Origin of the sequence: Klebsiella sp. HMSC09D12 (assembly GCF_001808475.1) — a bacterium.
GTDB classification, from domain to species: domain Bacteria; phylum Pseudomonadota; class Gammaproteobacteria; order Enterobacterales; family Enterobacteriaceae; genus Klebsiella; species Klebsiella oxytoca.
Window position 1 is genome coordinate 179904 of the sequence record NZ_KV793473.1, and the last position, 55555, is coordinate 235458.

Annotated in this window: 58 protein-coding genes, 2 pseudogenes and 1 riboswitch (1 of these 61 running past the window's edge); of the genes and pseudogenes, 36 read left to right on the top strand and 24 right to left on the bottom strand. The window is 52.6% G+C overall.

The window, feature by feature from the left end:
* Positions 1 to 146 precede the first annotated feature (146 nt).
* From HMPREF3178_RS12305 to HMPREF3178_RS12345, 9 genes are all read right to left on the bottom strand, one after another.
* A complete protein-coding gene (locus HMPREF3178_RS12305; RefSeq protein ID WP_162098325.1) occupies positions 147 to 1628 on the bottom strand; it encodes a pyridoxal phosphate-dependent decarboxylase family protein in 1482 nt (493 codons plus the stop codon).
* Between the two features lie 9 nt (positions 1629 to 1637).
* Positions 1638 to 3023: a diaminobutyrate--2-oxoglutarate transaminase gene (locus HMPREF3178_RS12310; protein WP_017145898.1), complete on the bottom strand. Its 1386-nt coding sequence runs from the start codon at positions 3021 to 3023 to the stop codon at positions 1638 to 1640.
* A gap of 307 nt (positions 3024 to 3330) precedes the next feature.
* Positions 3331 to 4266 carry an ABC transporter substrate-binding protein gene (locus tag HMPREF3178_RS12315; protein ID WP_017145897.1) on the bottom strand — a complete coding sequence of 312 codons (936 nt, stop codon included), beginning with the start codon at positions 4264 to 4266 and terminating at the stop codon, positions 3331 to 3333.
* Positions 4267 to 4290: 24 nt separating this feature from the next.
* Positions 4291 to 5031 (bottom strand): ABC transporter permease, encoded by a 741-nt coding sequence (locus HMPREF3178_RS12320; protein ID WP_004112956.1) that lies wholly within the window; start codon positions 5029 to 5031, stop codon positions 4291 to 4293.
* A complete protein-coding gene (locus HMPREF3178_RS12325; protein ID WP_029496824.1) occupies positions 5028 to 5756 on the bottom strand; it encodes an ABC transporter ATP-binding protein in 729 nt (242 codons plus the stop codon). Before HMPREF3178_RS12325 ends, HMPREF3178_RS12320 begins: the two co-directional genes overlap by 4 nt.
* A complete protein-coding gene (locus tag HMPREF3178_RS12330) occupies positions 5753 to 6448 on the bottom strand; it encodes a TenA family protein (protein WP_017145896.1) in 696 nt (231 codons plus the stop codon). The genes HMPREF3178_RS12325 and HMPREF3178_RS12330 overlap by 4 nt, the downstream gene beginning before the upstream one ends.
* Positions 6449 to 6517: 69 nt before the next feature.
* Positions 6518 to 6619: riboswitch (TPP riboswitch) on the bottom strand.
* Positions 6620 to 6824: 205 nt separating this feature from the next.
* The gene (locus tag HMPREF3178_RS12335) at positions 6825 to 7997 is read right to left on the bottom strand and encodes a Gfo/Idh/MocA family protein (RefSeq protein WP_017145895.1); all 1173 of its coding nucleotides are present in this window, start codon (positions 7995 to 7997) and stop codon (positions 6825 to 6827) included.
* A 14-nt stretch (positions 7998 to 8011) separates the two neighbouring features.
* On the bottom strand, positions 8012 to 8935 hold the full coding sequence (locus HMPREF3178_RS12340; RefSeq protein ID WP_017145894.1) for a TIM barrel protein: 924 nt from the start codon (positions 8933 to 8935) through the stop codon (positions 8012 to 8014).
* Positions 8936 to 9119: 184 nt separating this feature from the next.
* Positions 9120 to 10154: a LacI family DNA-binding transcriptional regulator gene (locus HMPREF3178_RS12345; protein WP_047719839.1), complete on the bottom strand. Its 1035-nt coding sequence runs from the start codon at positions 10152 to 10154 to the stop codon at positions 9120 to 9122.
* A 167-nt stretch (positions 10155 to 10321) separates the two neighbouring features.
* Here HMPREF3178_RS12345 and HMPREF3178_RS12350 point away from each other — a divergent pair, with 167 nt between their 5' ends.
* Entirely contained in the window at positions 10322 to 11464 is a 1143-nt protein-coding gene (locus HMPREF3178_RS12350; RefSeq protein ID WP_026055959.1) for an alpha/beta hydrolase, read from the top strand.
* Positions 11465 to 11524: 60 nt separating this feature from the next.
* Here the strand turns inward: HMPREF3178_RS12350 and ykgR are convergent, their stop codons facing one another.
* Positions 11525 to 11626, bottom strand: coding sequence for a small membrane protein YkgR (gene ykgR, locus HMPREF3178_RS32100; protein ID WP_004102022.1), 102 nt, complete (start codon positions 11624 to 11626; stop codon positions 11525 to 11527).
* A gap of 198 nt (positions 11627 to 11824) precedes the next feature.
* Here ykgR and HMPREF3178_RS12355 point away from each other — a divergent pair, with 198 nt between their 5' ends.
* Both HMPREF3178_RS12355 and HMPREF3178_RS12360 read left to right on the top strand, forming a co-directional pair.
* Positions 11825 to 12250 carry a hypothetical protein gene (locus HMPREF3178_RS12355; protein ID WP_017145893.1) on the top strand — a complete coding sequence of 142 codons (426 nt, stop codon included), beginning with the start codon at positions 11825 to 11827 and terminating at the stop codon, positions 12248 to 12250.
* A gap of 5 nt (positions 12251 to 12255) precedes the next feature.
* Positions 12256 to 12816 (top strand): RNA polymerase sigma factor, encoded by a 561-nt coding sequence (locus HMPREF3178_RS12360; RefSeq protein WP_029496823.1) that lies wholly within the window; start codon positions 12256 to 12258, stop codon positions 12814 to 12816.
* 99 nt (positions 12817 to 12915) lie between these two features.
* Here HMPREF3178_RS12360 and HMPREF3178_RS12365 read toward each other — a convergent pair whose 3' ends face one another.
* The 5 genes from HMPREF3178_RS12365 to HMPREF3178_RS12385 all read right to left on the bottom strand — a co-directional run bounded on the left by HMPREF3178_RS12365 (position 12916) and on the right by HMPREF3178_RS12385 (position 19048).
* The gene (locus HMPREF3178_RS12365; protein WP_023329693.1) at positions 12916 to 13533 is read right to left on the bottom strand and encodes a TetR/AcrR family transcriptional regulator; all 618 of its coding nucleotides are present in this window, start codon (positions 13531 to 13533) and stop codon (positions 12916 to 12918) included.
* Between the two features lie 11 nt (positions 13534 to 13544).
* Complete coding sequence (locus HMPREF3178_RS12370) at positions 13545 to 16652, bottom strand: multidrug efflux RND transporter permease subunit (protein ID WP_017145890.1); 3108 nt, start codon at positions 16650 to 16652, stop codon at positions 13545 to 13547.
* Positions 16653 to 16668: 16 nt separating this feature from the next.
* Entirely contained in the window at positions 16669 to 17013 is a 345-nt protein-coding gene (locus HMPREF3178_RS12375; protein WP_224226829.1) for a hypothetical protein, read from the bottom strand.
* 205 nt (positions 17014 to 17218) lie between these two features.
* Complete coding sequence (locus HMPREF3178_RS12380; RefSeq protein ID WP_004102035.1) at positions 17219 to 17671, bottom strand: nuclear transport factor 2 family protein; 453 nt, start codon at positions 17669 to 17671, stop codon at positions 17219 to 17221.
* A gap of 51 nt (positions 17672 to 17722) precedes the next feature.
* The gene (locus HMPREF3178_RS12385) at positions 17723 to 19048 is read right to left on the bottom strand and encodes a glycoside hydrolase family 10-like protein (protein ID WP_049595820.1); all 1326 of its coding nucleotides are present in this window, start codon (positions 19046 to 19048) and stop codon (positions 17723 to 17725) included.
* A gap of 268 nt (positions 19049 to 19316) precedes the next feature.
* Between HMPREF3178_RS12385 and HMPREF3178_RS12390 the strand changes: the two genes are divergently transcribed.
* On the top strand, positions 19317 to 20837 hold the full coding sequence (locus HMPREF3178_RS12390; protein ID WP_023320946.1) for an EAL domain-containing protein: 1521 nt from the start codon (positions 19317 to 19319) through the stop codon (positions 20835 to 20837).
* 136 nt (positions 20838 to 20973) lie between these two features.
* On the top strand, positions 20974 to 21573 hold the full coding sequence (gene nqrE, locus HMPREF3178_RS12395; protein WP_004102040.1) for an NADH:ubiquinone reductase (Na(+)-transporting) subunit E: 600 nt from the start codon (positions 20974 to 20976) through the stop codon (positions 21571 to 21573).
* 152 nt (positions 21574 to 21725) lie between these two features.
* Here nqrE and ivy read toward each other — a convergent pair whose 3' ends face one another.
* The gene (gene ivy, locus HMPREF3178_RS12400) at positions 21726 to 22166 is read right to left on the bottom strand and encodes an Ivy family C-type lysozyme inhibitor (protein WP_004102042.1); all 441 of its coding nucleotides are present in this window, start codon (positions 22164 to 22166) and stop codon (positions 21726 to 21728) included.
* Between the two features lie 443 nt (positions 22167 to 22609).
* On the opposite strand from ivy, the gene HMPREF3178_RS12405 reads away from it, so the two are divergent.
* The gene (locus HMPREF3178_RS12405) at positions 22610 to 23155 is read left to right on the top strand and encodes a YfaZ family outer membrane protein (RefSeq protein WP_016809021.1); all 546 of its coding nucleotides are present in this window, start codon (positions 22610 to 22612) and stop codon (positions 23153 to 23155) included.
* Between the two features lie 75 nt (positions 23156 to 23230).
* Here HMPREF3178_RS12405 and HMPREF3178_RS12410 read toward each other — a convergent pair whose 3' ends face one another.
* Positions 23231 to 23392, bottom strand: coding sequence for a YqaE/Pmp3 family membrane protein (locus HMPREF3178_RS12410; RefSeq protein ID WP_004102047.1), 162 nt, complete (start codon positions 23390 to 23392; stop codon positions 23231 to 23233).
* Positions 23393 to 23711: 319 nt separating this feature from the next.
* Here HMPREF3178_RS12410 and HMPREF3178_RS12415 point away from each other — a divergent pair, with 319 nt between their 5' ends.
* Complete coding sequence (locus tag HMPREF3178_RS12415) at positions 23712 to 23939, top strand: hypothetical protein (protein ID WP_004102052.1); 228 nt, start codon at positions 23712 to 23714, stop codon at positions 23937 to 23939.
* A gap of 82 nt (positions 23940 to 24021) precedes the next feature.
* On the opposite strand, the pseudogene HMPREF3178_RS12420 reads toward HMPREF3178_RS12415, so the two are convergent.
* Positions 24022 to 24895: pseudogene (locus HMPREF3178_RS12420) on the bottom strand (SDR family oxidoreductase).
* A gap of 114 nt (positions 24896 to 25009) precedes the next feature.
* Positions 25010 to 25537, bottom strand: a complete 528-nt coding sequence (locus HMPREF3178_RS12425) for a GNAT family N-acetyltransferase (protein ID WP_017145888.1) — start codon at positions 25535 to 25537, stop codon at positions 25010 to 25012.
* Positions 25538 to 25681: 144 nt separating this feature from the next.
* On the opposite strand from HMPREF3178_RS12425, the gene treZ reads away from it, so the two are divergent.
* The 23 genes and pseudogenes from treZ (at position 25682) to HMPREF3178_RS29900 (ending at position 44462) form a co-directional block, all read left to right on the top strand.
* Entirely contained in the window at positions 25682 to 27469 is a 1788-nt protein-coding gene (gene treZ, locus HMPREF3178_RS12430; RefSeq protein WP_017145887.1) for a malto-oligosyltrehalose trehalohydrolase, read from the top strand.
* On the top strand, positions 27466 to 30006 hold the full coding sequence (treY, locus tag HMPREF3178_RS12435; RefSeq protein WP_070585178.1) for a malto-oligosyltrehalose synthase: 2541 nt from the start codon (positions 27466 to 27468) through the stop codon (positions 30004 to 30006). The genes treZ and treY overlap by 4 nt, the downstream gene beginning before the upstream one ends.
* 2 nt (positions 30007 to 30008) lie before the next feature.
* Positions 30009 to 32084 (top strand): glycogen debranching protein GlgX, encoded by a 2076-nt coding sequence (glgX, locus tag HMPREF3178_RS12440; RefSeq protein WP_017145885.1) that lies wholly within the window; start codon positions 30009 to 30011, stop codon positions 32082 to 32084.
* A 59-nt stretch (positions 32085 to 32143) separates the two neighbouring features.
* Complete coding sequence (locus tag HMPREF3178_RS12445; RefSeq protein WP_004102070.1) at positions 32144 to 32578, top strand: nuclear transport factor 2 family protein; 435 nt, start codon at positions 32144 to 32146, stop codon at positions 32576 to 32578.
* 101 nt (positions 32579 to 32679) lie between these two features.
* A complete protein-coding gene (locus tag HMPREF3178_RS12450; RefSeq protein WP_070585179.1) occupies positions 32680 to 32970 on the top strand; it encodes a hypothetical protein in 291 nt (96 codons plus the stop codon).
* A gap of 8 nt (positions 32971 to 32978) precedes the next feature.
* The gene (locus HMPREF3178_RS12455) at positions 32979 to 33500 is read left to right on the top strand and encodes a hypothetical protein (RefSeq protein ID WP_064410687.1); all 522 of its coding nucleotides are present in this window, start codon (positions 32979 to 32981) and stop codon (positions 33498 to 33500) included.
* A 7-nt stretch (positions 33501 to 33507) separates the two neighbouring features.
* On the top strand, positions 33508 to 34230 hold the full coding sequence (locus HMPREF3178_RS12460; RefSeq protein ID WP_070585181.1) for a hypothetical protein: 723 nt from the start codon (positions 33508 to 33510) through the stop codon (positions 34228 to 34230).
* A 9-nt stretch (positions 34231 to 34239) separates the two neighbouring features.
* Positions 34240 to 34509 carry a helix-turn-helix domain-containing protein gene (locus tag HMPREF3178_RS12465; RefSeq protein WP_049090404.1) on the top strand — a complete coding sequence of 90 codons (270 nt, stop codon included), beginning with the start codon at positions 34240 to 34242 and terminating at the stop codon, positions 34507 to 34509.
* Positions 34506 to 34922 (top strand): annotated as a pseudogene (locus HMPREF3178_RS12470) (ead/Ea22-like family protein); the annotation flags it as partial. The gene HMPREF3178_RS12465 and the pseudogene HMPREF3178_RS12470, both read left to right, overlap by 4 nt.
* A 179-nt stretch (positions 34923 to 35101) precedes the next feature.
* Complete coding sequence (locus tag HMPREF3178_RS12475; protein WP_070585186.1) at positions 35102 to 35284, top strand: hypothetical protein; 183 nt, start codon at positions 35102 to 35104, stop codon at positions 35282 to 35284.
* A 398-nt stretch (positions 35285 to 35682) separates the two neighbouring features.
* Positions 35683 to 36042: a hypothetical protein gene (locus HMPREF3178_RS12485; protein ID WP_064353104.1), complete on the top strand. Its 360-nt coding sequence runs from the start codon at positions 35683 to 35685 to the stop codon at positions 36040 to 36042.
* A gap of 2 nt (positions 36043 to 36044) precedes the next feature.
* On the top strand, positions 36045 to 36923 hold the full coding sequence (locus tag HMPREF3178_RS12490; RefSeq protein ID WP_070585189.1) for a site-specific integrase: 879 nt from the start codon (positions 36045 to 36047) through the stop codon (positions 36921 to 36923).
* Between the two features lie 3 nt (positions 36924 to 36926).
* Positions 36927 to 37184 (top strand): hypothetical protein, encoded by a 258-nt coding sequence (locus tag HMPREF3178_RS12495; protein WP_070585191.1) that lies wholly within the window; start codon positions 36927 to 36929, stop codon positions 37182 to 37184.
* A 1077-nt stretch (positions 37185 to 38261) separates the two neighbouring features.
* Complete coding sequence (locus HMPREF3178_RS12500) at positions 38262 to 39215, top strand: hypothetical protein (protein WP_064355042.1); 954 nt, start codon at positions 38262 to 38264, stop codon at positions 39213 to 39215.
* Complete coding sequence (locus HMPREF3178_RS12505) at positions 39212 to 39922, top strand: hypothetical protein (RefSeq protein WP_064355043.1); 711 nt, start codon at positions 39212 to 39214, stop codon at positions 39920 to 39922. The genes HMPREF3178_RS12500 and HMPREF3178_RS12505 overlap by 4 nt, the downstream gene beginning before the upstream one ends.
* 10 nt (positions 39923 to 39932) lie before the next feature.
* The gene (locus tag HMPREF3178_RS12510; RefSeq protein WP_032749074.1) at positions 39933 to 40310 is read left to right on the top strand and encodes a hypothetical protein; all 378 of its coding nucleotides are present in this window, start codon (positions 39933 to 39935) and stop codon (positions 40308 to 40310) included.
* A gap of 214 nt (positions 40311 to 40524) precedes the next feature.
* Complete coding sequence (locus HMPREF3178_RS12520; protein WP_004113032.1) at positions 40525 to 40872, top strand: hypothetical protein; 348 nt, start codon at positions 40525 to 40527, stop codon at positions 40870 to 40872.
* Complete coding sequence (locus HMPREF3178_RS12525) at positions 40859 to 42268, top strand: baseplate J/gp47 family protein (protein ID WP_064355045.1); 1410 nt, start codon at positions 40859 to 40861, stop codon at positions 42266 to 42268. Before HMPREF3178_RS12520 ends, HMPREF3178_RS12525 begins: the two co-directional genes overlap by 14 nt.
* On the top strand, positions 42268 to 43023 hold the full coding sequence (locus HMPREF3178_RS12530; protein ID WP_064355046.1) for a hypothetical protein: 756 nt from the start codon (positions 42268 to 42270) through the stop codon (positions 43021 to 43023). The genes HMPREF3178_RS12525 and HMPREF3178_RS12530 overlap by 1 nt, the downstream gene beginning before the upstream one ends.
* Entirely contained in the window at positions 43016 to 43249 is a 234-nt protein-coding gene (locus HMPREF3178_RS12535) for a hypothetical protein (protein WP_064355047.1), read from the top strand. Before HMPREF3178_RS12530 ends, HMPREF3178_RS12535 begins: the two co-directional genes overlap by 8 nt.
* Positions 43246 to 43482: a hypothetical protein gene (locus HMPREF3178_RS12540; RefSeq protein ID WP_064355048.1), complete on the top strand. Its 237-nt coding sequence runs from the start codon at positions 43246 to 43248 to the stop codon at positions 43480 to 43482. Before HMPREF3178_RS12535 ends, HMPREF3178_RS12540 begins: the two co-directional genes overlap by 4 nt.
* A complete protein-coding gene (locus tag HMPREF3178_RS12545) occupies positions 43482 to 44114 on the top strand; it encodes a hypothetical protein (protein WP_064355049.1) in 633 nt (210 codons plus the stop codon). Before HMPREF3178_RS12540 ends, HMPREF3178_RS12545 begins: the two co-directional genes overlap by 1 nt.
* A gap of 84 nt (positions 44115 to 44198) precedes the next feature.
* Positions 44199 to 44462 carry a hypothetical protein gene (locus HMPREF3178_RS29900; protein ID WP_064400966.1) on the top strand — a complete coding sequence of 88 codons (264 nt, stop codon included), beginning with the start codon at positions 44199 to 44201 and terminating at the stop codon, positions 44460 to 44462.
* A 64-nt stretch (positions 44463 to 44526) separates the two neighbouring features.
* On the opposite strand, the gene HMPREF3178_RS12550 is transcribed toward HMPREF3178_RS29900, so the two are convergent.
* The 5 genes from HMPREF3178_RS12550 to HMPREF3178_RS12570 all read right to left on the bottom strand — a co-directional run bounded on the left by HMPREF3178_RS12550 (position 44527) and on the right by HMPREF3178_RS12570 (position 49494).
* The gene (locus tag HMPREF3178_RS12550) at positions 44527 to 44814 is read right to left on the bottom strand and encodes a hypothetical protein (RefSeq protein WP_064355050.1); all 288 of its coding nucleotides are present in this window, start codon (positions 44812 to 44814) and stop codon (positions 44527 to 44529) included.
* Between the two features lie 17 nt (positions 44815 to 44831).
* The gene (locus HMPREF3178_RS12555; protein ID WP_139146029.1) at positions 44832 to 46580 is read right to left on the bottom strand and encodes an SGNH/GDSL hydrolase family protein; all 1749 of its coding nucleotides are present in this window, start codon (positions 46578 to 46580) and stop codon (positions 44832 to 44834) included.
* A 112-nt stretch (positions 46581 to 46692) separates the two neighbouring features.
* Positions 46693 to 47208: a Ref family recombination enhancement nuclease gene (locus HMPREF3178_RS12560; RefSeq protein WP_064355052.1), complete on the bottom strand. Its 516-nt coding sequence runs from the start codon at positions 47206 to 47208 to the stop codon at positions 46693 to 46695.
* Positions 47209 to 47225: 17 nt separating this feature from the next.
* The gene (locus HMPREF3178_RS12565) at positions 47226 to 48824 is read right to left on the bottom strand and encodes an ERF family protein (RefSeq protein WP_070585194.1); all 1599 of its coding nucleotides are present in this window, start codon (positions 48822 to 48824) and stop codon (positions 47226 to 47228) included.
* A gap of 274 nt (positions 48825 to 49098) precedes the next feature.
* Complete coding sequence (locus tag HMPREF3178_RS12570) at positions 49099 to 49494, bottom strand: hypothetical protein (RefSeq protein WP_070585195.1); 396 nt, start codon at positions 49492 to 49494, stop codon at positions 49099 to 49101.
* 362 nt (positions 49495 to 49856) lie between these two features.
* On the opposite strand from HMPREF3178_RS12570, the gene HMPREF3178_RS30920 reads away from it, so the two are divergent.
* From HMPREF3178_RS30920 to HMPREF3178_RS12595, 6 genes are all read left to right on the top strand, one after another.
* On the top strand, positions 49857 to 49991 hold the full coding sequence (locus HMPREF3178_RS30920) for a Hok/Gef family protein (RefSeq protein WP_196552838.1): 135 nt from the start codon (positions 49857 to 49859) through the stop codon (positions 49989 to 49991).
* 321 nt (positions 49992 to 50312) lie between these two features.
* On the top strand, positions 50313 to 50858 hold the full coding sequence (locus tag HMPREF3178_RS12575) for a hypothetical protein (RefSeq protein ID WP_004113051.1): 546 nt from the start codon (positions 50313 to 50315) through the stop codon (positions 50856 to 50858).
* A complete protein-coding gene (locus HMPREF3178_RS12580) occupies positions 50845 to 52254 on the top strand; it encodes a PBSX family phage terminase large subunit (RefSeq protein WP_070585197.1) in 1410 nt (469 codons plus the stop codon). The genes HMPREF3178_RS12575 and HMPREF3178_RS12580 overlap by 14 nt, the downstream gene beginning before the upstream one ends.
* Complete coding sequence (locus HMPREF3178_RS12585; RefSeq protein ID WP_070585200.1) at positions 52251 to 53624, top strand: anti-CBASS protein Acb1 family protein; 1374 nt, start codon at positions 52251 to 52253, stop codon at positions 53622 to 53624. The genes HMPREF3178_RS12580 and HMPREF3178_RS12585 overlap by 4 nt, the downstream gene beginning before the upstream one ends.
* Positions 53611 to 54972 carry a phage minor head protein gene (locus HMPREF3178_RS12590; RefSeq protein WP_070585201.1) on the top strand — a complete coding sequence of 454 codons (1362 nt, stop codon included), beginning with the start codon at positions 53611 to 53613 and terminating at the stop codon, positions 54970 to 54972. The genes HMPREF3178_RS12585 and HMPREF3178_RS12590 overlap by 14 nt, the downstream gene beginning before the upstream one ends.
* On the top strand, positions 54944 to 55555 hold the 5' portion of the coding sequence (locus tag HMPREF3178_RS12595; RefSeq protein ID WP_070585203.1) for a DUF2213 domain-containing protein. It continues 402 nt past the right edge of the window; only the first 612 of its 1014 coding nucleotides appear in the window; it begins with the start codon at positions 54944 to 54946; the stop codon falls past the right edge of the window. The genes HMPREF3178_RS12590 and HMPREF3178_RS12595 overlap by 29 nt, the downstream gene beginning before the upstream one ends.

A 55555-nucleotide genomic window follows, 5' to 3' on the forward strand; every position in this document is an offset into this window, starting at 1 on the left:
TCCTCAGCAGTCTGCAGGACTGTAGCCCGGGCAGACGCCTTGCGCCGACCCCGGGAAATGACGTGACAACGTCACAAGCTCAGGGCGATACCCAATAAAAAAGCCGATAAGGTAAGTTATCGGCTTTCGTGATCAATGCGAAAAGCTTACTGCGCCAGCAGCTCCTGGGCGGTGCGATCGACCAGGCTCAGCAGCACCTTCACGTCATCTAACGTAACGATCGGGTTCAGCAAGGTCAGCTTCAGGCAGGTAACGCCGTTGTGCTCGGTCACCCCGACGTTAGCGCGGCCGGAGGCCAGCAGCGCATCGCCAACCCGCTGGTTGAGCAGGGCGATGGCGGCGTCGTCACTGCCCGCCATCTGCTGCGGACGGGAACGGAACAGCACGCTCGCCAGTTGCGGCTGCATCACCAGTTCCAGCGTCGGCTGCGTTTCGACATAATCCGCTACGTTCAGCGCCATCGTCACGCCGTGATCGATGATTTCCGCATACTGCTTCTGGCCCAGCGCCTCAAGACCCATCCACAGCTTCAGCGCGTCGAAGCGGCGGGTGGTCTGCAGCGATTTGGACACCAGGTTCGGTACGCCATGCTCTTCATCGAACTCAGAGTTCAGATAGGCCGCCTGATAGCGCATCAGCTCGTAGTGACGGGCTTCTTTTAACAGAAACGCGCCGCAGCTGATGGTCTGGAAGAACTGCTTATGGAAATCCAGAGTGATGGAATCCACTAAGTCAATGCCGTCCAGACGATCGCGATACTTCTCAGACATCAGCAGCGCGCCGCCCCAGGCTGCGTCAACGTGCAGCCAGATCTGATGCTCTGCCGCGACAGCCGCGATTTCTCGCAGCGGGTCAATGGCCCCCGCGTCGGTAGTGCCAGCGGTAGCGACAATCGCCATAATCTGCTCGCCGTTAGCCTGAGCCTCGGCGATTTTCGCTTTCAGGTCCGCCACGTCCATCCGCGCGAATGGGTCGGTTTTCACCAGCGTCACGGAACGGTAGCCGAGGCCCATCAGCGCCATGTTCTTCTGCACCGAGAAGTGGGCATTTTCAGAACACAGTACTTTGTAGCGACGAACATCGCCCGGCAGACCATCCTGCTGGATGGAGTGGCCCTGGCGGGCAAAGAAGGCATCGCGCGCCAGCATCAGCCCCATCATGTTGCTCTGGGTACCGCCGCTGGTGAACACGCCCGCATCGCCAGCGCCGTAGCCGACCTGCGCACGCAGCCATTCAATCAGCTTGATCTCAATGATGGTGGCTGACGGGCTTTGATCCCAGGAATCCATGCTCTGGTTGGTGGCGTTAATCAGCACTTCCGCCGCCTGGCTAATCACCAGGCTCGGGCAGTGTAGATGCGCCACGCACTGCGGGTGATGTACCGACAGGCTGTCTTTCAGGAAGTACTCGATCGCACGTTCAATCGCCGCCTGGTTGCCCAGACCCTGTTCGTTGAAATCAAGGGTGATGCGCTCACGCAGTTCGTCAACGCTTTTCCCCTGATACATTTCAGGCTGCTGCAACCACTGCGCGACAGCCTGGCTGGTCTGGGCGATCGCTTGCTGATAGGCATCAATACTCTGTGCGGAACCAGCAAGAATCGGATTCAACTTGGACATTGCGGTCACTTACTCCACTCAGACCGGTTTTACGCCGGCGGCCAGCAGGGCCTGTTCAAATTTGTCGAAGAAAATTTCCAGCTCAGCGTTGCTGATCAGCAGGGACGGCAGCAGACGCAGCACGCAGCCGTGGCGACCGCCGCGCTCGAGGATCACGCCCGCTTCGAAGCATTTCTTCTGCAGCAGGGCGGAGAGTTCGCCGTCCGCCGGGTAGCAGCCCATGTGATCCGGCGCTTCGTTCGGTTTAACGATCTCAATACCGATCATCAGGCCCAGACCGCGAACGTGGCCAATCACCGGATAGCGTTTCTGCATCTCGGCCAGCTTGCCCTTCAGCCATTCGCCCTGAGCGGCGGTTTTATCCGCAATGTTATTGTCTTTCAGGTGGCGCAGGGTGGTCAGGCCGGTCGCCATCGCCAGTTGGTTGCCGCGGAAGGTGCCGGTGTGGTGACCCGGTTCCCAGGCGTCGAACTGCTTTTTGATACCGAGAACGGCCAGCGGCAGACCGCCGCCGACGGCTTTCGACATCACGATAATGTCCGGCTCGATGCCCGCGTGTTCGAAGGCGAAGAATTTACCGGTACGCGCAAAGCCCGCCTGAACTTCATCGACGATCAGCAGAATGCCGTGTTCCTGAGTCACTTTACGGATGCGCTGCAGCCACTCGACCGGAGCCGGGTTCACGCCGCCTTCACCCTGAACGGCTTCAAGGATCACCGCCGCCGGTTTACGCACGCCGCTTTCGACGTCGTTAATCAGGTTTTCGAAGTAGTAGGTCAGCGCTTTTACGCCGGCTTCACCGCCGATACCCAGCGGGCAGCGGTACTGGTGCGGGTAAGGCATAAACTGCACTTCCGGCATCATGCCGTTAACCGCCGCTTTGGGCGACAGGTTACCGGTGACGGACAGCGCGCCGTGGGTCATCCCGTGGTAGCCGCCGGAGAAGCTGATCACGGAAGTACGGCCGGTGTATTTTTTCGCCAGCTTCAGCGCCGCTTCTACGGCGTCAGCGCCGGAGGGACCGGTGAACTGCAGGCAGTATTCTTTACCTTCGCCCGGCAGCAGGGAAAGCAGGTATTCAGAGAAGCGATCTTTTAACGGAGTGGTGAGATCGAGAGTATGTAACGGCAAGCCGCTGGTAATGACACTTTGGATGCTCTGCAGCACATCAGGGTGGTTGTGACCGAGAGCCAGAGTACCTGCGCCGGCAAGGCAGTCGAGATACTGTTTGTTATCCGCATCGGTCAGCCAGACGCCTTCCGCTTTAGTAATCGCAAGGGGCAGCTTGCGCGGGTAGCTCCTGACATTCGATTCGAATTCAGCCTGACGGGCCAAAAAGGTATCGTTGTTTGCATCTAATAAATCTGCGCCTAAAGTATCAATACGGACTTTATCCGTCATCATATCACTCCCACAACCAGCGTTACGGTTGAGCGCTGGTTGAATAAAATGGTGTAAGAAAATGAATCGCCATGCATTAAAGCGGGCACAATATATGGCTTTTTAGAACCGCGTTCAACGTTTTATTGATTAAGCTATATTTACGTTATTTTTACACTGCAAAATTAACGCATAACGCATTGATAAAAAAGAAGTGTTTTAAAGGATGAAAGACCTTTAAAATTGTAATTATTAGTGAGGGATTCTCGCAATTTTTATTACTGCCGCCTGGCTATTGCTGGCGAAAGATTTCCGCCAGCAATGGTATGACTTAGTGCAGTTCAACCGCATAATTCGTTAAAGGTGTGACTTTTTTCACCAACTTGTTGTTATATAAAAACTGTTCATAAGCTTCATAACGAGGTTTATCCAGCGCTGCCGGATCGCTGGCAAACAGAGGAAGAGTTTTCAGCCAGGCCTGCTTGTTCAGCTCCGTGTTAAGTTCAGGATGCGCGTCGGCAAACGCCTGCCAGGTTTCCTGCGGATGAGCGCGAAGGTAAGCAACGCCTTTTTGCAGCGCTTGCAGGAACGTCCTGATTTTCGGCGCGTTGACGTCGTCCCGGTTGGCGACAATCACCAGCTCATCGTAGGCCGGGACGCCGTAATCCTCGACGTTCATCACCTGCGGATCTTTCCCCTGAAGCTGCAGTTCCAGCGCTTCGATATTACGATAGCCGCCAATCACCGCATCGACCTGTCCGGCCAGCAGGGCGCTGGTCAGCTGAAAGTTAACATTGATGAGCTTGATGCTTTTGGGATCGATTTTCGCGTGCTGTGCCATAGTGGCCAGCGTCGCTTGTTCGATTCCGCTTACCGAATACCCCACTTTTTTGCCCTGCAGATCGGCGGGAGATTTGATGCTTTTATCCAGCGCGATCACCGTGTTCAGCGGCGAATTAATCAGCGTGCCGACGCGGACCAGCGGCAGACCTTCATCGGCAAAAAAATGCACCTGCGGCTGGTAGGTAATCGCCAGGTCCGCCTGGCGGGCGGCGACTAATCGCGGCGGCAGCGCCGGGTCGGACGGTGGCACAATTTTAACGTCCAGACCCGCCTCTTTAAAGGCGCCAATCTGTTCAGCCACCACGATCGGCGCGTGGTCGGGATTGATATACCAGTCCAGCACCAGGGTGAGTTTTTCATTGGCCAGCGCCTGACCGCTGAACAGCGCGGCAAGCGTGATACCGGCATAAATACGTTTACGCATGGTTAGTCCTTTTATTTAAGAGCGTCATTCCGGCGTCCAGTTAATCAGCCGGTGTAAAAAAGCATCCACCGCCAGCCACAGCAGGACGGTCAGTAGCACCAGAATAAACAGGGCTGCAAAGCAGATATCGGTTTGCAGACGGGCATTGGCGTTAAGCATGACGTAGCCCAGTCCTTCGGCTGAACCGACCCATTCGCCGATAATCGCCCCGATGGGCGCAACGGCGGCCGCCATCCGCAGACCGGAACCGAGGGCCGGAAGGGCAGCCATCATGCGGACGTGGCGCAGCTGCGCGCCAAAAGAGGCGCCCATGGTGCGCGCGAGGTCAAGATAGTCCTGGTTAACCCGGCGCAGGCCGTCAAAAAACGCCGAGGTGACGGGAAAGAAGATCACCAGCACCGCCATCATAACCTTGGCGCTCATCCCGAAGCCGAACCACAGCACCAGCAGCGGGGCAAGGGCAAAGACCGGGATCGCCTGGCTGGTCAGCACCAGCGGCATCAGCCAACGCTGAAGGCGCGGCGAAACAATCATGCACAGCGCCAGTATCACGCCGAGCATAACGCCGAGCGCGAGACCGCTGAGGATCTCGCTTAATGTGATCAGCGTGTGCCCACCGAGGTAGGCGCGGTTAACCCACAGGGCACTTGCCACCGCCGAAGGCGAAGGCAGCAGAAAGGCGGGAATGCCGCTGCGGGTCACCAGCCACCAAATCAGGAGCAGGCCGCAGAACACCACGGCGGCGCGAAACAGTTTTGCGCTCATTCGTTAGCCCTTATCAGCTGTTGCAGCAACTCCGCCTGACCGGCTAATAGCGCCGGATCGTCCGGCGCGCGCGGCGGTATGCCGGACAAGCGATGCGTGTCGTCAATCCCGCCGGGGGCCGGGGAAAGGACGAGCAGACGGTGGCTCAGACGGCAGGCTTCCATCGGATCGTGGGTGATCAGTACAACGGTCCGGTTCACCAACAGCCGGGCGGCCAGGGACTGAATACGCGTGCGGGTGATCGTGTCGAGCGCGGAAAAGGGCTCGTCCATCAGCACGATGGGCCGGTCTTCGTAGAGCGTACGCGCCAGCGCCGCACGCTGACGCATGCCGCCGGAGAGAGCGGCCGGGCGGTCATCGGCGCAGTGTTCAAGCCCAACCTGCTGTAGCAGCGTAGTGACGCGCAGGTGATTGATGCGCTCCCCGCGCAGGCGCGCCCCCAGCGAGACGTTGTCGCGCACGCTTAGCCACGGGTAAAGCAGATCTTTTTGCCCCATCCACGCCAGGCGTCCGGCAATCGCCAGGCCATCGCTGGCGCGAACTTCGCCCCCAGAGGCTTTCGCCAGCCCGGCGATGATGCGCAGGAGGCTGGTTTTACCGGCGCCGCTGGCCCCCAGCAGCGAGCTCCACTGGCCGCCGGGAATAGAGAACGTCAAATTGTCGAAGATCGGTCGCAAACCAAAGCGCAGGCTCAGTCCGCGTACTTCGATGCCGGGAGCCATCACGCCTGGCGCTCCGCGAGGGCGTTAAGACCCATTTGCCAGAAGTTAGCCTCCAGGCGCGTAGCGGTCGTAAAAATGGCGCTGAGTTCGGCAAAACGTGCTTCGCCGCCGCGCTGCTGCCAGAGGGTTTCCAGCAGGTTTAAGGCTGCATTGACGCCGTTAAGGTAGCCCTCATCACCGTAGTTGCGGATCCACGAGGCATACGGGTTGGCAGTCAGCCGGGTCGCCGGGTCGTGCAGCAGACCGAGGCCGATTTCCGCATAGCCGGCCACGCAGGGCATCAGCGCCGCCAGTAGATCCAGCGCGTCGCCGGCGTGGCCTATGTCCAGTACGTAGCGGGTATAATTTACCGTTTCAGCGGCTTCCTCTTCAGCCGCCATCGTCGTTTCATCCAGCCCCCATCCCGTACAGTAGCCGACGTGCAGCGGCAGTTCGTCGAGAATGGCGTTCATGGACGCGGCGGCAACGCGCATTTCCGCGAGGGTACGCAGCTTGCTCACCAGCAGCGCGTAGCTGCGGGCAAAGTGGATCAGGAACAGGTAGTCCTGCGTCAGATAGCGACGAAAAGCGGGTTCGGGAAGGGTGCCGTCGGCAAGCTGGCGCAGGAAGGGATGGGCGACGTAGCGCTGCCAGTCAGCACCGGCCTGCAGGCGCAGACGACCATAAATACCCTGAGTAAATGCGGGAAGAATCACAGGACCTCCTGATAATAGGGAGATCCGGGCGTGCTGAATGAAGTGTGAACAGGCAATGGCGCAAAACTGGCGGAAATGCCAACCCGTCCCTTCGCTGGCATGACCCAGATCAGGTTCAAAGGGTTCGGCTTACGCCATCTCAGCCCTCACGGGACACCCCTCGGTTTGGCACCTGTTATACGACATTCGCTTTTTGATTACAATGCTGTGAATTTGCTGAGAGTTGGTGACACTGTCACGTTAAGACACTGCGATAAATGGCCGTTGTGCATCATTTTGGCCCAGTGGCGGCTGGCGTCTTGCCGGGCGCAGAACGGCCCGATTCTCTTTGGCCGGGCAAGGCGTCAGCCGCCGCCCGGCAAATATTATTTATGGATTAATGGAAATCGACCCAGCGGGCGCCACTGTCTGCTGAACGGACGCAGTTCTCAACCCAATGCACGCCGAGCGCACCGGCTTTGGCATCCGGGTACCAGAAGTTTTCCAGCAAAGCAGTGTCGCAACGATCGGTAGCATCCATGGCGATGGCGAAGCGGCGGTACAAATTCGACCAGGCCTCAAACAGCCCTTCGGGATGGCCACCGCCGATCCGGTCATCGTGCAGAGCCAGCGGGTCCAGATAGGGCATACCTCGTTCGAGAATGCGCACCGGCTCGCCCTGAATCTCATAGCGCAGCTGATTCGGCTGTTCATCCCACCACTCAAGGCTGGCTTTTTCTCCGACGATACGGACTTTCTGCCCGTGCATTGAGCCGCTGTTGACCGCCGAGCACCACATCGAACCCACGGCGCCGTTGTCGTACTCCATCAGCACATGCGCGTTATCCTCCAGCGGCGCGCGGCTTTTGACAAAGCTCTGGCGGGAGCACATCAGGCGAGTGATATTGAGCTTCGGCGCCATGGTCTCCGCCAGAAACAGCGGGTGAGTGGCGAGATCGCCCAGAACGTAGCTGGGACCAACAAACTTCGGGTCCACTCGCCAGCGGGTACTGGGGTTTTCCTGCTCCACAGGCTGGTTATGAAAACCGTGGGCGAACTGCATATTGATAATGCGTATCTCGCCCAGCAGCCCCTGCTCAATCATCTGCCGCGCCTGCAGAATCAGCTGATGACCGGCGTAGCCGTAAGTCACGCCGATGATTTTGCGCTGTTTTTCGCTCAGGGCCACCAGCGCATCGGCCTCTTCGCCGGTAAAACAGAGCGGTTTTTCGCAGACCACATGCAATCCGGCCTCCAGCGCCGCGCGGCAAATGGCGTAGTGGGTATTGTTCGGCGTAGCGATGGAAACCGCTTCAATACCGTCCTCCCGCGCGGCCTCTTCGCGAAACAGCGTTTCGTAGTCGGGGTAACAGCGCCCGGCCTCCACGCCCAGCTGCTGGCCAAACTCACGCCCGCGCTGAGCGTCAATATCGAAGGCCCCGGCCAGCAGGGTAAACGTGCCGTCGCGCAGCGCCGCGGAGCGGTGAATATAACCAATCTGGCTGCTTCCGCCGCCGCCCACCATACCCCAGCGTAACGACCGGCCAACAGGTTTAATACCGTTAATCATGTTTCATCTCCCGATTAAAAACCAACCGAATGCAGGTAGCGCAGGCTTTCCGTGACCGCCTTAAGGCTGCCCTCGACGTTGCGCGGGTCGCGCTCTTGCTCAATGGTGATCCAGCCTTGATAGCCGCGTTTGTCGAGAAAGGCGCGTACCGCCGGATAATCAATGGCACCGCTGCCGAGCGGACACATCACGCCCTCCGCGCAGGCAGAGAAGAAGTCGATGCCGCGGGAAATTACGCTCCTGAATACCTGCGGATCGACATCTTTAAAGTGCAGGTAGTCAAGGCGATCAAAATGGCGATCCAGCCAGCTGATGGGGTCCATACCCGAATAGAAGAGATGGCCGGTGTCGAGACACAATCCGGCAACATCATGGGGGATTTGCGCCGCGAGCAGGTCGATTTCGTCGGCAAACTCGATGCAGCCGCCGGCGTGAGGATGGATAACCGGGCGAACGCCGTACTCCTGCCACGCCAGTTGGCTGATGGTAATAATATGGCCGATCATCCGCTGCCAGTCGGCGGGAGAGAGGCGGGGGGCCAGTTCGCTGTGTCCGGCGTATTTCGCCCGCAGCGGATTGCCGAAATCAATAATCACCAGATAAGGCGGCTGGTAGGGGTTGCCCGGCGTCTTTTCCGCCGACGGAACCTGCGACAGGTTGCGGCAAATGTTATGCGTCAGTGCGACAATATTCGCAAAGTTCTCTTCGCTGACCAGATCGTCAAAGATCGTTCCGGCCACCAGCGACAGCCCCTGCTTATTCAGCGCGGCGCTGAGTTCATCGGCTCGGGTCGGCAGATAGCTCCACGGCCCCAGTTCAATACTTTTATAACCGGCCGTCGCCGCCTCTTCCAGCACCTTGGTCCACGGCGGCAGGTAAGGATTTTTGGGATCATCGACGCCCCAGCTGCACGGCGCGTTGGCAATATGTATGGTCATGATGGCTTCCTTTTCAGATGAGGAGAAAACATGACCAGTATTGAATGAAAATTTCATCTTCAACAATCATGAAATTTAAATTCTTTGATGGAATTCAAGGTTTATTTTGATGTCTTAATTGATAGTTTTTTATCAAATGTAGCGTTGAAACGGAGCGCGGAGAATATACCCGCGCTTTCGCCGATCAGAGGTTTTCTTTGGTGAGTAAATCAAACGGCTGCAGGGCGTTAATAAACGTCGCCTGCGCCTGGTGAGCGCACTGGACAAAGGCGTCGACGGTCGCTGAGGCGAATTCGGCAAGCCGATGAGCCAGCATCAGATCGATTGTCCCGTCGATTAGCGCCAGCTCGCCGTGGTCTACCGGGCCATGACAAATCAGCGTGACCTGATGCTGACGCTGATGCGCATGCAGCGCGGCGATAATCCCTTCCACGCCGCCGCAGGGCGCGTAGATGGCCTCCAGATCGGGATAACGCTGCAGCATCTCCTCCGTCACCCGGCGGGCGATATCGGCGCGTTCGTGGCTGCGTACAGGCTCCAGCACCCGGTCGCCTTTGCCATGTTCGCGCAGGTAGGAACGGAAACTTATCTCGCAGCTTTCCTGACAAATAAATCGGTTATCGCCAACGATAATGCCGATTTCGCCGCTTCCATGACACAGCCTGTCCACCGCCCAACCGGCGGTGCGGCCCGCTTTCTGATTATCCAGCCCAATGTAGCCGGTGCGTTGCGGGATGCTCATATCGGAGAGCAGGGTAAAGACGCGCACGCCTTTATCAACGGCCTGAGCAACGGCATGGCGGATAAGCGGATTATCCAGCGCCACAATACCGATTGCGTCAACCTCTTCGCTGAGGCGGGCGATTGCGGCAACCATGTCGTCAATGGCGTTAATGTCATAATGCAGAAACACCGGCGCCTGTGCCGGACTATGCCAGGGCAATGCCGCCTGCTCAAGCGCCTGCGCCAGCTGATGGTAAAACGAGTGCGACTCCTGCAGCAGGATGAACCCCATTCTCAGCGGGATCGCCGACTGACCGGCTGCCAGCCGATACTGCGATTGTTCGAGCGCAAAGCCTAAGCGCCTGGCGGACTCAAGCACTTTACGTTCGGTGCTCTCTTTCACGGGAGTTCGTTTATTCAACACTCTGTCCACCGTCGCGATACCGACTCTGGCGTCTCTGGCTATATCCTTCATGGTGACTTTTTTCGCTGACATTGTTCTCTTCCTGTGAGGTGATTGATAAAAATCTATCATTATTGTGCCGGATAAAAAGCGAAGCCACTCAGGGTTTATGCAAAACAGCAAAATGACCCGCTTCATTGAGCTGGTATTCAGGCGCCAGGGTCTACACTAAGTGCATCCCCATTATGGAACAGGATGTCATGACTTATTCCCTCTCAAAAAAATTCCTTACCGCCACCTCTGCGCTGCTATTGCTTTCCATGAGCGCTGTTCCGGCTAGCGCCGCTACCGACAGCACCGATGCCGTCTCTCCGCTCAGCGCGAAGAACGGGTTAAGCGAAGCGGCTAAGCAATATCTTCTGCGTTATCCTTCCCACAGCGGCGTGAACGGTAAAACCGCGCGCGAAGATACCGCGGCGGTCTTTATTCCCTTTGGCGCCACGCCGGAAGGGGGATGGCCAGTGGTGGTCTGGGCTCACGGTACCGTTGGCGTGGCGAATCACTGCGCCCCGTCGTTAAACCCGCGCAGCGATCGCGATAAGCAGTATCTGAACACCTGGCTGTCGCTGGGCTATGCGGTGGTCGCGCCGGATTATGCCGGTCTGGGCTCGTCCGGGCTGCACCACTATCTGAACGCCCGCGGCGAAGCGTGGAGCGTACTTGACAGCGTTCGCGCCGCCCTGAAACAGTTTCCGCTCAAAAATGAACTTATTCTGGTAGGACAGTCGCAGGGGGCGCATGCCGCCTTCGCCAGCGCCGGCTATCAGCCGCAATATGCACCCGAGCTTAATATTCGCGCAACGGTGCTGACCGGTACGCCTTATTTTGAAAAAGGGACCACCGCAGCCGACATTCTTCCGCCGGCAGGCGGCAAAGCGCCGAGCGGCGGCGATCCGAAAATTCCGTATATTTTCTATATTTATCTTTCAGCTGCCGACAGCAACCCGCAGCTCAATCCCGCCGACTATTTCCAGGACAAAGCGCTACCGCTGCTGAAAGAGGCGAACCATTTATGCATTACGCCGCTCAACGATGAGGTGATGAAGGCCGGTCTCAATGCGGCGAATGCCCTCAAGCCGGGAGTGGATTCGCTGTTAAACGCCAGCGTAGAAACCATGCTCTACCCGACGCTAAAAATCGATCATCCGGTATTTATCGGTATAGGCAGCGTCGATATCAACGTACCGACGGCGATGCAAAAACGCTTTGCGGATGCGGTTAAAAGCGCGGGAACCCGGGCGGACGTGCATATTTATGAGGGGCTGGATCATAGCGGAACGGTTAACCCGTCATTGCGCGACTCGGTGCCGTTTTTGATTAAGACGCTCAACGATAAGCGGTAATGGTGAGGGTCGATGAGCCGCCCTGAGCGATGGGGCGGTTCAGCGCAGGTATGACGTCGATTACCAGTATTTGGGGATCAGATAGCCATACATAACGACCGCGACAACAATCATCAGCGTAATAATTGCCCAGTCTGCTTTTAATGATTTTACTGCCTTCATAAGTTCCTCTTTTTTCTATGAATCACCGGGTAACGTTACCGCCGCCGCCCGCACCGAAAGGTGATGAAGATCACACAATAACATTTGTCGTACAAATAAAGTGTGTCGATTTTTAAATATTGTTAGCAATATTTTGTCCGCTCATTCGTCTACCTCTGCACAGGTTACTATTCACAAGCGTTATGAGGTAAACAAAGCATGAGAGATTTCGACAGGCGCGAGCAGCGCCATCAGCACCGTTTTGGTGACCACAGAATGGCAAAACCGCTTCTCATCGGCGCGGCATTAATCATCGTTCTCGGGCTGCTGGTCATGTCGCTATGGAATGCGCTACTGCCCGCTATCCTTGGGGTAAAGGGCATCGGCTTCTGGCAGGCGTTAGGTCTTCTGGCGCTGTCGCGGATCCTGTTTGGCGGTCTCGGTTTTCGCCCGGGAATGTTCGGTATGGGACACGCGCGGCGTCGAATGCATGAACGCTGGATGAAGATGAGTCCCGAGCAGCGCGATGAGTTTGTACAGCGCTTTGGTCATCGCGGGCATCGTGGCCACTGCGGCTGGCGCGATCGTCGTAGCGAAAATGCGCCGCAGCAGGAGCCTGCGGTGAAAAATACGGATCCCGAATGAGCGCAATGAAAAACGGCATCGCGACGCCATCGCGGCTGATTTCCGCTCTCGACGCCTGCCGGACGAAGCTGAAGGCGTTTATTCGCGCCCGGATCCCGCAAAGGGATGAGGCGGACGATATCCTGCAGGAAGTGACTTATCAGCTGATCCGCGTCGAGCAACCGGTGGAGAATATTGCCGCCTGGCTGTTCCGGGCCGCGCGAAACGAGATGACCGACAGGGCGAGAAAAAAGCGTGAGCTGCCGCTGGCTGGCGATTTCAGCGAGGAAGAAGAGGGTGGCTTTCCCGAGGATGAGCTGGCCGAGACGCTGTTTGGCGTTGCGCAAACGCCGGAGGAGACGTATCTGAAAACGCTGCTCTGGGAGGCGGTAAACCAGGCGCTCGCGGAACTGCCGCCCGCCCAGCGCGAAGCATTTGAGAAAACCGAACTGCAGGGCTACAGCTATCGGGAGTTGGCCGAAGAGACCGGCGCAAGCGAGCAGGCGCTGCTGTCGCGTAAGCATAAAGCGGTACTCTACCTGCGAACCCGCCTGCGCGCGCTGTATGACGATCTGCTCGCCGATTAGTCTTTCTTCGGCCTCTGGCGCGGGGCCGAAGACCTGGTCTTTATCCGCTTAGCAGAATAAGGGCGGCGACAGGCCTGAAAGTGGCTGCGTAAACCTGGATTATGGCCGGTAGCCCCAGGCCTTGAGAAAGACGGTAATCGCGCATTCCGCGAGCTGTTCCAGCTTCTCTGGCTCCACCGCTTTTTGCGCAATTAAGGCCCCCGGCAGCGGATAGCCCATAATCGCGCCGAGAAACGCCGTTGCTTCGAGCTCCGGATCGCTGATGGTCAGCAAACCTTCGTTTTTTTTCTGCGCCAGTATCTCGCTCAGTGCCTGCAAAACGCGCCCTGAGGGGCGCTGTTCGAGCGTGACGTAGAGTTCGGGCTTTTGCACCAGCACCTGGATCAGCAGGCGTTGAAAGTGAATATTCTCCGGCGCATAAAAGTGCGCTTGCACCACTTTCGCAAACCCGCGCAGCAGCGCGGGAAAATCCTGCTGACGCTCCTGCAAAAGCTGGCGCAGAGGCGGCTGCATGGTGTCATTGAGAAACGCAAATGTCTCCAGCAGCAGCGCGTCTTTACCGCCGGGGAAATGACTGTAGAGCGTCGGCCGCGAGGTTCCCGCTTCGGCGGCAATCGTATCCAGCGACACATCAAGCCCGTGCCTGAGAAACAGCTCGCGGGCGGTTTGTAAAATGCGTGGGCGGGCTTTCATTGGCCGCCCGCGTTGATTTCCCATCAATTGAGTCCTTACCGTTTGCGCCCTTTAAGGCGCATCATTCCTTGCTGTACCAGCAGGAAAAAGAGTGGAACGAAGAGCAAGGTCAGCAGCGTCCCGGTGAGCATACCGCCGATCACCGCGGTGCCAATCTCTCGTTGGCTGGAAGCGCCGGCACCGGTAGAGAGTACCAGAGGGATAACGCCGACAACAAATGCAAGTGAGGTCATAATGATGGGGCGTAAGCGCAGACGAGCGCCCTCCAGCGCCGCGTCGGATAAAGTTTTTCCTTGCTGAAACTGCGCCAGCGCAAATTCAACGATCAGAATCGCATTTTTGGCGGAAAGCCCCATGGTCGTCAGCATACCGACCTGGAAGTAGATATCGTTTTCATATCCGGCGAGCAGCGACGCGCTCACGGCCCCCAGAATCCCCAACGGCACGATCAGCAGTACGGCGACCGGAATCGACCAGCTTTCATACAAGGCGGCCAGACACAAAAACATAAAGGCCAGCGAGGCCAGATATACCCATAGCGTTTGCACTGAAGAGGCCTGCTCCTGCCAGGACAAACCGCTCCATTGCAGATCAAACCCACTCAGCGTGCCCACCAGTTCGGCCATTTCCGCCATCGCCGAACCGGAGCTGACGCCCGATGCCGCATTGCCCTGGAACTGCACGGCTGACAGTCCGTTAAAACGCTGAAGCATCTGCGGCCCGGTGGTCCAGCGCCAGGATGAGAAGCTGTCGAAGGAGGCCATGTTGTTGCTGTCGCCGCGGACAAACCAGGCGGATAAATTTTCCGGCGTCGAACGCCAGGCTGCGTCTCCCTGCATGTACACGCGCTTGACGCGCCCGCGATCGATAAAGTCGTTAATGTACACGCCGCCCCAGGCCGCAGAGAGAGTGCTGTTTATCGCGGCCTGATCCAACCCCTGGGCCTGCGCTTTCTGTCTGTCAACATCGACCTGCAGCTGCGCCTTCTCCTCCAGGCTGTTAATGCGCACCGCATCCAGTTCTGGCTGTTGTCTGGCGGCAGCGAGCAGGGTGTTTTGCGCCTCGATGAGCGACGGGCTGCCGTTTTGCGCGCTATCCTGTAGCCAGAGTTCAAAGCCGCTCGACTGCCCGAGCCCGCGCACGGTGGGTGGCGACATCACGCTGATGCTGGCCAGCCGGGAGGTTTTAACAAAGTACTGGTTCGCCCGGGCAATGATCGCCTGAGCGCTGTTCTGTTCTCCGGGACGCGCATCCCAGTGCTTGAGTTCGGCGAAGGCCATGCCGACGTTCTGCCCGCTGCCGGCGTTATTTCTGCCGGTAACCATAAAGATGACGTTGAGGTTATTCTCTTCCTCGCTCATGAAATAGCGGCTAATTTCCGCGCCGACCTCTTCGGTCATCGACATCGGCGAGCCGGAGGGAAGCGTAAACTGAACCATCACCGCGCCCTGATCCTCTTCCGGCAGAAAGCCGCCAGCCAGTTTCTGATACTGCCAGAGCATCAAAAACGTCAGCGCCAGGGCCAGCAATACAAAGCGGAAGGGGCGGACCGCTATCCGCCGGAGAATCGCCAGGTAACGATTCTGAGTGGCGGCGACGCCGCGGTTGAAACCGGAGAAGAACGGCCCTTTTTTAAGATGGCCGGGTTTGAGCAGATGGGCGCACAGCGTCGGCGTCAGGGTCAGTGCGACCAGCGCGGAAAGCACCATCGCCGAAACGATGGTCACGCTGAACTGCCGGTAGATAATCCCCACCGAGCCGCCGAAAAACGCCATCGGGATAAAAACCGCCGAGAGTACCAGCGCGATGCCAATCAGCGCGCCGGTTATCTCATTCATCGAGCGCAGCGTGGCTTCAAGCGGGGTAAGATCCTCTTCCACCATCAGGCGTTCAACGTTCTCCACCACCACGATAGCGTCATCAACCAGCAGACCGATTGCCAGAACCATCGCGAAGAGGGTGAGCGTATTGATGCTGTAGCCCAGCAGGCTAAGGATGCCGAAGGTACCGAGCAGGACGACCGGCACCGTGAAGGTCGGGATCAGCGTTGCCCGCCAGCTCTGGAGAAAGAGATACATGACCGCCACCACAAAAAGAATCGCCTCAATCAGCGTGCGCACTACGCTTTCGATAGAGACCGTCACGAACGGCGTGCTGTCGCGCGGATAAGCGGCGACAACGCCCTGCGGAAAGCGGGGCGTCAGGCGTTCGACTTCTGTCCGGATCTTCTCCGCCGTCTCCAGCGCGTTGGCCCCGGAGGCCAGCTGAATTGAGATTCCGGCTGAGGGGAAACCGTTGAGCGTGGTTTGGTTTTGATAGTTTTCCGCGCCGATCTCCACCCGGGCGACATCGCGCAGATAGACCACCGAGCCGTCGCTGTTGGTGCGCAGAATAATGTTTTCAAACTGTTCGGGATGCTCAAGGCGGGACTGCGCGGTGACCGTCGCGTTCAGATACTGCCCCTCCAGCGTAGGCAGTGAACCAATTTCGCCGCTGGTGACCTGAGAATTCTGCGCCTCGACGGCGGCCTGCACGTCGGAGGGCATCAAACCGTAGCCGTTCAGCTGCAGCGGATTGAGCCAGATGCGCATTGCGTACTGGGCGCCGAAAACGGTCGTTTCCCCCACGCCTTCCACCCGGCTCAGCGGCTCCTGCAGGGAGCTAACGAGAAAGTCGCTGATATCAAGGCTGGTTAGCGTTCGCGTTTGATCGTACAGGGCCACCACCATCAGGCTGTCACCCTGTGACTTGGTTACCGTAAGGCCTTGCTGCTGCACCTCTTGAGGCAAACGCGTAATGGCCTGATTAACGGCATTTTGTACCTGCACCTGCGCCATATCGGGATCAATGCGTTGATCGAAACTGAGACTAATACGCGCCTGGCCTGCTGAACTGCTGCTGGAGGAAAAATAGAGCAGGCCGTCGATGCCTTTAATCTGCTGCTCCAGCACCTGGGTCACGCTGTCTTCAACGGTTTCAGCCGAGGCGCCGGGGTAGTTGGCGGTGACGTTGACGCCGGGAGGAGCAATATCCGGATATTGTTCGACGGGCAGGGTCAGCAGGGCGAAAGCGCCGGTCGCCATAATACAGATAGCGATGACGGCGGCAAAAACCGGGCGAAACACAAAAAAGCGAGCCAGCATCGTTATGCACCTACGGTCAGTTGAGGGATTCTTGTAGCGCAAACACGGCCGGCGGTTCGCTTAGCCCGGGGGATGGGGGAAGTGCCGGCGTGGGTGGAGCCGGTAGCGCCGCATCCAGCGCCCTCGACAGAAAAAAGCGGCTGATTTCAGAACATGCAGTCGTACGCTGGTATTCACCCCACAGAAAGTCATAGGTCTGAATGCTGAAAATATTCTGCTGCAGTAAAAAATGCAGATAGCGTTGGCGCTGCTCCGCCTGCTGGCTAACGAGCAGGGCGTGACATAGCCTGGCCTGAGCCGGTTCATCTACACGTGAACATGCCGCCTGAATCTGCTGATCCTGCGTAGCCAGACTCAGCAATGCGGCCTTCGCTACGCAGGAAAGAAATGATAATCCAATGAAACAAAAGAGCTTTGCCCATCTTCCTTCGTTGAACATCCGCCTAACCCCGTCAGTTTATTTACTTTACAGTAAAGTAAATAAACTATTTAAACAAGTACCCATCTGTACGAGGCGAAAATGGGTAAAGCGGAGGGAATGATGAGCAGAGGAGCTCTGCTCAGGCTCAGAACATGCCGTTGCCGCTGGCGGTTTTCTGCGGAACGTTCTGGGTCACGTCCCAGTGCTCAACGATTTTATGCTGTTCATCAACGCGGAAGATATCGATAATCGCCCGCGTCACTCCCGGCTCGCGACCGGTTACCTCCACGTGGAGGATCACATGATCGCCGTCGACAAAGGCCTGCTTGATAACGCTGCGCGAGTCGGGATATTTACTCTTCAGGAAGGCGATAAACTGCTGAAAGCCTTCAACGCCGTCTTTCGCCATCGGGTTATGCTGTATGTAGCGGTCTCCGAGATAGGGCCTGGCGGCGGCAAAGTCCTTGTCATTTAACGCTTTGTTATAAAAATCAATGACGTTCTTCTTATTCAGCTGTTCGCTTTCACTGTTGCCCGCAAAAACAGCGGGCGACAGGGCGCAAAACAGGGAAAAGGCGATGAGCGATTTTTTCAACATACATCCTCCGGCGGTGATTGTAGTAACAGGCATCTGGCCTGTCAGGGGGAATCAACCTCCCCAGCGGCCTTTGAGGTAGTTAACGGCCTGCTGGGTCTGCGGCTGATTAAGGTAATTCTCTCTGAACAGAATAGTGCCCTGAATTTGCGGCATGGATTCATTCAGATCAAGCTGCTTTTTCAGCTCCGGCACGCCGCCGCTAATCATCCAGTCAGGCTCCCTCTTTGACGGTTCGCCAACTTTGTACAGCGCCACGCCGATATAAAGCCGGGTGTGGGTAGGCTTCACCACCTCAGCCCACCACTTTGCCAGCACATCGTAGCGCGCGGCGTCGCGGGCGAAGGGCCAGTAAATTTGCGGCGCGATATAATCCAGCCATCCCTGCTGAACCCACAGGCGGGTATCCGCGTAAGACTCATCGTAGGCCGCCGCGCCGCGGGTATCGGACCCGGACGGATCGTGAGAGCGATTGCGCCAGACGCCCGCCGGGCTGACGCCGAATTCTACGGCGGGGTTCAGCTGCTTGATAGTGCGGGAAACCTGCTCAATCAGCAGCTGGGTATTGTGCCGCCGCCAGTCCGCTTTGGCAGCAAAGCCCTGGCCATACTGCTGGAACGTCCGATTGTCGTTCAGCTTCGACCCCGGCGTTTCGGTATAGAAGTAATCATCGAACTGGACGCCGTCTACCGGATAGCGCTCTACGACCTCTGCCACGATGCTGGTGATCCAGTCGCGCACTTCCGGGATCCCCGGGTCGAGAACGAAACGGTCTCCGGAGGTACGGATCCACTCCGGATGCAGGACATAGACGCTGGCGGGAAACTGCGAAAGGGTACTGTTAAGCTCGGTGACGGTTTTGGGGCGAGTATTGACCGAGACGCGATAGGGGTTGAACCATGCATGAACGCGCATGCCGCGCTTATGGGCTTCATCCAGCATAAACTTTAACGGATCGTAGCCCGGGTCCTCGCCGATTTTACCGGTCAGCATATCGGACCACGGCAGGATCTTCGACGGCCAGAGCGCGGTGCCATCAGGTTTCACCTGGAAAAAAACGGTATTGATACCGAGGCTTTTTAAATTATCCAGCTTGGCAATCAGCGCCTGCTGCTGCAGGGCGATGCGGCGATCGGCGGTAATGCCGCCGTTCACGGATTCCAGCGGCGGCCAGTCGAGGCGCGAGACGGTTGTCAGCCAGACGCCGCGCACCGGCTCGTGGCTTTTGGGTAACGTCGGCTGCTTTGTTGCGGGCGGCAGCGGCGTGACAAGAGAAACGGGCGGTTTACTGCCGCAGTGCGACAGCAGCAGCGCTGCAGCGATAGCTACGGCGGATGCTTTTACTTTTTTCAGGATGCTATTACGGGAGTGAATCGTCATATTTGCCAGCATTTCTGGTCAGCGCACAAAGAAGTCATTTTCGTATTATTCTACTTTAAGTCAATAATTTAGCCATAGACAGCGCCGCTTTTGCCTCAGCAAATTTCGCAGCCAGTCGTCTGCGCCATCACGCAACGGCTGGCCATGATATATCATTGATATGCATTAAAACTTGATCGGTTCAGGGCGAGTTTAAAAAGGATTTGTTAAAATCTGGCCAAACAATTGACCGCCGGCCCCCGATGGCGAGTCTAACTGGATTAGCATAATGAACTACTCATCGTCACGCCATCGTCTGTGGATAATCCTATTTCTCATGGCATTAATCAGTCTTGGCACCGGTCTTTGCTACTGGCAGATGCAAAAAAAGGTGGATAAGGATATCCAGTCACGGCTGCAGCAGGCGATAGCCAGCCTTGATGTGACCGTTTCCCACGCCGAACAGGCCGCCGACCTGGCGGAACCTTTTATGGGAAAAAACTGCAATGAGAACGTCCTGACGGAGCTGCGCACGCTGGTGGCGACCATTCCCGACGTGCGCTCGGTAAATTTAGGGCGGGATAACGAGATCTACTGCACTTCGGTTTTTGGCGGACGCAAATTTCAGTTTGATAGTACTCAATATACCCAAGGGTCGTTGCAGTTATTCCAGGGGAACGATATTACGCCGTCTCATCCGTTAATGGTGTATAGCGAACAGGACGACCGGGGGAATACCACGCTGATAGGTATTGACGGCTATTATTTATACAATATTTTATCCGTTCTGGATGGCGATGCTCATCTGTATCTTCAGGTTGGTAATCGGGTAATGAACCGCAAAGGGGAAGTCACCACGACGCCGAAGATCAAAATTCCCGTGCGTCTGACCTCTGAGCAATTTAATTATTCGGTCATTGCCGATCGCGGCTTTGCCTCCGGCGCAGTCGCATTTATCCGCTATGAACAGCATACCCTCATCGCCATTCTTCTCGCTTCCTTGCTGCTCGCCTTTTTGTTCAGAAACTATCTCCGCTATCGGCAGACGATTGAGTACCAGCTGAGGAAGGCGATCGAGCTGAAGCAGCTCAAACCGTATATTCAGCCGATAATTAACGATGAGGACGGCGCCATTATCGGCGGCGAGGTGCTGGTACGCTGGGAACATCCCAAACAGGGATTTATTGCGCCGGATAAATTTATCTCCGTTGCGGAACAGACCGGTTTGATTAAAGACGTGACGGCGATTTGCTTTGCGGAAGTAAGCCGACAGCTCCGTCGCCAGCAGTCCCTGCTCCCTAAAGGACTCTTTATTTGCTTTAACACCAGCTCGGTTAACTTTCAGGATGACGAAATAGTCCAACTCTGCCAGACGTTTATCCAGGAGCTGAAAGAGGCGGAAGTTCGGCTCGTCCTTGAGATAACCGAGCGGGAGTCGATTGAAAATACGCTGCAAACCTCGGAGGTGACGGATAAGCTGCGGCGCATCGGGATTCAGTTTTCGTTGGATGATTTCGGTACCGGTTACGCAAACTACAGCTACATCCAGCAATTTAATCCTGAGATTATAAAAATCGATAAGGTGTTTACCTTCAATATCGTCACCAATAATGCTTCCGCGCTGGTGGTCAAGAATATGGTGAATCTGGCGAAGAAGTTTAACTGTCAGATTATCGCCGAAGGCGTGGAGGATAAGGAGCAGCTTACAATGCTCAGGAATATGGGCATCGCTATTTACCAGGGCTACTACTTCTCACAACCGGTGCCGGTTGGCGAGTTTATCAAAATGCTGCCACGTTCATTTCGCTAGTCAGGAAAGGGCTGGTTTGTTCGATCACAAACAGGAAATTAAAAGGTGATCGACTCGGCAAAACCGAATCGTAATTTCCTGTTTCACCTGAAAATTTGTCATCATTGAGGAACAACTCAACAACACGGAGGTTGTCTTGTTCGAATCTCACCTGAATATTTTTATCCGCGCGGTTTTCGTTGAAAATATGGCGCTCAATTTTTTCCTTGGCATGTGTACTTTTCTCGCTATTTCCAAAAAGATCGATGTCGCATTTCGGCTCGGGATCACCGTGACGGCGCTGCTAGCCATTGCGACGCCGATTAACAACCTGATTTATCATCACCTACTGAAAGAAAATGCTCTGATTGAAGGCGTGGATCTCAGTTTTCTCGATTTCATCACGTTTATCGGCGTCCTTGCGGCGCTGGTGCAGATCCTGGAGATGGTGATCGACAAATATTTCCATGCGTTAAACCATGCTTTAGGGCCGTTTCTGCCGCTGTTGACCATCCACTGCGCCATTTTTGGCGCGACCATATTTATGGTGCAGCGTGAATACAGCTTCCTTGAGTCGCTGACTTATGGCACCGGATGCGGTATTGGCTGGACGCTGGCGATTGTGGCGCTGGCTGGCATTCGCGAAAAGCTGAAATATGCCAATATGCCGAAAGGGTTACGCGGATTAGGCAGCGTGTTCATTACCGCCGGACTCATGTCGCTGGGCTTTATGTCGTTCGCCGGTATTTCCCTGTAAACAGAAGTCGGGAACCATGAGAGAGTGCGTCTGGCCTGACGACGTTTTACCGAAATTCTGCCGTACACCTTTGGGCGCGCACGGCAGAAGAGGGCGCTGGCGGGCGATGAACGCGCGTCGCGGGTTCATCGCACCGGGCTTGCTGGCGGATTTCAGGGGTAGTTGAAAGCCTCTGGATGGTTTTCCAGACTGCCGCTCAGGGCTGCAAAGAGTACCGTTTTCCCATCGATGGATAATGGATCGCTAACGTTAAGCCAGGTCAGCTTTTCCTGGGATGTCTTGTCGTCAACGGTGGAAAAAACTCCGGACATTTGTCTGGATTTTTCCGACCACAGCACCGCGAGCCTCTCCGCAGCGCAATCGTGAGGTTTGCAGACGCTGAGCACCTGATAAACATCCTCGCCAAGCTTTACCGTACGCGCGGGCGTGGTCGTGCCGCCTGAACTGACCCAACCGGGCAGGTGATGTCCTTTGAGCATCTGATTAAACGCGGCGGGCTCCTTTTTGGCGAGGCTGTTCAGCGTAATATCGTCCTGTGCCATAGCGTTTGCTGACGTCGCCAGAATAGCCAGCGCGGTAAACATTTTAAGCATAATAATACTCCTGTGATCTTTCCGATTCCGTTTAACGCCTGTTAATCATGGCTCTGGTTGGCGGTGAATGCAAATTTGCTCAGCTGGCTTCTCTATATTCCGCAAATGGTCGGAAAGTGGTGATTTCATTTCTTATGGTTTTGTAAAAAAGAATGTCACTATAGAATGCGAATTACTTATAAAGCATATAAAACCGGCAGTGATTATTACTATCGCGAGCTTTTATTCAACATTTTCGTGCCGTTGGTTGAATCACCATTAAGATAACGCGTCAATAATGGCTCAATCACGGTGCTTATTCGCTTGACCGCTAACGTATAATAGAATCCAGACTATTCTGCTGTTATTTTTCGGTTAATTAATGACGGTGTCATTTCACAAAAGAAAATTTGATCGCCGGCATCGCGCTTGTTAAAGTTCGCGCCACTTTTCAGGAGGGTATGATGAAAAAGACTCAATTCATTATCGCGTGTTCTTTAATTATGGCTTCAGGCTCTGCCCTGGCAATGGGCTTTACCGCTGAGCAGGGGAAAAACTTTACCAATCTTAATATGGAAATCGGTAAGAGTTCTTCCGGCCTGTATGCGGAAAGTAACTGGATTAAAAATACTCAGGACGGAAGTCAGCTTGGCGGCGTCGGCGTTGGCTACAATCTTGCGCTGGGTCCGCTCACGGCGAATATTGGCACAAAAGCCGTATATCTCGGGCCGAAGAAAGGGGACAACGGCGTCGCCTTCCCGATTGGCGGCGGCATCGATCTGGCGCTGACTGACAGTATCCATCTGTACGGCGAAGGATATTCCGCGCCGGAAGGGTTAACTAACAGCGTTAAAAATTACGTCGAAGCGAATGGCGGAATTAGCTGGACGCCGTTGACGCCGCTGACTATCAAGGCTGGCTATCGTCACGCGAGCGTTGATGGAAAAGATGGCCGCCCGGGACATACTATCATAGATGGCGCTTACGTAGGCGCTGGCGTGACTTTCTGATATGACGGTCGGGAGCGTGGGCTCCCGACATATTACTGAGCACTGAGAAAAATCTCAAAAGGCGCTTTCAGATGCTTAGCTGTTTTTGGTCTGTACCCAAAAAGCGTGAATGAGCCCTGGAATGTAGCCGAGGATCGTCAAAATAATATTGAGAATAAACGCCCAGCCAAACCCTTTTCCCAGCAATACTCCCAGCGGGGGTAGAATAATCGTTAAGACAATTCGCCAGAAACCCATAATATCTCCCTGTGTTGTTAGCTAACTTAATACTATTTTAGTGGCTGACGGTATTTTTGCAAATTTTAGCTTTTTAAATCATAAGCCTGCTAACTTTTCTGAGTTTCAAATACTACATATTTAATAAATTTCAAAGCGCTAATTTACGCCAGATATCTATATGGGATTACTCCAGGTTATTGCTTAAATTATGTTCTTCAAAGCTCAGTGGAAAATTTGTACGGAAGAGGGGGGAATTACGCGCAATGATAGCCTGCCGGGTGGGGTAAATTGCGCTACACTGCCCGTCCAGGGGATAAGATATTGACGGCGGGGTTACATGGACCACATCGTTCTTCAAAAGGTCATCGCCATCTTTCTGATGGTTTGGTGGGGTTGGGATATTCTGAGAAGAAAAAAGAAAAAGCAGAACCCCGATCCCCTTATTGCGCAGGCAAACGCTGCGGAGCGCTATCAATGGCGCTACTTGCGTTGGGGATGGCGACTCTTGCAATTCGCCTGTGGCGGGTATTTGCTGATAATGATGGTCACCTTTCTGTTACGCTAGCGCTGGCAGGTGATAAGAGAGCCGCTACCGCGGCTCTTTTGCTGACCAGGCACGTATCCGGAGGAGTTGCGCGCCAGCTCTTTTAGGCTACGCCGGTACCGCCATCTGAGCACCAGACCTGACCCGAAGCGTAGGAGCAGGCGTCGGAAGCCAGAAGGACGTAAAGCGGCGCAATCTCAACCGGCTGTCCCGGTCGGCCAAGCGGCGTATCCTCACCAAATTTTTGCACCTTCTCCTGCGGCTGGCCGCCGCTCGACTGCAACGGTGTCCAGTAAGGGCCAGGGGCAACGGCGTTAACGCGAATACCGCGCGGGCCAAGCTGCTGCGCCAGGGATTTAGTAAACGCCACGTTGCAGGCTTTGGTCTGGGCGTAATCCAGCAGAATCTCGCTGGGTTTAAATGCCTGCACGGAAGAGGTCCGCCCCCGCAGACAGGTGACGGAGGGCGGCTTTGGTTATCCAGAACGGCGCATAGACGTTGGTTTTAAAGGTGGCATCAAACGCAGCGGTGCTCAGCTGTTCAATGGATTCGCAATACTGCTGTCTGCCGGCATTGTTCACCAGAATATCCAGCCCGCCCAGCTCGGCTACCGCTTTTTCAACCAGGGTGTCGCAAAAAGATTCAACCCGAATATCGCCGGGAATGGCGACGGCTTTTCGTCCCTCGGCCTGAATCAGCGCGATAACGGCAGCCGCGTCCGACTCTTCTTCCGGCAGGTAGCCGATGGCGACATCCGCGCCTTCACGCGCATAGGCGATAGCGACAGCGCGGCCAATACCTGAATCACCGCCGGTAATAAGCGCTTTTTTTCCCGCGAGCTTCCCGGAGCCGATATAGCTGGTCTCACCGTGGTCGGGAAGGGGCTTCATTTCAGATGCCAGCCCCGGAGCCTGCTGCGGCTGCTCAACAAACGGCGGAAGAGGATAATGTAGCGATGAATTATTTCCTGTTGTCATACCGGCCTCCTGATAAATGAAATTTAAGATTAGCCAATCGTTGTGATTGAGCGAGCAAAAAGCGTAAACCAGGAATAATTAACTTTGTAAAACCAGGAATTATTTACCTGACAATTAGTTCAACATGTAATACCAGAACAGCGCAATTTCATCTTTTTCCGCTAAAGCGTTGTAGAGATATCGATCGTATCCTCCAAGAGTAAAACCATAATTTCGATAGAAGAGGCAGGCGGGCACGTTAACGTTCTGCGTCTCAAGCTTTAATCCCGCAGCGTTCATACTGCGGGCCCAGATATGGGCGGCGGCCATGAGCTTGTTGGCCGCGCCGGCTCTGCGATGTGAGCTTTCAATGGCAATATAATCGACGGAAATAAACCTGTTCCAGCTCAGGGATGCGGTGATAAAACCGGCCATCTGTCCCGCTTCGGTTTCGGCAATCAGGAATATTGCATCCGGATTAATACAGTGGTTTTCCAGCGTCTGGATATCCAGCTCATAGGTTTTATTATAAGCGCAGGGAAGTGTCTCAATTTTCAGATCATTATTGATGAAAGGGCCTCTGGCAACCTGGCTGACCGTGAAGGAAAAATCACAATATTCGAGGCGAGCAAGGTCAGAATTTAATCCTTTACGAATCTGCATAGCATTCCTTATTTTTTAGCGATTTATTAATGATAGACAACGTCGTTAAAAATAACAGTCAGGCCATCAACAGCGCATTCGTCCAAACCTGGGCTAATCTTATATTTCATGCTGCATTTCCTGCAGGTCGTTTGAGGACATTGAATGGAATCCATATCGTTTAAAAAGCATTGGGGGGCGGAATTCATTTCCGCGGATATTGTCCGCTTTCGCGTCTGGGCCGAAGGTCAAAAGTCGATGACGCTTAGCCTGAGAGACCGGGATATTGCGATGGAAGCCGTGGGAAATGGCTGGTTCCAGATCGATGTCCCTGGCGTTAAGCACGGGGATGAATATCAGCTTCGTTTAGCCGACGGCCGCCTCATTCCCGACCCGGCCACCCGCGCGCAGCGCGATGATGTCAATGGCCCCTCAGTAGTGATCGATCCCCGACGCTATCAACCGGTTAACCGTGACTGGAAAGGGCGTCCCTGGGAAGAAACCGTGATATATGAACTTCATCCGGGCACCTTTACGCCAGAAGGCACCTTTGTCGCCGCTATCGAAAAGCTCCCCTGGCTGGCAGAGTTGGGGATCACCCAGATAGAGGTTATGCCGGTGTCTCAGTTTGGTGGTTCGCGCGGCTGGGGCTACGACGGGGTACTACTTTATGCCCCGCACTCAGCTTATGGTACCCCGGCGGATTTTCACGCCTTCATCGATGCCGCTCACGGGTTAGGGCTTTCGGTGGTTCTCGATATCGTGCTGAACCATTTTGGTCCGGAAGGCAACTATCTCTCTTTGCTGTCGCCGGGCTTTTTTCATCAGGACCGAATGACCCCCTGGGGTAATGCCATCGCCTATGAAAACGAGGCCGTGCGTCAGTATATTACCGATGCGCCGCTGTTCTGGCTTACCGAGTATCAACTTGATGGGCTGCGCTTTGATGCTATTGACCAGATTGAAGATCGCTCCGCCCGGCACGTGCTGATAGAAATAGCCGAGAATATCCGCGCGGCTATACCCGACCGCCATATTCACCTGACGACGGAAGATAGCCGTAACGTGATTTTCCTTCACCCGCGCGATGAAAACGGGCACACACCGCTGTTTACCGCTGAATGGAATGATGACTTCCATAATGCCGCGCACGTTTTCGCGACCGGTGAAACCCATGCGTATTATCAGGATTTTGCGCATCAGCCGGCAAAGAATGTCGCTCGGGCGCTGGCGGAAGGATTTGTCTATCAGGGGGAGGTCTCTCCACAAACCGGGCAACCTCGCGGCGTCTCCTGCGTCGTTCAGCCACCGCAGTTCTTTGTCGACTTTATTCAGAATCACGATCAGACCGGGAACCGAGCCCATGGCGAAAGGCTTATCTCCCTGGCCGGCGCTGAGAAAACGCGCGTGCTGCTTGCCGCATTGCTTCTCTCTCCCCACATTCCCTTACTGTTTATGGGCGAAGAGTATGGTGAAACCCATCCTTTTCTATTTTTTACCGATTTTCAGGGTGCTCTCGCCAAAGCGGTAAGAGAAGGGCGGGCAAAAGAGTTTGCCGGACACGCAGGGCATGATGCCTCCGTTCCGGATCCGAACGATCCTCAAACCTTTATCCGCTCTAAGCTCGACTGGCAGAAGGCGGCAAGCGAGGAGGGGAAATCCTGGCTGCGCTTTACCCGCAACCTTATCTTACTGCGCCATCGCTATATCGTCCCGCTGCTCGCGGCAGGGGGCACCGTGGAAGGCAGGATCCTGCACGCGGCGGCGCATGCGCTGGCGGTGAGCTGGCGCTTCCCCGACGGGACGCTCTCCGTGGCGCTGAATATCGGCGCGGACCCCGTGACGGTGCCGGAGATACCGGGAGAGGTCATTTTTAGCTGGCCGGAGCGGCAGGAAGCGTTAACGCCAAACAGCATTGTTGTCCGTTTTGCACATGGAGAAGCTTCATCATGATCCCTTCCGCAACCTATCGTATTCAATTCCGTAATGGTATGACCTTCGATCGCGCGGCGGCGCTGGCCCCGTATCTGAAAGCGCTGGGTATTAGCCATCTTTACGCGTCGCCGATATTTACGGCGACCACCGGCTCCACCCATGGCTATGATATTACCGATCCAAACGAAATCGACCCGGCTATTGGCGGGCGCGAAGGGTTTGACCGGCTGGTAAAGGCGCTGCGGAGCGCACAAATAGGCCTGATTCTGGATATTGTCCCCAACCATATGGCGACCTCTCTGGAGAATCGCTGGTGGCGGGACGTCATTGAACAGGGTAAGCACAGCGCCTGGGCCAATTATTTCGATATTGACTGGACGCGTCTCGTTACGCTGCCGTTTCTGGGGGATACCTTTGAGGCAGAGCTGGAGAGCGGGGCGCTTGAGCTTAAGCGCGATCCTGAAACGGGGAAACCGGCGTTCGTCTATTACGACCAGGCCTGGCCGCTGAATCCTGAAAGTCTGGCAACAGGTGAGCAACTACTAACTTCGCCGGATCGCGACGCGATTGTGGCGCTGCACGAGGCGCAAAGCTGGCGGCTGATGTCGTGGCGGGAAGCGCCCAGACAGCTCTCCTGGCGGCGCTTTTTCGAAATTACGGGCCTGATTGGCGTCAGGGTCGAAGAACAGGCGGTATTCGACGATACCCACCGTCTTATTCTTGAACTGGTACATGCCGGTATCGTCGATGGTCTGCGCATCGATCATATCGATGGGCTTGCCGACCCATTAGGGTATTTGCAGCGTCTGCGCCAGGCCGCCGGGCCAGAATGCTACATTACGGTGGAAAAAATTCTTGCGAAAGGTGAGCAGCTTCCCGCTGATTGGCTCGTCTCCGGCACCACCGGATATGAGTTTATCGCTTCGCTGGCTGAAGTGCTGGTGGATGACAATAATCTCGACCAGCTGCAGCAGGTGCATGACGAAGCGCTCGGCGGCTCGGTAGATCGTCACCAGGCGCTGCGTGAGGCGAAAGGGCTGATGGCGGATCGCAACTTTGAGGGCGAATTTACCACTTTGTTGAGGCTGGCCATCGAACTGGCGCAGCGTAATAGCATGGAGGTTGAAAGCGAAGCGCTGCGCCACGCATTACGTGAACTGCTGCTGGCCTTTCCGGTATATCGCACCTACGGTACCGCTGAGGGGATGAGCGCCGAGGATATTACGCTATTAAACCGGGTCGTCGATCGGGTTAACGCTCGGGAAAACCGCCCCGATCCCAGGGCCCTTGAGGTCATTATCGCTATCCTGACCGGCAATTTACAAACAAGTAGCCTCGATGCCGCCTCGCTTTTCAGGACCCGTTTTCAACAGCTGACAGGGCCGTTAATGGCTAAATCGGTCGAGGATACGCTGTTCTTCCGCCATAACCTCGATCTGGCGCTGAATGAAGTCGGCGCGGATCCCACGCCGCGCGCTTTCTCGCTTTCTCGTTTCCATCAGGAGATGCGTATTCGCCTTGCTCGCCAGCCCGACGCGCTGCTGGGAACGTCGACGCACGACACTAAACGCGGGGAGGATGCGCGCGCCCGTCTGTATACCTTAACGGAAGCTCCGCAGCTGTGGGCGACCAATCTTGCGCGCTGGCGTCAGATGAATCAAACCCTGGTGCGTTTTTTGAACGACGGTACGGCGCCGAACGCGGCAGATACGTGGATGATCTATCAGGCGCTCGCCGGCGTGTGGCCTGCAACGTTGCTGCCTGACGATAGCGCAGGGCTGAAAGCCCTCGAAGAACGTTTTCTCGCTTTTATGGAAAAAGCGCTGCGCGAGGCTAAGCAAAGAACCGATTGGATCGACAGCAATGAAAGCTATGAAAGCGTCGTACTGAACTATGTTCAACAGCTGTTTTCTGCTGATAACGCGCTGTTTCTCAATGATTTTTACACCTCCCTGCAGCCTTTTGTCCGTGCCGGTCTGGTGAACAGCCTTAGCCAGACGGTCATCAAACTGACTGCGCCTGGGGTACCGGATATTTATCAGGGGAGCGAGGCGCTAAACTTTAGCCTCGTCGATCCGGATAACCGCCGTGAACCTGACTTCGCCGCCCTGGCACAACATCTTGATAGCGGAAGCGCGGAACTGTTTCATCATGAAAGCGCATGGCGAGACGGACGGTTGAAGCAATTCGTCACCGCTTCGTTTCTCAGATTAAGGCAGCAGCATTCCGCGCTCTTTCATTATGGTGACTGGGTACCATTAAAAGTCGCGGGTGAAAGAGCAGATAATTTTATCGCCTACGCGCGTATCAAAGACGAGGAAGCCCTCATCGTGGTGGTTCCTCGGCTGGTGTTTGACGTGGCGGCGCACGGGTTGGTCGAGTCATCGGCGCAACTGTGGGGCGAGACGGCAGTATCGCTCCCGGAAGATCTGGCCGGAAGGCGTTATTGCGATGCATTAACCGGTGAAAGCCGTCTGGTAGAAGAGACGCTCGATCTGGCGTCAGCAACCGGGTGGTTATTGACACTTATTAGTGAAAAGGAACGTGGGGAATAACAATGTCAAAGGAAAATGCTTTTATCATACGGCCAGGCCACGGCCAGCAGTTGGGGGCTAATTTCGACGGGAAGGGGGTGAACTTCGCACTGTTTTCAGCGCATGCTGAACGCGTTGAGCTGTGCTTATTCGATCCTTCCGGTAAAACCGAAATAGCCCGGCTTGAACTGCCTGAATATACAGATGAGATCTGGCACGGCTATGTACCCGATCTGCAGCCCGGCGCATTGTACGGTTATCGGGTTTACGGACCTTACGATCCGGAAAACGGTCATCGCTTTAATCCCAATAAATTGCTTATCGATCCCTACGCGCGGGAGCTGGAAGGCGATGTTGAGTGGAACGATGCGCATTTCGGCTACGAGTTGGGCCATGAGGAGAGCGACCTGAGCTTTGATAGTCGCGATAGCGCGCCATATACGCCAAAATGTAAGGTTATCGACCCGGATGCCTTCGACTGGCAGGGGGAAAACCGTCCCAATGTCCCCTGGCCGAAGACGGTTATCTACGAAACCCATGTCAAAGGTTTTACCCGGCTTAATCCGGCGCTTCCTCAGGAGCTGCGCGGCACATTTGAGGGGCTTGGGCATCAGGCTTCCGTCGATTATATTAAAAGTCTGGGCATTACTTCCGTCGAACTGCTCCCCATACACTGGTTTCCCGATGACCAGCATCTGCTCGATCGGGGGCTGAAAAACTTCTGGGGTTACAATACGCTAGGCTTCTTTGCTCCCGCTTCCCGCTATTATGGCCCTGAAGGTATAGCGGGCTTTCGCAACATGGTGCGCGCTTTTCATGATGCCGGCATCGAAGTGATCCTTGACGTGGTGTATAACCACACCGCGGAAGGCAATGAGCTGGGCCCGACGCTCTCATTTAAAGGTATCGATAATTTCTCTTATTACCGGACGATGCCGGATCAGCATCGTTATTACATTAATGATACCGGGACCGGGAATACGGTGAATACATCGCATCCCCGGGTGCTGCAGATGGTTATGGATTCGCTACGGTACTGGGCGCAATCGATGCACGTTGATGGCTTTCGTTTCGACCTCGGGACTATTCTTGGACGCGAGCCAGAAGGCTTCGATCCGCGAGGCGGTTTTTTCGATGCGGTAACCCAGGATCCGGTTTTATCGAAGCTTAAACTGATTGGTGAGCCGTGGGATATTGGCCCCGGCGGCTATCAGGTCGGCGGTTTCCCGCCTGGCTGGGGCGAGTGGAACGACAAATATCGTGATACGGTGCGGGAATACTGGAAGGGAGATAACGTCTCCAACGACTTTGCCGCCCGCTTACTGGGCTCGGGCGATCTGTACGATTTACGCGGTCGTCGTCCGTGGTCCAGCGTCAATTTTATTACCGCCCATGACGGCTTTACGTTGAACGATCTGGTTTCATATAACGAGAAGCATAATGAAGCCAACGGTGAGGACAATAACGACGGGCACAACGATAATCGTTCCTGCAACTATGGCGAAGAAGGCCCAACGGAAAATCAGGATATTATTGCCGTCCGTGAACGCCAGAAGCGTAATTTTCTGGCAACGTTATTTTTCTCCCACGGTACGCCGATGCTGCTGGCCGGCGATGAGTTTGGTCGTTCGCAGCAGGGCAATAATAACGGCTACTGCCAGGACAGCGAGATTTCATGGTTCAACTGGGAAGCGCAGTCTGAGCGGGATCGTGCATTACGAGACTTCACCCAGCATCTGATTGCACTGCGCGCGGAGCAACCGCTTTTACGTCGTGAAAGCTGGCGCGACGGGCTCGAAATACGCTGGTTTAACGCCGGCGGCGGTTTGCAGCAATCAGAGCAATGGGATGAGGGTTCGACCTTAGGCCTTGCCATCAGTCGACCCGATCTTGAGAAGGAGGAGGGCATCTGGCATGACGTGCTGATGCTGTTCAATCCCTTTGAAGGCGATGTTCCGTTCCAGATCCCGCAGTTTGGCGAAGGCGGCTGGGTTCTCGAGCTGTCGACCGCAGAGGAAAAAACAGACGGCGCGATTATTACCGAGACAATTGATTTTGTTCTGGCCGGGCGCAGTATTGCGCTATTCAGACGGCCTTAGCCTACAAGACAACCCGGCGCAGATGGCCGGGTTTTTGTCATGTTGAAAAAGAGGTAATAATGTTCGATCCCGTAAACCTGCAATTGTTTGAGTTAATTTTCCATCTGGAAGTTAGCCTGCATCAGGCATCAACACGCCGCAGCGCGCAGCTTTTGCAGCAGTTGTTGCATGACGAATTTCTGGAGATAGGCCGTAGCGGAGAACGTTACGATAAAACGCAGACCGTAGCAGCATTAATTAACGAGGACGTGGAGGCCATCAACGCTTACAGCTTTCAGTTGGCTTTACTAACCAAAGATTGCGCGTTGCTTACGTACCGCAGCGAGGTTATCGATTCAGACGGACGCACTGCTAAAAAAACGCTTCGTTCGTCAATCTGGCAGAGGAGCCATATTTGTGCAAATCATCAGGAATGCTGGCAGCTCAGATTTCACCAGGGGACGCCAGTGAAAGAAGTTCAGGAAGAAGAGCAGGCGAGCAAGACGGCGAATTAAGAACCAGGTGTACAGGCGTTAAGCTTCGAAAAGCCAATTTAACATAATATACATTGGGCAGGGCTATGACACTGAATCCATAGAGAATATGGGTGAATGTTATGGCGATTTTTGGCGTAAAGTTAACCAAAACCAGCAATACACAGCATGTTGTTAGTGCTTTACTCCTGATTTGTTACCGATTAGGTGAGGGCGATAACGTCGCTCACCTTTTCGGTGATGAAGTCTCCAGTATTTCCCCGCGTCAAAATGTTCAGGCTCTACCTGAGCGAATCGCAAAAATCCTCTCTGAAATTTCCCGTCGCGGCATGTTTTTTCACGTAGCGCCGCATGGAGAAAATCACGGCATATTCATTGCCACACATCCGAAAATCCTAACTAAACACGCATAGGGGGCATCATGCGCGATTTTGCTCTGGTATTTCGTCATGCGTGGGAACTGGCTAGAAAGGGCGCTGATACCTTCGGTGGTTCGGCGCGTCAGTATTTCCGCGAATCTCTCCTGCTGGCCTATAGCAACCTGAAGCGCAATGTAACCGCTAAAGACCTTGTCAAAATAATGCAGGGTCGCAGGCTGTCTATGAGTCAAATTCGGGAGGAAGTAAACGCCAAATTTAAAAAACAAACAGCAAAGAACATCGCCCGCAGAATTTGGAATATGTTTCGTTCGCCATACGTAGAAATTGAGAAGATCAAATGTCAGGCAACGGGAAAGTATTTGTATCACCTGAAGAACGCGCAGAAGAATTTTTTTGTTAGCGGGGCTATTACTCGCGCTCTCAAATCAGCAAGACCAGAAAAGAAAAAGCCTGTAAAGCTTCGCCCGGCTATGTCTAGAGATGAAATAAACGCTTGCCGGATGGCTAACGCATTTCATCAAGCCTTATCAACAGGTGTTTATGTTGCACCTACTTTAATTTGAGATAATTATGAAAAAAAGAACACAAATAATCCAGTTTAGAGCAGATGAAGATACCTATCATCGTGCGCAGGAGCGAGCGAAAGAAGGTGGTGTGCAGTTTACTGACATGATGAGAGCGGCCCTGAAATCCGTTGCTGACGCGGATGTTTCCGGTTTAGCTGACATTATCAACAGTGCTACATCTGGCAGTGAAGATATTAACCAAGCATGGCTCTATCAAAAGTGTCATGAACTGTTTGAATATCGTGAAGGTACGTTGTTTCGTAAATCAAGAAAGGGAATGGGTGAGCAAGGCACTCCTGTATATATCAGGGTTCGGGAAGGTGAAGAACACGTATTAATTCAGGGCAATCATTACCCGCTTAAAGATATCGTTTGGCTTATGGCAAACGGGAGTATTGCCGGGGAAGTGACGTATAAAAACCCTTATAGGGTAAACCTCAAACACTCTATCGAAAACCTAATGGTTGAAGCGGTTGCAGAAAAAGAAATATGCCTTATTAAATATTTAAAGGGATCTGAAAAGATCAATGTTTTGAAAGTTAAGCAGCGGGCATTCCTGTTTGATACTAATAACGACGAAATTGCTAAGGATGCAATAGAGAAATTAATTAACAACGAAAAGACAATTCCGTTACTTTTGCGCGGTGATGATGGTTGGGTTGCATCACGAACCGCCATTCATGCTTTCAAATTGGGTGATAACCAGTACGTAGTAAGCATTACATAAGGGGCTTTTATGTCGAATGAAACAGTAAAAAAGGTCATGGCAGAAAAGCGCCGTATGACCATCGGACAGTTAACAGACCAGCTTGTTAGCGGTGCTTTACGCCGTGAGTTAGGCATGGATAAAACCGAATTTGCCACGCTGGTTTCAGTTATGCGATCCACTATCCGGCGCATTGAAGGGCTGGAGGCAACGCCACGTATGGGGCTTATTTTCAACACCGCCGCCGTGTTGCGCATTGGTATTGACTTTCCAATCACAGAGGAAAGGGCAAAAAAATGACCATAAAAAATGATATAGCCGAACTTACATCTGAAAAGCTTGAGGAAATCCGCCAGCGCTACCGCCAAACTGAAGTTCCTAAATGCCATATTTGCAGCGCTGAAATGACAATACAGCGTATCTCGGCAAGTCGTATCACTTATGGCTGTGCTGGCGCTATCTACGACGAAACTGGTTGTCATTACGCTGAAGGCCGCAGCCTTGCCGATGACCACTACGCTGAATCGCGCATCACAGTAGTTGATGTAAACGACCCTGACGTTCTGGATCTGGTAGAGGCGCTGGAGAAGGCGCAGACCATCAACGCAGCAGCCGAAAAGCTGGTTCGCTGCAAAGGTCGCTATCACGGAGAGCAGAACTATCGCGCACTGGCGGCGCTGTTTGGTGTGGGGACTCCAGACCTGCCACCGCTGGATGATGAGTCCCGCACCGTGACCGTGAAGCTGCCGCCAAAAATTGAGCGCGACGATGCAGATGGGTGGTTTGTGCACAAAGGCGGGCGCGTCGGTGGTGGTGCTGCCGAGTGGTAAAACAAGGCGCTGGATGACGTCGGTGCTGAACTTACCGCCGCTGGCATCAAGGTTGAGGGGGAATGATGGCAGATTTTAGCGCAACAAAAAGAACTGTGTCGCTTGAAGATTGGGGCGAAGCACTGGAATGCATGGTCGAGTTAAACGGTAAACCATTCGATATCACAGAAATGGAGATTGAAGCCGCTTACGAGGCATATAAGCGGGTTGATGATTTTTTCTATGATGAATGGGGCGACGAATAATGACCAGCAAATTAACCAGAGAGCACATTGAAGATACTAATTATCGTGGTTTTTGGCGTGTAACCGTGTGGGCCTGTTTGTTCTGTGTAATATTTTTCTGGTTGCCCGCCATTTTAGTAGCTATTTATTACTTTTCCTCGGGGAATTAATGCGCCGTTACATCATTAGCGATAAAGACATTATCGAGGCTTTCCAGAGATGGTCTAGCCCGGAATTAAAAAACCAGAAAATGCATACCAGCTTCATACGTGAGGCGGTATGCCGCATACATCCTGACAAGGTAATTCTTCAGTATGACGTTCGCCAAAAGCTAAAGAATATGGCCTCGCGTGGTTTAGTTACTGAGGTGCGTTTAAGTCCTAACGCAACAGCCTGGATGATTATAAAAGGTGATTCAAATGGATAAAATTAAGACCAAAAGAAGCGAGCGCCGTTTGTCGCGTGACCTGATAGAAGAAGGGTTGAGGCTGGTGGCAGAACGTAGCGAGCGGGAGGGAGTGAACAAAGATACCGCTAAACGTCATGCTTCAGCCATCAGGGGAGTGATTCCGGCGCTGGGTGTAGTAAAGAGTAAGGTTGTGAAGCCGGGGGTTTGGGTTTCGCTTTATACCCGCAGCGATGCTACATCGACCGTCATCAGCAATATGAAGTTTACCGCCGTCATATTTGAGTGGGCCGGACAGCAGGAGTATGAAGATTCAGCATTTTATGCCGCTGTTGCAAATGCCATCCGTACAGCGCTGGCTGTCAGGGGGTAAGGATGCTCAGCGAGTTACTGATAATGGTTGACCGCCGCGCTCAGGCGGTCAGTTTGCGTGAGAAAACAATTATTAACGAACGTCACGCCGTCCGTATGCTGGAGCCTGTTTTATCTCTTGGGGTACGCGCTGCAAGTGTACCTGATACGTGGGTAAGATACGCCGACCGTTGCATTGATAATGGGCTGGCGGCGTCTACGGTTCGCCAGCGCATCGATTGCGTTGCGGCTGTTGTAGCCTGGGTGATTCATGCTGATATTAAATTCAAGCCAGCCGCGCCGGGCTCTTTGGGTAGGATGCTTGATGCCATGCGTACAGCGGCAAGAGCTATAGGCAAGCGGATAAAGCGTCACAGAGCATTGAGCAGGCCAGCCCGTGTAAGTGTTGACGAGTATTCTACGGTAGTGCGCGATATTGAGTCTTTACGGGATCCATATAGGGCCGCAGCCCGTATGATGCTGTGTTTTGGGATGAGGGCAACAGAAACGCTTTCACTATCTCCATCATCAATTCTTTCAGGTGGGAAGTTGTTTGTTCCTGACCGTGAGACTAAAACTCACTCAGACTTGCTTTTACCTTTGCCAGTTAAATACATTCCTTTAATTGAGGGGTGGCTAAACGTGATAGGTGAGTCAGAAATAAAGTATAACACGCTTGTAACGACGATTTCCCGTGCGGGGATTAAATGGCGCTGCCATGATTTAAGAAAATTATTTAGAACTTCCGCCGCCGTGCGTGGCGAGGATTATCTCGCAACAGAATTGATATTAAATCACGCGGTGAAGGACGTTCCGAGTGTTTACTTGCAATCTCCACCGTTCGCGGCAATGAGGCGAGTTTTAAATAATTCTATTGAAGAGTATTTACAGGTTAAAGGGTAAGAAATGGAAAGTTCAGCGATTAAAGATAATGATATTATATATCAAAAGAAGTATCCGAGAGGTTGTCAGTTTAAATTGCTTCAGCTACGAACTAATTTAAAAGCAAAGCCTGATATTTACCGCGTGGAAATGATTAATTGCAGTGGTGATAAGATTTTGATGGGAGGACGGCAAACAACACAGGAGGCGATTTCTCTTTATCAGGATATTGCGACACTTAGCCCGTCAGAAGTGGAGGCGGCATTCAGTAGTATGGTCTGACAGTAGACCACAAAGCGAGCCCGGCATATGCCGGGTTTTTTTATGCCTGAACATTGCATTACAAAGAATGTAAATGAAAGGTTAAATACTCATTAACATAAAATCAACATACCGCGCGTTAAATTATGTAGGTGAAATGTTAAATTAGTGTTATGTGGATAATTTTATAAGAATCATGAAATGATGATTAAGTAAATGATTAAAGTCTGGTTTTGAGTAAAATATCAAAAAATAAATTTAATTATTTAAATTCAAATAGTTGTGCGATTTTGTTTGTTTTTCATTCAAAAATGGCTCGATTTTTGGCGTCAATACCTTGCGTTTTTGCGTTATGGGAAATTAAAAAAATCAAAGTAAAAAATTAACGAATTGAATCATGGCGTTATAGTTGTGAGGCAAACGGATATATAAGGTTGGACATTCAGGGAAAGTATGTAGAAAAGGCCCAAAAGAGGGCGATTACTGCCATTTTATTTAAAAATGTTTCAACTGGAAACAAAGCCGAACATTTGCAGCATCCGTTATGGCTATGTGAATCAATAATCTACGTTGTTTTAGATGAGATTTATTGTTTTATTTGCCGGAAATGTTTCTGCAATCTCATCTGACCAGATGTTTTAACGTATTGACATGTGTTTGTTATGAGCAGGCAGAAAGAGGGAAAGCATAAGCATGTGGGTGAGGGAAAAATATAAAACCGCGCTCAGGCTTGTTTCTACCAGCGATTGCAGGAATCTATCACTTTTCACTGGCGTTTGATTACGGTTAAATATTTGCCCGTTCAATTATGTTTTCTCTGTTACATATTAACTGCGTTAAAAATGAGCATAACAAAAGCAACAAATATCAAACATTCATATTGGCACGTTAAATGTTATCCACATTGAAAGTGAGTGGTGATGCGTGGTTAGGGCGATATTGACCACTAACTAAAATCGTGCAGGTGGGTAGTTTCATGTTGCTTATCCACAGATTTAGCCTTGTGCATAATATTGACACGCATTACCGCTGGAGCCGTTTCTGTAATTAGTCAGGCCATTGCCTTTAAATCACCTCTATATAAAGGAGGTGAACTTCATGGCTTACGGGCGTCAGTTCGAAATAACCGTTAACTGCACAGATGGAGAGACGATCCACATTACTGATGTGGACGCTGATTTCTCGTCTGTGCGTGACGATGAAAAAGAGCCAAACGAGGCTGATTTAACGTTATGGGGTTTAACACCACAGACGCAGAACGCTATCGCTCAGGCTGGGTCAACCGTCAGTGTTGCTGCTGGCTATATAGATGAAGGAATGTTCACCCTGTTTCAGGGCGAACTTATCAGCGCCGTGACCATCAAGCCCAATGAGGTTTACGGCCTGAAAATGAAAATCTATGAGGCGCTGATTCCATTTCGGGCCAGCGTCACATCGCGCACGTTTCGCAAAGGCCAGAGCCTTAAAGATGCTGTTTTACAGGTAGCGTCCGATATGGGGCTGGGTTGTCAGTTCTCTAAATCAGCTTCCTCTCTTACCCTGGCTAAAAGTGTCAGTGCTGCGGCATTGTCCCGCGATGTACTTACCAGCCTTTGCAAACCGGTTAATGCCAACTGGTCTCTTCAGTATCAGTCAATTGTTGTCACTGCCGGTGATTCAATTCTTACTGGCGCTGCTGTTTTCTCCCCTGAAACGGGCCTGCTTGGTGCGCCACTTCTGAAGATTCACTCCCCGAAACGCACGAAGAAAAAGAACCCTTCCGAAAAAGAGCAGATCCAGAAGAAGCACGACAAAAGCATAACTACCTATGTCTGGCCCCCGAAGGGCTCACAAGTTGACTACTCAAAAGGTGCTCGCCGCCAGATGGGGGTTATTGAGGCTGTTACGTGGGAATCATTGCTTTATGGCGGGGTTGAGATCGGCGAGCAGGTAGAGCTTTCGTCTCCATCAATGGGCGAAGGCTGGATGGTTATTGTGAAGAAGATTTCCCATCGCTTTAGTACCCGCGACCGTCAGGCGTGGTCATCGTCATGGGAGGGCATCATTGCATGAGAGCCGGTAGCCAGATTCAGGCCATTGTTGAGCAGGCGCTTAATTCAGCGCTTTTTTCACTTGAGGCAACGATTGTTTCCGTCAGCGGCGGGCGGGCAACAGTCCAGCCATCCCCAAAACGCATATTCGGTGACAACTCGGAGCCGATTGCTTATCCGGCTGTTGAAAACGTTCGTTTAGTTTCGCTCGTCTGGGATAGCGGTAAGTCAGGCGTTAGCGGGCGAGTTTCTCCGGGGGATGAATGTCTACTTATCGCGCTTTCACACGGTGACGGCGACGAGCCAGACCATAAGACCATTTCAAGCGCCATTGCTATATGTGGATTTTCAGACGTTGCCAGTCACCAGATGCCGGATGAGGCAGGTTTAAGAGTATTCAGCGGTAGCGCCTTTATTGAATGGGATGACGGAAGCATTAAGGGCGATACCGGGCAAGGCGCAACTTTCGAGTTTAAGGGCAACAAAATGACCGTTAACGCGCCGGGCGGTATCGATATGACAGCGCCAATGACAAACATAAACGGGAATTTGACGATTTCTGGATCCATCAGTCAGGGCGCAGAAGGTGGCGGCAATGCTGTCTTTGGCGGCAACGTCACCATAACCGGCGATAGCAAAGCCGCTGACCACATTAGCGGTGGAAAGTCCTTCAATTATAACACGCATAAAGAAAACGGTGAGGGCAGTCAGACCGACGCCCCGACATAAGGAAAAAACCATGAAATTAAATGACCATGCGGCACAAATCGCGCTTTCTAACGGTGGCTTTCTGATGGCGGGTGACTACAGCACAACCATCGGAAAAGGCGAGATTATCAATATCACTGAGCGAACCGGGCTTGTAGTTGAGCATATCGAGTGCATCCCCTTGATTAACGCGCCGCTGTATATGGTCATGGCGACGTGCAGGGAGAGCAAAGACCAGTACATGCCATTTTACAGCGATTTGCCGTTTGAATTGCCGCATCAAGCGGCGATGGCGCAAATGTTAAATGATGCTGGTGAAGGGTTTGACCTTGATGACCTGCTGGATATCGAGTCGCTGGATTCTGCTGTGACGGTCGTCCACGTTGAAAAATGGATGCACACCGAATGAACATCACAACAACTCAGTATCGACAGGGGGTAAAGGGCTGCTTTCTTTCCACAGAGCGGCCGCAGGTTGGCGAGGCTTTAAAGCTAGTCATGCTGACGTCCAGAGGGCGACGCATTATCCCCGTTGGTGAGGTTCAGCGGGTAGAGGATGTAGGTTCTAGCCGTTGCCTTGTATGGGTTTCAAAGCTGGCATTCGTTGAGGGGATGAATTACTGATGCTGGACATTATGCAGGATGAAAGCGGAGTCATTCTCCGCAATGGCGATTTGGTGCTGGATGGTGGCATTGATGGCATTGCGCAGCAGGCAGAAATCCGCGTAGGCACTAATCGCGGCGAATGGTGGCTTGATGAAACTCAGGGGTTGCCGTGGTTGCCAGGCATTATGGCATCACGTCTGCCGGTTTCGATTGTCTCCAACATGATTAACGCAGAGGCACGGCGCACTACTGGCGTGACCGATGCCAGAACTACAACCATCAATGACGTTAAGGGGGATTACACGATCCGCTTTGCGGTTTATGTCGGTGCCGATAGCACGGAGGTGACGAGTGGAATTAATTAATGATGGCGGCTGGCACGGTGCCAGACTGCCAGAGCTACGCGGCGACATTTACCAGAAATTGCGCGACCTGCTGGGGGATATAAGCCCGGACGGTGATTCCCTGATTGGTCAGGTTATGGCGGTTGTCGCTGAAAATGACCTGAATATCGTGGAGGCCATCGGCTGGACGTTTGCTGGTTTCTTCATTTCATCAGGTGAAGGCATTCAGCTTGACGGTATCGGCGAGGGGTTCACGCTTCCTCGCTATGGATTAACCCGGTCATCTGCCGATGTGGTTTACCTGCTGGCTTCAGGGCAGGTAATCGCGTCTGGTGAGGCTTTCACTATCTCCGGTATTTCTGGTGACTGGTCGCCGTCAGGCAGTATTCAGGCCAATGGTAAAAGTGCTGCCGGGTTTGTACTGGAGGTTAAGCCTGATGCTATCACCCCGGGAAATACCTTCACCATATCCATCAACGGTAAGCCATATTCAACGCAGTACCAGACAGGCGATACGTCTGATTCGATTTTATCCAGGCTGTATCCCATCATTGCCGCCGCTGATACGTCAGTAGCCACATATTCAACGGATTACGGGTTGTTGCTTTATGCGGCAGACGGTAAATCGCTCATCCAGTTCTCATTTTCTGATGATGTTTTTTCTATCGTTCGTACCGGAATGCCCGCAACAACATGGTATGACAGCGATACGGAGTTTCCTGATGTTCGATTTGGCTATGTAGCAACAGATGACATTCTCATTCTCGCCAATGGCAGTAAAGGCTTTGAAATAGAAGATGACGAGCAATACAGAGAGCGTCTTTTCGAAGCGGCGGAGGCAGGGCGAAAGAATGTCAGCGCATCAAGACCGGGCATAAAAAATGCCGTTCTAGCGGTTGCTGGTGTGAGTTACGTCACGGTTAATACAAACCGGGGAATTGAGACCGATGCTGATGGTCTGCCGGGGAAGTCAGTTCAGGTGTTTGTTGCTGGTGGTGATAGCGACGAGATAGCGCAGGCTATATATGATGCGGCAGCGGCTGAGTGCGGTTTCTACGGCAACACATCGGGTACAGCAACTGACGGTACAACTACCGAAACAGTGTATTTCACTCGCCAGAGCTTCCAGCTTGTCTATGTTTCCGTTTCCGGTGATACATGGGATGCAGAGACAACAGGCAAACCAGACGATTATGAGAGCGTAGCTAAAAGTGTTATCACTGGCTATTTCTCACAGCTTGAAATGGGGCGTGACGTTTTCGCAGGTCAAATATCTGCCCGTTTGGTTACGGCTTTTCCGACGATGACGGATATTACCGTAACTGTCGGTACTTCCGAATCCCCGACAGGGAAAACCGTCCCCATAAGTAGCGGCGTTGTTGCGGTTACGGATTCTACTTCTGTGGTGGTGTCGTAATGGAGCCATCAATCAAAAAACCGGGGAAACTGGCAACTGAACGCCTTACCTCAAAGGTCAGGTTAAAAAGAAATATCGACCTCGTTTCCGGTATCAAGGCCAACCAGCAGGGCATGGTTGATGCGCTGGACTATCTGAAAAGAGGTTTCTCAATTAGAGAATCTTCGGGCCTTTTGCTTGATGCATGGGGGGAAAGGTTCGCCATACCACGTGAAGGCCGAGACGATGACAGCTACAAGATAGCCTTGTTTCAGGGTGCCGAGACGCAATCTGTTTCGCTTCAGTCACGCCGCGCTGTCGGTGGATTCATACAGTTAGCCTACGGAATTGCATGGCTGCGACTGAACCGGGTAGGGCTGACCACTGGCGCGGTGGGTGCGGCTTTCAACCGCGTACCGTTACGTGCTGTTTTCGTCCAGTGTGGCGCGATGGCTCCAGATATCGAACTGCCGGAAACGCTGGTTGCGGCAACCTTTGCCGGGGATATATACAGCGCCGCAACTTCTCCTAACGTCAAACTAACCCACCTCGCGCCAATGTTCCCTGGTAATGCGTTTCCGGCTGTGTGGGGTGGCATCAAGTACGAGAAGACGCAAAAAACCGTGATGGCAACCGAAACAAAAGGGATAAGAGTTACTGCGTCAAAATCCATTTTGACGCGGATAGCAGCCACACAAACCATTAATGAAAATGAGCTTGTGGAGCCATTCAACACGCTTGTAACAGTCAAAAAGATGAAGGTGACAAATGGATAGCTGGGCCAATACTGACAAAACTTATGCGGGGCAAGGTGGTGCTGATATTCCAAACAAGCAAGAACCATCTGAAGAAATGCAGGCTACCGGGTTCGCACCGACCTACTTTGATGTAAATGGCAATCTGGTGTTTGGTGACGGGATAAGCGCTCAGGTAATGAATTACATCCTTAATGACCTGTATAAAAAGTATCAGGAGCTTTTATCCAGGGTAGAAGCGCCATGAATACATTTTCGACCGTTGCTCGTAATTATCCTGTAAGTAGCGGCATTTATCCGAGCAAGAAACAACCATCGGCAGCGAAACAGGCTGATGGATTTGCGCCGACTTACATCAATGCAGGCGGAAAATTGATTGAAGGGGATCCGGTTGACGTGGCGGAGCTTAACTTCATTTTTAACGACCTGTACGCGCAGGCGGCACACATTGACCAGCTTCTTACGGCTAAGGGGAAATAATGGCATTAACACCAGATGAGCTGATTGCGATATCAGACCTTGAGAAAGCACAGATTACAGACTCTGCTGTAGTGCCTGATTGGGTTCTTCCTGCTGAAGTCAGGGGCAGTAGCGCACCAATAAACGGTATTCCGTACCCTCATCACACCATTGACGTGTTTGGCGGGCTTCTCACTGGCGAATGGTCGCTTAAGTTCCAGAACCCGTTACAGCGCGTTGTGTGCGATCTGGAGATATTCCACGGGGAGAATGCGCCAGAATCGACGCCCCCGGACTTGTCAGCGTTACAATTGACGGCGACAGGCTTTGATAAAGCTGTGATTTTTTGCCCGGCAAAAACTGTTACAGATGCCGTGCCGGAAAACTTTATGGGGTTGGTTGTTTCCGGCGTTACACCAGTGTACAGGCTGGGTGGTAAAAGGAGATTTCTGGAGCAGTCTGGAATGATTGTTATCCCGCTTACCGTGATTCTACTGTCAACACAGCCGCTGACCAGTCAGGAAACAAGCAGGGCGCTATCCGTCACGCTGAAGCGCAGGAATGAAAATCAGATGTCTGTAGCGCCAATTATCAGCGGAATGGTCTACAGTAACCCGCTACCTTCAGCCCGAGATATTGCGCAGGCGTCGTGACCGCTGAGAAATAAAAAACTCAATTTCTGATTTTGTGTCAACATTCCCCCGGTTTGTTATCAACAATTCGGGGATTTGTCTTTTATGAAAGCAACAGCGCGTAAAAAACCAGCCTTCAAAGACTTCTACGAAAATGGCATGTTTTCAAGAGTCATTGCTACTCGCACCAATAATGGCAGGTGGCAACTGTGCGGAATGCACAGAAATGGAGAAGCCGTGATATTTATTGAGGCAGCAAGAGGGGGGATAAGAGAGTGGTCTAGCCTGGAGTATTTATCCGAATTTTGTGATTCGGTTGGGGTGGTTTTGTGGGAAGTTCACAGGGGGAAAAACAAAGTACAGGGGTAAGAATTTTAAAATCACCTCACCACGTTTTTGTAGTGAGGTTTTGATAAATTATAAACTTGATTAATTATTCAGAAGGAGGTTCATTCATCGCTATTTGAATCTGATTTTCCGCCTGTTCCAGCATACCAAGACCGGACGTGTAATCAGGTGAAAACTCATACGAGCCGTAAAACTGCCAGGACACCCCATCAAAACTACTGAACAGGTCAGCCTGAGATATCCCCTCCGCATCAGAGATAATGACATTTCGCACCACAAAATGAGTTTCGATTGTCTGTGTCTCAGAAGGCAGCGCCATCCCGTTCGCGGCTGTTTTATTAAAGGTTAATTCAATATTTTTAGTAAATGACATGATCCCTCCAGATTACATTACGAATTAAAACCGCTGATGTGGTATTTAACAGATGAGTTAACCTGTAGCACATTGATATTCAATACGCCTGAACCGACTGTTACCGTAAATAATCTGTTACCATTCGGCGTGTTATCATGAACGCCAACGATGGTATACGACACCACCCCTTCACGGTTTACAGCAATAACCTCTATTGTCTGCGCCCACCCGGTTTGCGCAGAAGTCCACACATCAATAAAAACCTTCATCGACGTTCTGTTGGGGATAGCAACTGGAATGATGTCACCCGTTGTATAAAGCCCACCTGTTCTGGAATGGTATTCTGTCCATTCCAGGCTATAACCCGGAGCGGAAGAGGTTGGGGATTGTGAGGTGTAAGACCATTTTGATATTTTTCCGAGCAGGTCAGACGCGTAAATTAGTCTCGCATATTTATCGCGCAACCCATAAGCCCATGCCCGAATGCCATTAGATTGGAGGTCAATGTCAGCAGTTTTTGGGTTTGGATTTAATGCTGTCCCGCCGACACTGAAAACGTCATAACTGTTCGCTACGGGCGGTATCCAGCCGTTCTTATCCATGTTCGCAAAAAATTCTTCAAAGGCAAGCCAGTACGATTGCTGATGCCCAAGCAAATTGGGGTGAACAGTCTGTATTTCAGGCGTCCGATTGAATAATGCCGTTTCGCCATATTTAGCTACAGCATCAAACCAGTATTTTTCGACATCAATCAGCACACATCCCATCTCTACCGCGATTTGCCTGATGGCATCGTTTCCACGCAGGAAGCGAACACCTGCCTGTATGTTTACACCATTCCATTCAAACGTGACGTTTGACTCTGCCGCTGAAGGGATAATGTCCTCATCGGAAACAGGAAGTGGAGAAAATGATGGCCACACCTGATTAACAGACGGCGGCATGCTCCAGCTGTACTCAGCTATATTTGGATGCGGTGTGGTTGTCAAAACAACATCACCGCCAGCCTCCCTGACTAAATTAATCGCGGTTCTAAGACGCTGCTTAAATCCATTTTCATTGAACGTTTGCCCGGCATTATAGTTTGCCGTTGGGAAATCATTCATACCATAGACAAAGAGCGCGATATCAGGATATACGCCCTCTGCGACGACGCCAGGCCACTGATTTACAATGAAGTTATTTATCGAAGAACCATTAACCCCACGGTTTTCGAAAGTGAGAGGGTAAATTCCCTGTTTATTAACCGTTTTATTTAAGTATTCGAAAAACTTAGCAATGGGGGCTTGTGTAGCAGGGTCGGGTAGTGTTGCGCCAACCTCTACTGACGACCCGAAACCATAAGCTCTGAACAAATCCTGATAGCCGGAAACACCGTGACGATACGCTGTCAGTTTGTTCATCAGTTTCGGAAACAGCGCCTGTGATACCCCCGATGCAGCACGTACAGATGAACCGATATCACGGCCTGTTTCTGTGTTAACAAGTGATGAACCCGGAATCTCGCTTGATCCAAGAATTTCTTTCGTTAAAGAAAATGACCACGGCGTCCAGGAGAATGTTTCAGCGTTATAAGTGGAAGCTGCAAAAATGATTGTGTCAGAACTAAATGTCCGATGCAGGGGGGCACCAGAGTGAATAGTCAGTATACCTCCGTTATCATCAGGAGAGGACGCGTTTCCAGATGGTACGGGATAAATACCAGGTAAGATTACCGTATCAATATTTGTTTCTGTGTTAAGCGCAGATTTCATCATTAATGCGCCATAGTTGTTTTCGGACATAAGCACCTCATGGTTATTAACTGGTGCGATTAGAACGAATACGAGAGAGAGGATACAGAAAGCGGGCGAGCGGTAACGCCGCCAGATAGCTTGTGGCGGCATTTAGTGAGTTTCAGGATATCATTTCAAGGCATCGGGCGTATAAATCGCTCTGAGTACCGTTTAGCGCTTCAAATGCGTTCTTTCCACCGCAAGTACCATCAGCGTGAACTGGAATCAGCCAGGTATAAACCGCGCGTATTGCCGCTGGCGCTGCGTGCTGGTGGTGATGGTCGCACAGTGGCAATACGCGGGCGTGTGCGCCTGCTGCTGTTCTCCCGTCGATGTGATGCAGGCTGACCACCTCGTTAATAATCCCATGAACGTAACAGGCAATGCAGGGTAGAGCGCCGATTTTGTCCATCAGTGAGCGTTCAGCGGCACGGGGCGTTCGTCCTTTCAAACCACGCGCACACGGTTTATTTTTTGCCCGTTCAATATAGCGGGATTGTCGTTCCCGCTGTTTTTCATACTGAGCCTGTCGCCATTCCGGGTTTGCCTGTTTCTCGCGCTGGCGGGCAATAGCCCGCTGCTGATACTCACGTTGCCTTTCAAGGTGACGTTGTAACTTTTCCTGTGCGGTTTTCATGTTGAGAACCCCGCATATCAGTAAGGAAGGTCAGATTCAGGGACATACGCCGGAATTTCACTGTTGAAGCCACCACTTTCAACATGAAGGATTAGAGTTTCGATATAGCCAGCGGTGTACGCATCACAGCGACGCGCAATTTCATGAAGCTGTTGTAGCTTGATATCGGTGTCAGCGTTGCCCGTCGCGATTTCCTGCGCAATATCGACCTTTTGTTGCATCGCATCGACTGTGAGTTGCGCTTGTGCGCCTGCAATGGTGGATTCGCTGGCTTCGTTATCGCCGTCAGCGCCGACGATATCCATAATGCTGCGGGCAACTTTCATTTCAGGCTTTGCCAGCGCTTCAAAGTTGACATCACCACGCATCAGCGCCAGCGTATAGAATTCACGACAGGCGTTATACCAGTTGCGGCGGTGATAGCTTGTGTCGCTGTGTACTGAGCGCATATCCAGGCCATGCGACACATGAACCTCCATCTGACGCATAGCGATTTCGATAATTTCCGAATCGTGGCCCGCTTCGACGGCGGTAATAAACGCCTCTTCATCGTCATCAAGCGGGGTACAGTCAGGAATAAACGTCCGGGCGACTGGCGCTGACATATCGCGGGTATCATGCACATCGTTTGAATCCGCGCTGGAAATTGCAACAGAAGAAAGGGATTCTGCGATATCCATAGCAACTTCAGCGCTGACGTGTTCGCCGGTTCTGGTGTCGATAAGTTCGTCACCATCTACCTGAAAGAATCCCGCCTGTTTGTAGAAACTTTGCCAGTGCTCATCCGTCAGGCCATAGCGCAACACAGTATCGCGGGCCATTGCGTTATCGTCTTTGGCATTATCACGGGAATGGATAACATCCTCTGCAACTTCTGACGGTGTACGCAGAAACGGGTTACGGGCTTTAGCCTGGGCGATTACCGCGCTGCCAGTGAATTCACCAGCAGCTACCAGCATATTCAGGATGGATTCCGCCTTAGTGCGTTCTGATTTGGTCGGCTTCCATTTGCGGCTACTGTTTAGGGAGCGGGCCTTACGGCGTTCGCGCTTACTGTCTGCCTGGTCGATATCGTCATCACCATCAGTAATATCGAGTGCCTGACGCAGACCATAACGGCGAAAATAGGTGAAGGACGAGCCGACGCGCTGGCATTCGTCGAGGCGCTTATCTTCTTTGATAAAGGCCGGGAGCCGGAAAGATACTTCCGTGCTGGTTGGGATATGGATAAAGGTCGTCACCATGTCCAGCGGAAGCTCGTCACCTTTTTCAAACTCCTGTTTGAGCATCAGCCCATGCTGATAGATGGGCTCGCGAAGCATGTCCAGCAGTTGCGCCAGTGATGCAAAAGTAAAGTCCAGCGTTTCGTTATAGTTGTCGCGTTCCGGGTTTTTCAGTTCACGCACCAGATGTGCCAGCGATTCCTGAGCGTTGGCATACTGTTTGCCGGGCGCTACGTAGACTTCCGGCGCGGTCACTTCCGTTTTTTCGACTTCGTTTGAGGCTTTTTTATGAACGGGAATCATAGCGGAAGTTGCATAACCAGCGGCTTTAAGTGCCATCATTGTATGTACTGCCAGTTCTGCGGCGTCGGGGATAGTGAGTAATGTACTCATTGTGGTTGCTCCTTCTTGTGAGACTGAATCCCCACTTTTGAGATGGGGCGGGGTGGAGCTCAAAACCGCAAGAAGTCGGCGGACTTATTCACAGACGGAGAGGCCTGCTATTCGTCGCACTCCACCCCATAATTCAGCACTCGCGTAGCCGGAGCCACCAGAGCATAAATTCTGGGTACAAAAAAATCACGCTGACGGGGTGAATGCCGCTTCTTGTAAGGTGTTTTGAGCACCTATATAGATCTTATTTCAACTACAGATAAGAAGCAAGTATCTACTTGTGTTTTGTCCACTTCTTCAATTGCTCTGCGGCTTTGATGATTTCCTGTGGTGAGTGGAATTCATACATCCCGGCATTCCGTTCGCCAGCCCTCTCAAGCGAAAGCTGGTAGTTTGCGAAGGCATTTCTTATTTTGGCTGCGTCGCGCTCATCACTAACCAGTAACAGCGCGTGGAGGTCTGATTCAGTCAGGGTTTTGTTCGGGTAATGCCCGTTATCAGCAGATTCTTGCTGGTGGACTAATGACAGGGTTATTCGGTCTGCAACCGCATTGAATTCTTTCCGCTTTTCGCCCTTGATAGCATAGTGATAGCTGATGTAACCGCTGGCAAAAGTGCCGATAAACGAAACAAAAAGCGCTATCGTTGCCACTACATCACTGTAACTCATGAGGCTATCCTTATGTCCTATGCTGATTTTGCGGCTACTCTGGCGTTAGGTATATCAATCGGAAACCTGCTTACATGCCTGTGGTTTTGGTGGCTGAGCAAGCGTTGCTGATGCGGGATTATCTTATATTAACTACAAATAAGACGAAAGGAAGAAGGGGTGTTTTTTGCGGTAAGGGATTGTTTATGGGTATAATCTCGCCCGGTGCTTGAGGCTGTCTGCCTCATGTCACCATGTGGCAGATAGAAGAAAGCCCCGAAGGTCAATTTTCATTAACCAACGAGGCCTCTAATCTTGCGTGACAACACGATTATAGCCTCCCAAAAGCGAAGGAGGCAACTTTGTTTTACAAAGGAGTTTTTTTGTTTATCGCGATATTTATCGCGGCGTTACTGGCGTATACCGCCCTTAACCGGACGCTTTGCGAAGCGTCCATAGGTCAGGGAGGTGTGCAGGTAGCGGCAAAGTTTGCCTACGAAGCTAAGGAGAGTCGCTAAATCAGGGCGGGGATCCGTCCCCGCCTTTCTGGTTGTCTGGCATGGCCTGAGCACCTTTAAACGCCGCTCCTTCGGGGGCGGCTTTTCTTTGGCGTTACCTCTCGCATCATCTTTTGAATCCTCCAGGTAAAAAACCATAATGGCACCTGCCACGGACAGGAAGCATTGCCTGTTACCTTTAAGCCTTTGTTATTACCCTTGTGATTTCAGCCATTCCGCCCCCGGAGTGGCTTTTTTTTATTTGTACTACACGCCAGCGGTAACGCTGTTTTTGATCCTCTTCTTTCCTCGCTACGCTGCAAGCCTCACAAGGGGGGAATTGTGACAATAAAAATAAACAGGCGTGATGATGCATTTGCAAAGCTGGTGGCTGAAGCGCGGGAAGCGCCGGGGTTCAGCTATGCAAAGTCGCGCAACCGTGATTACAAGGGCTTTAACGATGATTTTCAGGCTGAAAAGTTACTTAAAAATGACGACATACAGCAGGCCGTCAGCGTTTACAAAAAGCACATCATTGCAGCGGATATCGTGGGGCGTCAGGAGGCGTTAATTGACCTTTCGGCGCGTTTCCGTGCGCCGGATTCAACAGCGGTAATGCTGGAATTGCAGGCGCTGGAGAAAATGAGGCTTGAACCGGAGGTGTTCCGCAGCCGCATGGCGGCAATTGATACCCGTGCAGTTAAAAACATCAAAAGAACAAAGCACGGATGGCAGGTTGAGGGGCTGGATAAGTCACATCTTGCCGCGCGGATCCTTACGCTTGCCGGGGTGGATATTAGCAAGCCGATAACCGACGAAGGTAAGCGCCTCGCGAGAGAAACACTGACCGAAATTTACCGGGATATGGGATTCGATGACGGCGATTGAGATAGCACCTGAGCATGATTTAGAGCGCCGTCGCTACTGGCTGTCAGAGAAAAAGAAAATGGCAGAGTGGCGGCGCGTCATGCGTTCGCTCACGACAAAACCGCACCGCGTTAAATGTCTGCGCGGTGGGCGTGGCTCCAGTAAGTCATGGAGGATTGCCGAAGCACTGATTCAGCTCACTGTGCGATATGACCTGCGCATTCTGTGCTTGCGCCGGGTGCAAAAATCTATCGACGCATCATCACATAAGCTGCTCAGCGATACGATACGCCGTCTGGGGTATGAATCAGAGTTCACGATAACTCAAAACAGTATCAAGGCTAAATCCGGCGCTGAATTCCGGTTTTTGGGCTTTCAGTCGAACCTCGACAGCATTAAATCCATTGAAGGTGTGGACATTTGCTGGGTGGAAGAAGCGCACGCGATTTCGGCTGAAGCGTGGGAAACGCTGGCCCCGACATTGCGCCGCAACGGGGCTGAACTATGGATTACCTTCAACCCGGCTTTTGCGTGGGATGAAACCTATGTCAGATATGTTCTCAATGCAGAGGATGACTGGTTTATTGAGGAGGTGAACTGGTATCACAACCCATATTTCAATTCGACGTTGGATAAAGAGCGGCTTTATACGCTGAAGTATTACCCGGACAAGTACGACAACATCTGGAACGGCGTTCCCGTCAGTGATTTACCCGGCGCTGTTGTTAACCGTGGCCATCTTGAAAAGTTAGTTGTTTCGCCAGATTCGAAGCTGGCGAAAGCGTGTCGAACTGGCGTTAAAACGGCGGTGCTCGATGTTGCTGATGATGGCGACGATGATTCGGTATTGTCGTTCTTTGACGGGCGTTTTTTGTACCGTATGGAGCGATTACAGGCACGTGACACCGTTCAGCTTGCGCAACAGGCGTTAAAGATGGCGACGGAAGAAGGCTGTACCGTCCTGATTTACGACTCTGTCGGCGTTGGTTCTGGTGTTAAAGGCGAGTTAAACAAATACGAAGATTCAGAGATTGAGTTTCGTAAATTCGTCGCTCAGGGCGAAGTGTTGCGCAAAAAGTCCAGATATCGCGGCGGGAGGCCGAACGAAGATACCTTCCACAACCTGCGAGCGCAGGCGTGGTGGGCGTATCGGGATGCAGTTAACGACTCTGTGCGCTGGATAGAGACAGACATTATGCCGCCTGATGGCCTTTTCGCGATTTCTGACCAGATACCGCGTCGATATCTCGACCGCATCCTTTCTGATTCTACTGGCGTCATGTGGGAAACCACTCCTGACGACAAAATCCTTATTGAAGCGAAGAAAAAAGTTAAAAAACGGCTGGGCGTGTCCACTGACTACGCTGACGCCATATTCCCACATCTGGTACGCATGAAATCAGGAATTATCGAATGACGAACAAAACCAGCTTGATTCCCACTGAGGGGATTTTAACGAAAGAGGGCTTGCAGCCGGCTAATTACAATGTTGACGGCTATGTCAGTATGATGACCAGCGCAGCGGCAAGCTCAAAGGGTGCGGCGGGGATGAGTTCACCGACAGCCAACCGCATGAAGGCTCGCGCCGCAGAGGGGATGATTCCGCTGGTGGCTGCAATGACCGGGGAGCTATCCGGCATAGGCTGGCGCATTATCAGCGAACCGGTTGCTGCCGCAATGCTGAACGGATTCACAGTGGTTACTGAAAATCCTGATGATTCAAAACGTATTCAGCAGATTTTTGACGAAATGGGTGCGTGGCAGGTAGTGGAAAACGCCGCTATTCTGAAGCGTCATCATGGCTGGTCTGTGCTGGTTATGGGGGAAGAGTGGGTACGCTGCCACGGCTCACACTGGATTACCCCGTCGAATGACTGGTTTGCAGACTACAATTCGCCATTTTTTGGCCTGCCGGAAGGCTGGCGTATCCAGCTTAAAAGCCCCATCGGTGGCGAAGTGTTTATTGAGCAGGAGGATTCGATCCTCTTTGGCGATAAAAACTATCAGCCGATTTACGCGATGGTTGGTATCGAATTTGGCGAACCATTGTTGTGTAAGCCTTATGCAGCTTTACAGCGGCTGGGTCTTTCGCATGAGCTAATCATCAGCATTCTTTCCCTTTCCGTTCAGGATATCTATAAAAAGAATGACTTAGCAGAAGACATGAAAACGGCTAAAGGAGAGGCTACAGCAGCCCGCAGGCTGGCAGGGATAGCGGCAACCCGTGAGTTAAATGACATGGTCGCGATTGATGCTGAAGAGGAAATTAACCGCTTACAATCCACGATGACCGGAACCGCCGACCTTGTTGATATGGCTATTAAGCTGGTGTGCGCCGAAACGGGTTTCCCCATAGCTATGCTGGCAGAGCGTAAAGGTGGTCTTTCCAATAGCGATACCAGCGCCGATGCACAATGGCAAAACCTTGTTTCTCATATCAACACCAATTACATCATTCCGGCACTGAAAAAGCTGGCTTTTCGCTATACGGGCATCCGCGCTGATTTTGTCCCGAATAAATCTCAGGGCCAAATAGACCGCGAAGTAGACCGGGACAAGAAACGAGCGGAAACAGCACAGCTTTACTATTCCATGAGAGCCATTACCAGCGAAGAGGCCCGCGCAACGGCGCAGGAGACTGGAGCGGTGGTTATGCTTGCGACCACTCCGCCCGCAACTGGCACCATTGATGACCAGAATGACGACGATTCGAACCAGAACAACGAGAATCTGAACCAGAATAGCACCAAAAAAGACAACGACGAGGCCAATAATGGCGAAGAGTGAACCACGTTACGACGCCGGGTATCCGCTGGCTATCGAACTGGTTTACGCTCAAAGGCTGGGCGATAACGCCCGGCTTGTTGGTAAATGGGTTCGCGATGCCTGCATAAAGACATACAAGGCAATTGGTAAATCCGGCGCGGTACTCAATACCGATGCCGCCGATGGTAAAGATATTTCCGTTGATGACCTGCTGGGTGATTTCATCGCCGCCGCAACGGTCAAAAAAGTGCGCGTATATATAAAGAAGAAAGCCGGAAGCAATTATTCACGCATGACGCGCGAGCAGCAGGAAAAGCTTGTCAGGTCTGTTGCTCAGGAACTTTTACCGGATGCATCAATATTCCTTAAAGCCATTCCGTCGCTGTTGAAAGATGGTGAGTTTGGGGCCGTTCCCGCCTACGCATTCAGTGAAGTAAGGCGGCAGGCAGGAATCAGCCTGGCTAAAGACTTCGCCCGAGTGACTGGCTCAAAGCCAGATACCTACCTTCGGGTTATCAATCGCACCGCTGATGATGTTCAGGCCGCTATTGTAAATGGTCAATTTGGCCTGACTGACGAGTATTACCAGAGCTATTACCAGCGCTTCCGCGTCGATGGTGTGAATCTTATTGACCTGAAAACAGGGCTATCAGCCACACCAGATACAGCGGGAGCAATATCTAAGCCGCTCGCCAGCTTAACGGATCCGATGAGAGGCGCGAGCACTGTTCCATCATTACCGGCTATGGAAGCGGCAAATACCCAGCTTGCTAACTCGGCGGTTGACGATTTCCGGCTGATTATTCGCGCTGCCGCCGATACTGATTTGGCTCCGGGTATCAAACTGCCGACCGAAAATATGGCTGACCTGATATCCATTGATATCTATGACGGCGATAAAAAGCTGCTGGAGCAAACAGCGGACTGGCTCACGGAGAGCATGGGGCGCATGGAGAACGTCTCCGATGAGGCGCTACAGCGTGGAATTAAGGTCGTCCAGCAGGGATTACGCGAGGGGCGGGGCGTTGACTATATCGCCGATAAACTGGCAACCGAAATGGAGATTCCCTATCGGCGAGCCCGCAACGTCGCCCGCAATGAGATAGGTAATCAGGCCTGGAATCTGGAAGAAGCCAACGCCCGTATTGCCGGGATGAAAATATACCGCTGGCGGGGGATGTTAGACGAACGCGAGCGAAAATTGCATGTTGAGCGCGAAGGTAAGGCATACGAGCCGACCAGACCGCCACAGGACGGGAATCCGGGGCAACCGCATTTATGTCGCTGCTTCCCTGAATGGTTGTTCTCTGCGTCGGACGTTGAAGAAGCGGAGAAAGAAATTGCTGCAAGAAACACAGATCAACGTTGACGCTATCAGGCAATGGGAGATAACCCCGGAAGGTTATCTCCAGATTGATATCCCTATCGCCCGTCCGGGCGTACTGGTTTATGACCGCAAACGCGGTGATGCATTTACGGCTAAGGAGTACCGCTCAGCCGATGAATTGTTTAACCAGGACTCAATGAATACCTTAATCGGCAAGCCTGTGACCGTGTCACATCCTCGCGGTGGTCTGGTGACGTCCAAAAATTACCGGGCCGTTTCTGCGGGGGTTGTTACTGCTGTTATGCGTCAGGGTGATGAACTTATCGCCCGCGCACTGGTTCAGGATGAGAAGTCCATCCGACTGATTCAGCAGGATAAAGATTTACGGGGTGCTTCGGCGGGGTATCAGTGCGACGAAAAGCCAAAAGAAACAGGACTATCCCCGGACGGGCAAACGTTCGACACGGTGCAAAAGGGTATCAATTACAACCATTTGAGCATTGTGCGTAACCCACGGGTAAAAACTGCAACATTCAATCTGGACGGTGAACCGATGGAATTAGAAGAGGCGTTAGCCGAAATTGAAAGTCTCAAAGCGAAAAATCAAACGCTTACGACTGATTTA

What these genes read in the sequence shown, in the direction of transcription:
- HMPREF3178_RS12310 (WP_017145898.1), bottom strand. Translation starts at nt 3,023, where the DNA reads ATGATGACGGATAAAGTCCGTATTGATACTTTAGGCGCAGATTTATTA.
- HMPREF3178_RS12315 (WP_017145897.1), bottom strand. Translation starts at nt 4,266, where the DNA reads ATGCGTAAACGTATTTATGCCGGTATCACGCTTGCCGCGCTGTTCAGC.
- HMPREF3178_RS12320 (WP_004112956.1), bottom strand. Translation starts at nt 5,031, where the DNA reads ATGAGCGCAAAACTGTTTCGCGCCGCCGTGGTGTTCTGCGGCCTGCTC.
- HMPREF3178_RS12335 (WP_017145895.1), bottom strand. Translation starts at nt 7,997, where the DNA reads ATGATTAACGGTATTAAACCTGTTGGCCGGTCGTTACGCTGGGGTATG.
- HMPREF3178_RS12340 (WP_017145894.1), bottom strand. Translation starts at nt 8,935, where the DNA reads ATGACCATACATATTGCCAACGCGCCGTGCAGCTGGGGCGTCGATGAT.
- HMPREF3178_RS12345 (WP_047719839.1), bottom strand. Translation starts at nt 10,154, where the DNA reads ATGTCAGCGAAAAAAGTCACCATGAAGGATATAGCCAGAGACGCCAGA.
- HMPREF3178_RS12350 (WP_026055959.1), top strand. Translation starts at nt 10,322, where the DNA reads ATGACTTATTCCCTCTCAAAAAAATTCCTTACCGCCACCTCTGCGCTG.
- ykgR (WP_004102022.1), bottom strand. Translation starts at nt 11,626, where the DNA reads ATGAAGGCAGTAAAATCATTAAAAGCAGACTGGGCAATTATTACGCTG.
- HMPREF3178_RS12355 (WP_017145893.1), top strand. Translation starts at nt 11,825, where the DNA reads ATGAGAGATTTCGACAGGCGCGAGCAGCGCCATCAGCACCGTTTTGGT.
- HMPREF3178_RS12360 (WP_029496823.1), top strand. Translation starts at nt 12,256, where the DNA reads ATGAAAAACGGCATCGCGACGCCATCGCGGCTGATTTCCGCTCTCGAC.
- HMPREF3178_RS12365 (WP_023329693.1), bottom strand. Translation starts at nt 13,533, where the DNA reads ATGGGAAATCAACGCGGGCGGCCAATGAAAGCCCGCCCACGCATTTTA.
- HMPREF3178_RS12370 (WP_017145890.1), bottom strand. Translation starts at nt 16,652, where the DNA reads ATGCTGGCTCGCTTTTTTGTGTTTCGCCCGGTTTTTGCCGCCGTCATC.
- HMPREF3178_RS12380 (WP_004102035.1), bottom strand. Translation starts at nt 17,671, where the DNA reads ATGTTGAAAAAATCGCTCATCGCCTTTTCCCTGTTTTGCGCCCTGTCG.
- HMPREF3178_RS12385 (WP_049595820.1), bottom strand. Translation starts at nt 19,048, where the DNA reads ATGACGATTCACTCCCGTAATAGCATCCTGAAAAAAGTAAAAGCATCC.
- HMPREF3178_RS12390 (WP_023320946.1), top strand. Translation starts at nt 19,317, where the DNA reads ATGAACTACTCATCGTCACGCCATCGTCTGTGGATAATCCTATTTCTC.
- ivy (WP_004102042.1), bottom strand. Translation starts at nt 22,166, where the DNA reads ATGCTTAAAATGTTTACCGCGCTGGCTATTCTGGCGACGTCAGCAAAC.
- HMPREF3178_RS12405 (WP_016809021.1), top strand. Translation starts at nt 22,610, where the DNA reads ATGAAAAAGACTCAATTCATTATCGCGTGTTCTTTAATTATGGCTTCA.
- HMPREF3178_RS12410 (WP_004102047.1), bottom strand. Translation starts at nt 23,392, where the DNA reads ATGGGTTTCTGGCGAATTGTCTTAACGATTATTCTACCCCCGCTGGGA.
- HMPREF3178_RS12415 (WP_004102052.1), top strand. Translation starts at nt 23,712, where the DNA reads ATGGACCACATCGTTCTTCAAAAGGTCATCGCCATCTTTCTGATGGTT.
- HMPREF3178_RS12425 (WP_017145888.1), bottom strand. Translation starts at nt 25,537, where the DNA reads ATGCAGATTCGTAAAGGATTAAATTCTGACCTTGCTCGCCTCGAATAT.
- treZ (WP_017145887.1), top strand. Translation starts at nt 25,682, where the DNA reads ATGGAATCCATATCGTTTAAAAAGCATTGGGGGGCGGAATTCATTTCC.
- treY (WP_070585178.1), top strand. Translation starts at nt 27,466, where the DNA reads ATGATCCCTTCCGCAACCTATCGTATTCAATTCCGTAATGGTATGACC.
- glgX (WP_017145885.1), top strand. Translation starts at nt 30,009, where the DNA reads ATGTCAAAGGAAAATGCTTTTATCATACGGCCAGGCCACGGCCAGCAG.
- HMPREF3178_RS12445 (WP_004102070.1), top strand. Translation starts at nt 32,144, where the DNA reads ATGTTCGATCCCGTAAACCTGCAATTGTTTGAGTTAATTTTCCATCTG.
- HMPREF3178_RS12450 (WP_070585179.1), top strand. Translation starts at nt 32,680, where the DNA reads ATGGCGATTTTTGGCGTAAAGTTAACCAAAACCAGCAATACACAGCAT.
- HMPREF3178_RS12455 (WP_064410687.1), top strand. Translation starts at nt 32,979, where the DNA reads ATGCGCGATTTTGCTCTGGTATTTCGTCATGCGTGGGAACTGGCTAGA.
- HMPREF3178_RS12460 (WP_070585181.1), top strand. Translation starts at nt 33,508, where the DNA reads ATGAAAAAAAGAACACAAATAATCCAGTTTAGAGCAGATGAAGATACC.
- HMPREF3178_RS12465 (WP_049090404.1), top strand. Translation starts at nt 34,240, where the DNA reads ATGTCGAATGAAACAGTAAAAAAGGTCATGGCAGAAAAGCGCCGTATG.
- HMPREF3178_RS12475 (WP_070585186.1), top strand. Translation starts at nt 35,102, where the DNA reads ATGATGGCAGATTTTAGCGCAACAAAAAGAACTGTGTCGCTTGAAGAT.
- HMPREF3178_RS12485 (WP_064353104.1), top strand. Translation starts at nt 35,683, where the DNA reads ATGGATAAAATTAAGACCAAAAGAAGCGAGCGCCGTTTGTCGCGTGAC.
- HMPREF3178_RS12490 (WP_070585189.1), top strand. Translation starts at nt 36,045, where the DNA reads ATGCTCAGCGAGTTACTGATAATGGTTGACCGCCGCGCTCAGGCGGTC.
- HMPREF3178_RS12495 (WP_070585191.1), top strand. Translation starts at nt 36,927, where the DNA reads ATGGAAAGTTCAGCGATTAAAGATAATGATATTATATATCAAAAGAAG.
- HMPREF3178_RS12500 (WP_064355042.1), top strand. Translation starts at nt 38,262, where the DNA reads ATGGCTTACGGGCGTCAGTTCGAAATAACCGTTAACTGCACAGATGGA.
- HMPREF3178_RS12505 (WP_064355043.1), top strand. Translation starts at nt 39,212, where the DNA reads ATGAGAGCCGGTAGCCAGATTCAGGCCATTGTTGAGCAGGCGCTTAAT.
- HMPREF3178_RS12510 (WP_032749074.1), top strand. Translation starts at nt 39,933, where the DNA reads ATGAAATTAAATGACCATGCGGCACAAATCGCGCTTTCTAACGGTGGC.
- HMPREF3178_RS12520 (WP_004113032.1), top strand. Translation starts at nt 40,525, where the DNA reads ATGCTGGACATTATGCAGGATGAAAGCGGAGTCATTCTCCGCAATGGC.
- HMPREF3178_RS12530 (WP_064355046.1), top strand. Translation starts at nt 42,268, where the DNA reads ATGGAGCCATCAATCAAAAAACCGGGGAAACTGGCAACTGAACGCCTT.
- HMPREF3178_RS12535 (WP_064355047.1), top strand. Translation starts at nt 43,016, where the DNA reads ATGGATAGCTGGGCCAATACTGACAAAACTTATGCGGGGCAAGGTGGT.
- HMPREF3178_RS12540 (WP_064355048.1), top strand. Translation starts at nt 43,246, where the DNA reads ATGAATACATTTTCGACCGTTGCTCGTAATTATCCTGTAAGTAGCGGC.
- HMPREF3178_RS12545 (WP_064355049.1), top strand. Translation starts at nt 43,482, where the DNA reads ATGGCATTAACACCAGATGAGCTGATTGCGATATCAGACCTTGAGAAA.
- HMPREF3178_RS29900 (WP_064400966.1), top strand. Translation starts at nt 44,199, where the DNA reads ATGAAAGCAACAGCGCGTAAAAAACCAGCCTTCAAAGACTTCTACGAA.
- HMPREF3178_RS12550 (WP_064355050.1), bottom strand. Translation starts at nt 44,814, where the DNA reads ATGTCATTTACTAAAAATATTGAATTAACCTTTAATAAAACAGCCGCG.
- HMPREF3178_RS12555 (WP_139146029.1), bottom strand. Translation starts at nt 46,580, where the DNA reads ATGTCCGAAAACAACTATGGCGCATTAATGATGAAATCTGCGCTTAAC.
- HMPREF3178_RS12560 (WP_064355052.1), bottom strand. Translation starts at nt 47,208, where the DNA reads ATGAAAACCGCACAGGAAAAGTTACAACGTCACCTTGAAAGGCAACGT.
- HMPREF3178_RS12565 (WP_070585194.1), bottom strand. Translation starts at nt 48,824, where the DNA reads ATGAGTACATTACTCACTATCCCCGACGCCGCAGAACTGGCAGTACAT.
- HMPREF3178_RS12570 (WP_070585195.1), bottom strand. Translation starts at nt 49,494, where the DNA reads ATGAGTTACAGTGATGTAGTGGCAACGATAGCGCTTTTTGTTTCGTTT.
- HMPREF3178_RS12580 (WP_070585197.1), top strand. Translation starts at nt 50,845, where the DNA reads ATGACGGCGATTGAGATAGCACCTGAGCATGATTTAGAGCGCCGTCGC.
- HMPREF3178_RS12585 (WP_070585200.1), top strand. Translation starts at nt 52,251, where the DNA reads ATGACGAACAAAACCAGCTTGATTCCCACTGAGGGGATTTTAACGAAA.
- HMPREF3178_RS12590 (WP_070585201.1), top strand. Translation starts at nt 53,611, where the DNA reads ATGGCGAAGAGTGAACCACGTTACGACGCCGGGTATCCGCTGGCTATC.